Genomic DNA, 57,671 nt, shown 5'->3' with positions numbered 1-57,671 from the left:
GTGCCGCTGAAGCTGACCGAAAAGAATGCCCGCAAGATCTGCGAACTGGCCGGCCGCCCCGACGTCAAGGTCTATTCCGGCGCCATCCGCCCGCTGATCCGCGAACTCGTCACCGCCGAGGAAGTTCATGGCAAGACCGGCCTCAACGGCCCCGACCTGCCCGAACCCACCATGAAGCTGGAGGAGCAGCACGCCGTCGACTATCTGGTCGAGACGCTGATGCGCGAGGAAGCCGGCACCATCACGCTGTGCCCGCTCGGCCCGCTGACCAACATCGCCCTCGCCATGATCCGCGAGCCCAGGATTGCGCCGCGCATCAAGGAAATCGTGCTGATGGGCGGTGGTTTCTTCGAAGGCGGCAACGTCACGCCTTCGGCCGAGTTCAACATTTATGTCGACCCGCACGCCGCCGACGTGGTGTTCCGCTCGGGCGTTCCGATCGTCGTGATGCCGCTCGACGTCACCCACAAGGCGCTGACCACGACCAAGCGCATCGACTCTTTCCGCAAGCTCGGAACCAAGGTCGGCCTTGCCACCGCACAGATGCTTGAATTCTTCGAGCGCTACGACGAAGGCAAATATGGCACCGACGGCGGTCCGCTGCACGATCCGTGCGTCATCGCTTACCTTATCAAGCCTGAGCTGTTCCAGGGCCGCCACTGCAACGTCACCGTCGAGACCGCCTCGGAACTGACCATGGGCATGACCGTCGTCGACTGGTGGGGCGTCACCAAGCGGCCGAAGAACGCCATCGTCATGCGCGACATCGACCATGACGGCTTCTTCGCGCTGCTGGTCGAGCGTCTGGGCAGGCTCTAGCCGTTTTCCCGCTCCGACACGGGCAGGCAAAGCGAAAAGGGGCGGCGCGAGCCGCCCCTTTCACGTCTGACGGTGCCTTTGCCTTACTTGGCTCGCGAGAACGCCAGCCACACGCCGCCGCCGACAAGGAACGTGCCGCTGATGCGGGTCATCAGCTTCAGGCGCCGGGCCGACAGGAACCTGCCGGCGCGCCCGGCGGCCACTGCATAGGTGGAATCCGACAGCGCGGCGAAGACCATGGCGGTGACGCCCATGATGACGATCTGCTGGGCATAATTGGCGGTCGGGTCGATGAACTGCGGGATGAAGGCGCCGAAGAAGATCAGCGTCTTGGGGTTGGAGATGGCAACGAGGAAACCCTGCAGGAAGAAGCCGCCGCGCGGCCGCCTGGGCATACCGTCCGCTTCCAGCTTGCCGCTGGAGCGGAACATCTGGATGCCGAGCCAGATCAGGTAGGCGGCTCCCAGTAGCCTGACCCATTCGAACCAGTGGCCCATCGTCTCGATCATCGAGTTGAGGCCGATTCCGACGATGGCAATCATCATCGCCACGCCGATCTGGGTACCGGCGACGTTGGCGAGCCCGGCGCGCGTGCCGTGCCTGATGCTCGAGGCGATGATCAGCGTGACGGTCGGTCCCGGGATCAGCACGATGACGATACAGGCAACGACATAGGCGACGTAGAGTTCGAGCGACATTTTTCCGTTCCTTCGGCTGTCGCCCGCAAGTAAGCACGCGGAAATCCTGCGTGTCCAGCGAAGGGAAACTCAACCCTTCAGTGCTGCGTCCACCTCTGCGGCAAGCGGGATCGCCGGCTGGGCGCCTGGCTTGAGGCAGGCGAGGGAGCCGGCCGCGGCGGCGCGGCGAAGCGCCTCTTCCAGCTCAAGCCCGGCCGACAGTCCGGCGGCAAGATAGCCGCAGAAAGTGTCGCCGGCGCCCACGGTGTCGACCGGCGTGATCTTGAGCGCGTCGACCTGGACAAGTTCGTCGCCCTTGGCTGCCAGCACGCCGTCGCCGCCGAGCGTGACGATGACGGTCGCGCCGGTGCGGCGGGCGAACTCGCCCATGCGCTGCGGCCGTTCGCCGGCGGGCAGGGTCAGCGCTTCGGCATAGAGGTCGAATTCGGTTTCGTTGGCGACGACATAGTCGGCCTTGCCCACAAAACTCGTGGCCTCCGCGCGGAAGGGTGCGGTGTTGAGCATGGTTATGGCGCCGGCCTTGCGCGCCGCATCGATCGCCGCATCCACGGTGGGCAGCGGGATCTCGTGCTGCAGCAGCACGACATCGCCCTTCTTGAACTGCGCCTTGTTGAGATCGCCCTGCACCACCGAACCGTTGGCGCCGGGCACCACGGCGATCATGTTCTCGCCGTCGCCGCCGACCAGGATCAGGGCGATGCCGGTGGCGGCCTGGATTTCGGCGACGCCGCCGAGATCGACGCCGCCCGCCTTGAGATAGGCCGTGGCTTCGCCGGCAAAGGCGTCCTTGCCGACCGCGCCGACCATCCGCACCTGAGCACCCGCACGCGCCGCCGCGAGCGCCTGGTTGGCGCCCTTGCCGCCGGGCGCCGACTTGAAATCGGCGCCGGGAACTGTCTCGCCGGGACCGGGAAGACGGCTTACGGTTGCGATGAGGTCGAGGTTGATGGATCCGACAACGGTGATCACGACAGTCTCCTGAAAACTCGGCCGGAAACTAACCCGTGTCGGGCCCGCTTGCCAGATGCCGTCTCGTCATTTGCCGGACGGCGAGACGGCGCGTCGTCTTAGCGCGTCACCTGGCCGGCCTCCCAGCCGAGAATGGCGCGCTTGCGCGTCAGGCCCCAGTGATAGCCGGTGAGCGCGCCTGATTTGCCGAGCGCACGGTGGCAGGGCACCACGAAGGAAAGTGGGTTGGCGCCGACGGCGGCACCCACGGCCCGGCTGGCCTTCGGCGCGCCGATCTCGGAGGCGATCGACGAGTAGGTGCAGGCCCGGCCCATCGGGATCTTGAGCAGGGCCTCCCAGACGCGAACCTGGAAATCGGTGCCGATCATCACCACGCGCAACGGCTGGTCCTGCCGCCAGCGCGCCGGGTCGAAGACGCGTGCCGCGTAAGGTGCCGTGGCGCTCATGTCCTCGACATAGGTGGCGTTGGGCCAGCGGCCGGCCATGTCGGCAAAGGCTTCGCGTTCTTCGCCGGCGTCGTTGAAGGACAGGCCGGCAAGGCCGCGGTCGGTGACCATGACGAGCGCCACGCCGAAGGGCGAGATGTGGTAGCCGTAGCGGATGGTGAGCCCGGCGCCGCGCGTCTTGTAGTCGCCCGGCGACATCGCTTCGTGGGTGACGAAGAGGTCGTGCAGGCGTCCCGGACCGGACATGCCGAGTTCGAACGATGTTTCGAGCAGCGGCAGGCCGTCGTCGAGCAGCTTGCGCGCATGGTCGAGCGTCACCGCCTGCAGGAAGGCCTTCGGCGACAGGCCGGCCCAGCGGCTGAACAGCTTCTGCAGGCCGGTCGGCGTTTCGCCGACTTCGTCAGCCAATGCTTCGAGCGAAGGCTGGTCGCGATAGTCGAGGCTGATCTTTTCGATCACCCGTCGTACGGTTTCGTATTCGGCGCCGACGGGCGTGATGTCCTGTTGCAGCGTGGCGATGGGGCTCATTCTCGTCTGGGCGTTCATGGCAATGTCTCCTTGAACGCCAATATCGGCTGCCGGATTGGGAATTCCCACCCGATTCCTGCTCACCGCGACCGTGCCGTGGCCAAAGCGCGCGAAAACGCGGTGGCAAAGCTCTCGCGGTCGTCGGGATTGAGGAAACTGCCGATCGAAACGCTCTTCTCCCGCGACTCGACAGCCATGCCGGTGATGCCGATCTCGTCATGGCGGGATATGGCAAACCGCGCCCAGAACGGGTTGAAATGGAAGCGCTCCGACCTGCCGGACGGCGCGGTCTTGAGGATGTCGAGGCTGGTGCGCGACACGCTCACTTCCTCGCGGGCGCGGGCGGCGCGGTAGTTGAGGCGGAAGGCGACGTAGAGGGCTACGACATCAAGGCCGAAGAAACCGAATATCGGCCATGCGCCATTGCTGAGGAACACCACGCCGGTGACGATCCAGCCGAACAGCAATGCGCCCATCAGGATGATGAAGCCGGTGCGCCCGAGCGACCGGTGCGGCAGAAGCAGCGCCTTGAAGAAGGGCTCGTCGGCGGCGAAAGTGGCGTTTGTCTCGCTCATGCCGGTTAATTATAGAGAGGCCATGAAAAACCCCAAGACAAAAGATGTTGCGCTGACGGCACCTGCAGGCCTTGGCCAGGCTTCGAAGGCCAAGCCCAAGCCGCGCACGGTGCGCCGCCGGTCGCTCTACTCGTCGGATGAAATCCGGGAGATCTTCCGCCGTTTCGCGGTCCAGCGACCGGAACCGAAAGGCGAACTCGAGCACGTCAATGCCTTCACCCTGCTTGTGGCGGTGGTGCTGTCGGCCCAGGCGACCGATGCGGGCGTCAACAAGGCGACGCGGGCGCTCTTCGCCATTGCCGACACGCCGCACAAGATGCTTGCGCTGGGCGAGGAGACGGTCGGCCAGCACATCCGCACCATCGGCCTGTGGCGCAACAAGGCCAAGAACGTGATTGCGCTCTCGGAAGCCTTGATCCGCGACCATGGCGGCGAAGTGCCCGACGATCGCGACCTGCTCGTCGAGTTGCCGGGCGTCGGCCGCAAGACCGCCAACGTGGTGCTCAACATGGCATTCGGCCACCACACAATGGCGGTCGACACCCATATCCTGCGTATCGGCAACCGCATCGGGTTGGCGCCCGGCAAGACGCCGGACCAGGTCGAGGCGCTGCTGGTGAAGATCATCCCAGACGAATTCATGCGCCTCGCCCACCATTGGCTGATCCTGCACGGGCGCTACGTCTGCAAGGCGCGCAAGCCCGATTGCTGGCGCTGCGTCATCGCCGACATTTGCAAGTCACCGGAAAAGAGCACGAGCGAGCCGGCCCCGCTGGTGCCACTCGACGACATCGACCCGATCGAAGGCGCTGAAGCGGAGGTTGCGGCTCAGTAGCCGCCTTTTGTCTTGTCAGCAGAGCGATGCCCTCCCGGTTGACGGTCGGGCGCACAGCCCGCAGATTTCGCCGATGGCCCTGAGGCGCGACATCAACCCGATGCCGGACTGGATCCGCAGCGAGCTCGTTTCGCGCGGCGTGCTTGCGGCCTACGAGGCGCGGCCGGACTACCAGCGCAACGATTATCTCGGCTGGATCGAGCGCGCCAAGCGCGCGGAGACGCGACGCAAGCGGCTCGACCAGATGCTTGAAGAGCTTGAGCGCGGCGGCGTCTACATGCGGATGGCCTGGAAAGGCTAGCTGGCAGGCACTATCGGCGCGTTCTGGCCTGCTGCCTTATCCGTCATCCGTGATAGACCGCGTCCTGTTTCACGGAGCCTGATCGATGACCGCCTTTGCCCTTGCCGACATTCCTGTCATCGAGACAGAACGCACGATCCTGCGGCCGCACAAGCTTGATGATTTCGAGGCCTATGCCGCGATGTGGGCCGATCCTGTGGTCACGCGCTTCATCGCCAAGCCACGCACGCGCGAGGAAAGCTGGCAGCGCTTCCTGCGTCATGCAGGTTCTTGGTCGCTGATCGGCTATGGTTTCTGGGCGGTAGAGGAAAAGGCCACCGGCCGCTTCATCGGCGAGGGCGGCTTCCACGATCTGAAGCGCGACATCGTGCCGTCGATCGAAGGCATCCCGGAAGCAGGCTGGGGGTTCGTCGCCGAGATGCACGGCAAGGGCATGGCCAGCGAAGCGGTCGGCGCCTTCGTGGCATGGGCGGACCGCCGGTTTGGCGGCCGGACGGTCTGCATCATCGATCCAGCCAATGGCGCTTCGCTGCGCGTTGCCGAGAAGAACGGCTATCGCGAGATCGGTCGGACCACCTATCACGGCGAGCCGACGATCCTGCTCGAACGTCAGGGCTGACGTTCGGAGAGCTAGCCGCCGAACGCCGTCGACAGGATCGGCTTGGCCGTGCCGATGCGCTCCCAGCGGCTGCCGTTGCCTTGTGCCTGGCGGGCGAAATAGCTGTAGGGCGTGCTCGACCAGTCGCGGATTGAACTCGTCAGATTGTCGAGGATCAGATCGCCTTCGCTGGTGCGCACGGTCAGGACCGTGTGGCCCTCGCCGCGATAGCGCGCAACGGTGAGCAGCAGCGCCGAGGCCGGCCAGCCGCGCTTGAGCAATTCGCGCTTCTTCAGGATCGCAAAGTCCTCGCAGTCGCCATAGGCGACCGGCACGCGCCAGTCGTCGCCGCTGTCATTGCGTTCCTTGATGCGCGAGTTGACGGCGCGGTTGACCTGCTTGAGCTCCGACTTCAGGTCGGCTTGCAGCGCAACGACCTTCTTACCGCCCGATGTGCTGCACAGGCCGGGTTCACGGCCGCAGAAGGAGGCGAATGCGGGCGGCGCGAAGGCCTTGCCCTTGGTTTCCATGGTGGTCCCGGCCTGGGCTGCCTGGATTCCGGCAAGCAAAGACGAGAATGCGATCAGCGCAATGAAGCGTTTCACAGCAGATATCCCCGATGTGTGGATTTCAGAATGACGTAGGGTGATTAATGAGGGGTTGCTAAAATAAAACTCTGTCAAAAGCGATAGCGGCGCGGCTGACAAATTGTTGCCGAGGTCATTACAATTTGAACTAACCGGACATCAGGTGGGCGCTTTTGTCGCCCGCCTAGCCGTTGACCACGAAGCAAAGCAGCAGTTCTGGCGTCTTTATCGGCGCACGGACGATGTTGAGCTGGCCGCGGTAACGCCGCTCGGCGGCGCTGATGACAAATCCGCTGGCGATCGGCACGCCGTCATTGGCGTCGAGCTTGGCGAAGATGTCGGCGACGTTGAGATCGAGCGAGAGCCTGAGATCGCGATGCGCGTCTTCGCCGAACCCGACGGGCAGCTGGCGCCTGACCAGGTGCTGGAAAGCGGGATTGAACGTCAGGATCTTCTTGGTCGATGAAAGCGCGAAGGCCGGCGCTGGGCAGGCGCCGAGAATGGCATTGATCGTGCGCAGCGAGGCCAGCTTGCCGAGCGCTGCACCTTGGTCGGACATCCAGCGCAGGCAGGCCACGCGGATCGCCGAGGCGAGGTTTGCGGTATCGCCATTGGCCTGCGCGATCACCTCCACCATCTCGCCGATGGTCAGGTGGTTGTGCTCGGCGAGTTGCCGCAGCGTGTTCCAGAACAGTCGCTCGAGCCTGATGCCGCGCCGGGTGCCTAGGCGGACGACGACGCGAAAATCGGTGGTCAGATCGTCGGTCGAAAAGACGTGGATTCCGTGGCTCTCGGGCGAGGTGGCGCTATCGTTCACGAAGCGCCTCGTCGCGTGCCTTGTTGATGGGCTTGAGCAGGTAGCTCAGGATGGTCTTCCGCCCAGTGATGATCTCCACCGTGCTGATCATGCCAGGAATGATCGAATAGGACTTGCCGTCCCTTTCCAGCGCCGAGCGGTCGGTCGAGACGCGAACCTGGTAATAGGGTTCGCCGGTATTCTGGTCGACCAAGCTGTCGGCGGTGATGGTCTGCACCTTGCCGTCGAGGCCGCCGAAGACCGAGAAATCATAGGCCGAGACCTTGATCAGCGCCTTCTGGTCGGGACGGATGAAGGCGACGTCGCGCGGCGAGACGCGGGCCTCCACCAGCAGGGTCTCGGAGGTCGGCACGATGCCTGCGACCACGGCACCGGGCTGCACGAAGGCGCCGAGCGTATTGACGTCGAGCGTGTTGACGATGCCATCGACCGGCGAGCGGATGTCGGTGCGGGCAACGCGGTCGGTGGCGCCGCGGATGGTTTCGTCGACGACCGAAAGCTCGGCCAGCGCCTGGGTCAGTTCGTCCAGGGCCTCCTGCTGGAGTTGCAGGCCGAATTCGTCGACCTGGAGCTTGGCTTCGACGATCGCTGCCGCGGTTCTCTTGATCGTCTCGTCGGCGAGATTGAGCTGGCCGCGCATTTCGGTCTGCTCGCGGTCGACGCGGATCTGCTCGGTCTTGGCCATCAGGTTGCGCTTGACCATGGAGCTGACCAGCGCCGCCTCCCGGTCGCTGACCGCCAGGCTTTCCGTCAGCCTGGTTACGTTGACCTTGGCTTCGTTGAGTTCCTTTTCGCGCTGGTCGAGCCGCGATTTCAGCACGTTGAGCTTGGTGTCGAAATTCTGCCGGCGCGCCACCAGGAGCTTCTGTTCGTTCTCGCAGATCTGGGGCGCCGTCTGCATCAGGTTTTCCGGGCAGGCCAGCGGTTCGGCGATCCGGCCTTCCTGCTCCTGCTTGAGGCGGGCGATGCGTGCGCCGAGCGTGCGCGCCTTGGCCTGCTGTTCACCCAGGCTGGAAGTGCTGACGGTGTTGTCGAGGCGGACGATGAGGTCGTTCTTCTTGACCACCTGGCCGACCTGGACGGCGATTTCCTGGACCACGCCGGCCTCGCTCGCCTGCACGATCTGGGTTTTGGATGCCGGAATGACCTTGCCTTCGCCGCGCGCGATCTCGTCGACTTCGGCAAACGAGGCCCAGGCGACGAACGCCACGAACAATGCCGCGATGATCAGCACCGCGGCCGACGCGAAAAATGGCGGTCTGTCTTCTCTGGCTATCATCAATGCCCCGTTATATTGAACACGTTCAATATAATCACACTGTCAAACGGACTGCCTTCAGCTATTTGGCTTCTGCAGTGCCTGAATGACTTTTTCCTTGGGACCATCCGCAACTATACGGCCCTGTTCGACGACAATGAGGCGGTCGACGATCTCGAGCATACTGTAGCGGTGGGTCGAAATGATCAGCGTGGTCTTGTCGTTGAACGCGGTCTTCAGCTGTTTTATCAGCTGGCGCTCGGACGCAAGGTCCATCGAGCCGGACGGTTCGTCGAGGAACACGATCTTGGGCTTCGTCATCAGCAGCCGGGCGATCGCCACGGCCTGTCTCTGTCCGCCCGACAGGTTGGTGCCGCGCTCCCCGACATTCATGTCGTAGCCGCGCGGATGGCGTGAGACGAAGTCGTCGACGCCGGCCAGCTTGGCGGCATCGATGATTTCCTCGTCGCTGGCTTCGGGCCGCGCCATCAGCAGGTTTTCCTTGATCGTGCCGGAAAACAGGTCGCCGGCCTGGGCGACGATGCCGACGGCGGAGCGGACCTCCGAAGGGTGGTATTGGCGGATGTCGATGCCGTCGAGCAGTAGCTCGCCGGTCGTCGGCAGGTAGAGCCGGCCGACCAGCCGCCCAAACGTCGTCTTGCCGGAGCCGATGCGGCCGATGATGCCGACGCGCTCGCCGGGATTGATCGACAGGTTCACGCCCGTCAGGACCTCGGTCTCGGTACCGGGATAGATAAAGCCGACATTGCGCAGCGTCAGAGCACCGACCCGGATCGGGCGGTTGACGAAGCCGACCGTGTCGGGCCGGTCTTCCGGCTGCTGCATGATGGTGTTCAGCACCTTGAGCGACAAAGTCGCCTGGCGGAAGCGCGAAAGGGTCATGGCCAACTGGCCGAGCGGTGCCACAGCGCGGCCCGACAGCATGACGGCCGCGATGATGGCGCCGGTCGAGATGGCGCCGCTGTCGAAGGCATAGGCACCCGCGACCACCAGGGCCACGGTCACCATCTGCTGGATGAACTGCGTCATGTTGGCGGCCGCCGCCGACAGCTCCTTGATCTTTTCGGAGGTGTTGGCGGCATTCTTGGAATGCTCGCGCCACTTGCGCAGCAGGTAGGCTTCGGCGCGCAGCGACTTGATCGTCTCGATCGTCGAGATCGACTCGACCAGCAGCGACTGGCGCTGCGACGCTTCGTTCAGCGAGGCGGCGACCCGCTTGCCGATGCGCTGTTGCGCCACCAGCCCGATGATAACGGCCAAAATGAAGGCGATGACAGGGATGACCACCAGCCAGCTCGCCACGGCATAGATCACCAGCAGGAAGATGAAGACGAAGGCGGTGTCGATGAAGGTGCTGACCGTGTTCGAGGTGAAGAACTCGCGCACGAACTCATATTGCGTCACCCGGTTGGCATATTCGCCGGTGGAGGCGGGGCGCGCGCTGAGCGAGGTGTTCAGCACCTTCTCGAACAGCATGTAGGAGATGCGCAGGTCGGCCTTGCGCCCGGCATGGTCGATGAGCGCGGCGCGCGCCGTCTTCAACAGCAGGTCGAACAGGATGGCGGTTGCCACGCCGATCGCCAGTACCCACAGCGACGAGATCGACTTGTTGGGCAGGATGCGGTCGTAGACGTTCATCGTGAAGATGGGCGAGGCGATGGCCAGGAGGTTGATGAAGATCGCCGCCAGCGCCACGCGCGAATAAGATCGCCAGAACGCGCCGAGCGTGCCGTACAGCCAGTGCGGGCGTTCTATCTTCGCCGCGGTGCCGACGGTCATGTCCTCGGCAGCATTGGCATAGGTGATGGAGAAGCCGACGCCGCCTGATATGGGCACGCCCATCAACTCGGCGCGCGAGATCGAGGTGCGACCATCTTCCTGCGGTCCCGTCAGGAACTCCGCACCATCCCTCTGCTCGGCCAGGATGGCGATGGGCAACCGGTTGGAACGGAAGACGATGGCCGGCAGGTCGAAGCGGCCGCGCACGAAATCGCGATGTTCGAACTCTTGCGTTTCAAGGCCGATGCGTTCGGCCAGGTGGCGGATTTCCTGGACTTCGACCCTCGTCTCCGAGATAGGCACGCCGGAAAACAGCACTGTCTCGGCACTGGGGCGCCCGAGATAGGCAGCCACAGCCGAAAAACAGGATTTGAACGCTTCGACCGGAGTCTGGATATGCGTCTGCTGGTTCATGACGGACGGGGCCTGCCGTCAGGCAGACACCCTACTTCTTTCTGACCGGGGCGAGCAGGTCGAATGGCATGTCGTTGACCTGTTCCGAAGGCGTCCGTGCGTAGGTCTCGGTGTCGGCGGTCGCCGGCACGTTGAACTCGGTGCGGGCGTAGGCGGCAGCCTGCTTCGCCGGTGCGATGTTCATGGTCTTCAGCAACTGGCCAGTCGCTGCGAGCAGCCGATATTCGGCGAACAACGACGCGAATGATGCGGTATTTGCAAGGGTCTCGGTGTTGAAGCGCGTGTTCTGCGCGTCGAGCACGTCGAGAAGCGAACGCTGGCCGACCTTGAACTGCTCGCGATACGAGGTCACCAGCCTGTCATTGGCGACGGCCTGCTGGCGCAGCGTCTTGGCGAGGTCGGCCTGGCGGAAGCGGCGATCCCAGGAAATGCGCACGGCTTCTTCGATCTCGCGCTGCACCTGATGCATGGCAAGGCGCTGCTCGCTGACGCGGCGGATCTGTTCCTGCTCGTTGGCCTTGTCGATGCCGCCGCGATAGAGGTTCCAGCGCAACACCAGGCGGGCCTGCAGGTCGTTGGTCTCGTCGGCGGAGCCGTCGATGTCGTTGCCGACGCGGGCGCGGCCTTCCGCTACCACCTCGGGGCCGTATTTGGCGCGTGCTGCGTCGACCAGCGAAGCTGCGGCGTCGATGTCGCTGCTGGCCATGTGGATGCGCGGATTGTTGCGGCGGGCGAGGCCGATGGCATCATCGAGCGAACGCGGCAGGGCCTTGGCCACCGAACCGGGCTTGGACGGGCTGACCAGCGGCTTGCCCACGGTCTTGAAGAAACGGATCTTGGCCGCTTCCAGTTCCTCGGACGCTTCCTGCACGCGCGCCTTGGCGGCGAACAGGCGTTCTTCGGCCTGCTGGCGGTCGGCGTCGGTCAGCGCACCGCCCTGGATACCCTCGCGGATGTCGCCGAGGATCGACTGGTGGAAGCCGAGATTGCGCTTGGCCTCGCCCACGATCTGGGCCTGCAGTACGTATTCGAGGTAATCCTGGACGACCGAAAGGCCAATGAATTCCGAACGCTCGAGAACGCGGAAGGATGCGCCGTCGACGCGCGATGCCTGGCGGGTCAGTTCGGCGCGGCGTGCGCCGTTGTCGAACAGCTTCTGGGTGACGACGACGCCGGCTTCCGACGGATAGAGCGCATCGTCTTCGATCGACAGGGCGCGCCGCGACGGGTTGTCGAGTCGGCGCACGCCGGTCGAGGCTTCCAGGTCGACGCTGGGGAGATAGAGGCCCTTCGCCTGGCGCAGTTCGAATTCGATCGCTTCGCGGTTCTCGACGGCCTGGCCGATCTCGGGGTTGGATTCGACCGCCACCGCCATCGCTTCCTTCAGCGACAGCGCGTTCGCGCCATTGCCCGATAGCATGGTCGCTGCCAACAAAACCGCCAGCCGCTGCGCAAAGCGCCCAAAATTCAACTGCATCTAAACTCTCCCCCACTCCATCCCGACATTCGTCACAGCCAGGATCCCTATACGTACCCGCCGTGAGCAATTATCCAGCAGCGCATGAAAATCGACAGCAATTTGATTGTCCATATGCTGAATCATGAGGATTTATGCTATTTGGTGAAAGCACTGGTGCAAAAATACTACATATCCAGTTGCTAAATCGGAATTTCGTAATAAACGCCGGGGTTGTGTACAGGGCTGCCGCGGGTGGGGCGGCTGGCGGTTTGGGGGTCAACCGGCAATTGCTGGAATCGGCCAAGCGATTCTAGCGCCTGCGCCTATTGCGGCTGGGGCCCCTCTCCGGGAGCAATTGCTGCGAAATTGCCGCCTGCAGAAGCGATCTGCGCCGATCCAGGCCGCGCGCCGTGGATCCAGGCGCGGTCGGTGCTGAACGAATAGAGCGGAACATAGCTCCTGTAGGCGCCGTCGCTGGCCACCGTGTTGCTCAGATTGTCGAGGATGAAGTTTCCACTTTGGGTGGCAACCGACAGGACTGCGTGAAACACCCCCCGGCCGGTGTCCTGAAGTACAACCAGCGACATGCTGCGCGCCGGAACGCCGGCTTCGATCAGCGCCGCCATCTTGAGAATGACGTAGTCTTCGCAGTCGCCGACGCCACGCGACAGTATTTCCGCCGGCTTCGCCCAATAATCGAGGTTGCCGTAGACCGCGTCGTCCTTGCGGTAGGTGATCATCGTGTTGACGGCGCGGTTGACGCTGGCAAGCTTGTCCATGAACTTCTTGTCGCGGGCGCCAGTTGCGACGGCCGCGAATGCGGCACCGCGCTTGCCGCAGTTGGTCGCGTCGGCACAGTCGCCTATCTTGCTGTAGACCTTGGCCCAGCGGCCGGCGACGGGAAAGTTGCGCATCGGAATGGCGACCGAGCCGAACACGCCGGGCACGATGGCAGCCGTCTTGATCGGGTCGATGCCCTCGGGAGTGACGTCTGCCTGCGAAGCGGTGCGCACGGCCAGGCCGTAGCCGTCGAAGTCCTGGCCGAACTGGAAAGGCTTGTTTGCAACCGCGGCCGCAGTTGGTTCCGGCAGCATCAGGCCGCCGAGAAGCCGTGTGGCGTGTGGTTGATTGGCGGCGGAAGCACCGGCATCGGAATCCTGGCTGGCATGGGCGCCGTGCAGTGCCGCGGCAAGAAATGCTGTTGCCGCAAGGATATTCAATCCGAACTTCGAAGCGTTAGCTAGTGTTGCTTTCATGTCGCCCACCTATTTTGGTGAAAGCTAGCAACATCGTCTCAAATTATCGGAAAGGAACGCAGGTAATCAGAAGATAATCTTATAGTTGCACTTTGCATCGAATTTTACGCGAATTTTCTACTTCGATTTGTCGGGGGCTGGCGCAGCCGCACGATCCATGGCCTTGTTGACCTCGAGCGGAGGAGTGCGAGCGGCCTAACGATGGCACTTAGCAGATTTGAATCCTTGCCGGTCCGGTGCGGGCGAGGGCCGGTCTTATGACAATGGCGCGAAGGATGCTGGTTCACGCCGGAGCGGCGATGGCCATCAGCGCTGTCGCACTGACGATCATGGCGGCGAAAAGCGTACATCTGCCGCCGCCGCCGGTACTTGAAAGCGTGCCGGCCGAAACGCTGTCGTTGCCGTCGCCTCGACATCAGGGCGCTGGAATAGCCGTCGCCGAGGTGCCGCCGAGCCCGGCCCGATCGATCGCACCCGACATTGTCGCGCCTCCCGAAGTCGCCAGGCTTCAATTGGAGCGTATCGAGGCCAGGCCACCTCTCGGGGATCTCGGGCTTGCCCCGCCGCCGAAGCGGGTCGGGCCTGACGACTGGGAGGGCACGCTGCTGTATCGTCCCGTGGTGACATCCTCGGCCTCATTCGAGGCGATGGGCTACGTCATATTTGTTGCCGGCGCCGAGGCGATCGACCCTGGCCAGACCTGCCGGTTCGAGGGGGTTGCCTGGCGTTGCGGCGAGCGCGCCATGCTCGCCTTCAGATACTGGCTTCGCGGCCGCGCACCTCTGTGCCAGGTGTTTCCGCCGGCCGAACGGCAACCGGTGGCGGCCGCCTGCAGGATCGGCAAGCAGGATGTCGGCGCATGGCTCGTTTCCAATGGCTGGGCGCATGCGCTGCCCGGTGGTGGCTATGAAAAGGCCGAAGAGGTAGCGCGGAAGGCCGGCATGGGGGTGTTCGGCCCGCCGGATTGATCGGCACAAATCGACGCCGCAAAATGGCTTGGGCCTGTTCAAAAGCGCCAGCTTCGGCTACTTTCCGGCAAATCCGTCAAATTGTTCGTATTCACGGAGGGAATGTTTCATTCTCAACGGGTAGATCGATTCGACATGAGAGCGGAGGGATCTGGCGTGGACAATTCTGGTGCAGGGAATGCGGGTCGAAGCTGGGCGCCGGTCGCCCGCTATGCGCTGCTCGGCACGGCCGCTTGCGTGGCTGTTGCGGCAGGGGCCGCGGCAATCCTGTTTCAGGGCCAGGGCGACCAGGTATTCTGGCGCGGCGTGATTGGCGCCGGTGTCGTTGCCGGTCTGGTCGCTGCACCGCTGCTCACCATCGTTGCCAATGAACGGCGCAAGTTCGGCGCGCTGAAATCCGAGGTCAGCCGGCTGTCGTCGACCGACGCGCTCACCTCTTGCCTCAACAGCGGCGTCTTCGCCAATCTGATCGATGCTTTCCGCGGCAGCTCGGCATCAGGCGGTCGCCGTCAGGGTGCTCTGCTGGTCGTCGAGATCGATGATTTCCGCGCCATCAACGCCAAGTTCGGCCATGCCTGGGGCGACGAGGTGCTGAAGAGCGTCGCCGGAACGATCAAGGCCTCGGTGCGCGCGGGCGATCTGGTCGGTCGCATCGGCGGCGAGGAATTCGGCATCTTCCTGCCCGGTACCAGCCGCGAGAACGCCGAGCGCGTCGCCGAGCGTATCCGCGGCACTGTCTCCGACACGGTGCTCGAGCCGGGTGCTCGGCAACTGCCTCTGTCGGTCAGCGTCGGTGCCGTGCTGTTCGAAGACCAGGTCGAGTTCGACGATATGTTCCGCCATGCCGACGACCGCCTCAGCGAGGCCAAGGCGCGCGGCCGCAACCGCATCGAATTCGCCGACATGTCGGAAGACGGCGGCAAGCCCAGCCTCAATGCCTGAGGCTGGCGGAGCCGCGGTGGCTTCGCGACATGTATCGAGATCGTTGGCATTTTAACGATCTCGGCAATAATTCCTGAAATGTCAGCATGTCCTAATGTCCCGCAGCCGTGGGGCAGGCCATGTGGTTTTTCTACACATCGGAGCAGAAGAATTTGGCGCGTGCCACGGCGTGTGGCCATGGCGGTCGCCAATGCATGCCGCCACACCATGTGGCGGCGTGCGGAGCGCCGGGCAATCGCGCCACAAAGCGTTTCACGCTGCAACACATAGTGGCTGGCGGGCATATGGCCGGAACCTAATGTGGCGTGGGCTTGATTCGATCTTTGCACCGAGAGAGGGAGAAAATCCGGTGAAATACAGCAGGAAGCTTCTTGTCAGCGCGGCCTCTGCGCTCGCGATCAGCGCTTTGCCGGTCAAGCTCGACCTTGGGGCCGGCGTTGGCATCGCCAAGACCTCAGCCTATGCCAAGAGCGAGAATGGTGGCGGTAACGGAGGTGGCAACGATCGGGGCAACAGCGGTGGCAAGGGCGGTGGCTCGTCCAATGGCAAGTCGGCGTCCGCAGCCGGCAAGACCAGATCGGGCGGCAGTGTCCAGACTGCTTCCGCAGGTGGGCTGATGAAATCGTTGTTCGGCGGTGGGCAGACCAAGAAGGCGGCCGCCACCGGCGCAAAGCGCACGACGCCGAAGAATGCCAAGGCAAATCAGAAGCCGAAGTCTGTGGCCAAAGTCCTGCCGGCTTCCGTGGAGGTTCCGGCGGTGAAGCCGGTCAAGGAAAAGAACCTGAATGCCCGCCTGGCCGGCCTCAATTCCCTCAAGCGGAATTACCACGCCTATCTGAATTCGCAGTCGCCGCGCATGGCTCTCGTCAGGGAGTATGTGCTCAATTCCGCCAAGGCGGATCTGGCAGCGGAGGCGCTTGCCGCTGCGGCCGAAAAGGCAGCACTGGCGCAGACTGCCTTCGACGCGGCCATCGCTGCCATCGAGCCATTTGACGGCAGTGCTCCGATCGCCGATCCGACGACGGATGCGCTGCAGGCGCGCCTTGATGAGTTGAACGGTCTGGAGCTCCCGGCCGATCCGTCGGAGCTCGACGCGTTCAATGCCGAGAAGCAGGCCTTGGCCGATGCAATCGCCGCTGCCGATGACCTGGCAGCCGCCGATCAGGCCGCAGACGATGCCCAGGCTACCGCTGATGCGGCGGCCGAAGGGACGACGGAAGCGGATCTGAGGGAAGCCCTGCTGGCGGCAGCCAATCCCAACCGCGTTGCCGAATATGGCGACGACTATCTGAACGACGACGTGATGGATTGGGCCAAGGATGTTCTCGGCGTCGGCGAGGCTTACGGCAAGATCGATGAGATCAAGGCTACGCTGCCGACAGAGACTGCGGCTGCGGCGCCAGAGCCCGAGCTTGAGCCGGTGATAGTGGTCGAGCCGGCTCCGGAGCCTGTCCTGGTGCCGGCTAACTGAAGCGGTTCCCCAGGTACTGCCGGTCATAAGCGTCCAGCCGCCGCCGGTTCGCCCGGCGGCTGTCGCTTTCTAGGCTGCGAACGCGGCATCAGCGCACAGTTCAGGTGCCGCGCGACCCTTCGCTCATCGTGTGAAAAAGCAGATTTGCAGATCGCCCGGGCGTTGACATCGGGTTGGTCGTTTTGCAAAGTGAAACCGGTTTCACTCTTGGGAACGAGCCCCGCTTGAAGTTCGACCTGTCGATCCTCGCCAAGCACATCCCCTTCCTGCTGGAAGGGGCGTGGCTGACGCTGCAGGCCTGTACGCTTGCCGTGATCGGTTCCCTTGTGCTCGGCCTTGCCGTCGGTGCGATGCGGACATCGGCCTCGCCGCTGCTCAACAGGGTCGCTGCGATCTATGTCGATATCTTCCGCAATATCCCCTTCATCGTGCAGCTGTTCTTCTTCTATTTCGGCCTGCCGGAGATCGGCATCTACATCGACGCCTTCACCACCGGCGTCGTTGCGCTTTCTATCGCCGGCGGCGCCTTCACTTCCGATGTCATCCGCTCGGGCATCCTGGCAATCGACCCGGGCGTCATCGAGGCAGCGCAGGTCAGTGGGCTGAGGAAGAGTACAATCTTCCGCAAGATCATCCTGCCGATTGCCCTGCGCGCCTCGATCCGGCCGCTCGGATCGGTGTTCATCAACCTGATCCTGACCTCGTCGATCCTGTCGACGATCACGCTCAACGAGTTGACCGGCTCGGCCAAGATCGTGGCATCGAACACGTTCAGGCCGTTCGAGGTCTATTTCGTCTTGCTCGTCGCCTACGCCGCGCTGACCTATGCCGTATCGATCCTCATCGGCATGCTGCACCGCCATCTCAACCGCCACCAGCAAGAGGGAGCGGTCTGATGCGTTACGGGGACTTCACGCCGTTCGACATAGTCCTTCTGTTGCAAGGCCTTGGTGTCTCGCTGGCATTGTTCGTCTCGACCGCGCTGATCGGCCTCGTCATCGGCACGGCCTGGGCAGTGATCCGCTTCTACCGCGTGCCGGTGCTGATGCAGATCGTTACCTTCGTCGCCGAGCTGCTCAAGAACTCGCCGGTGCTGGTGCAGCTGTTTTTGGTGTTCTTCGGCCTGCCGGCCTTCTTCAAGATCAATGTCACACCGACCGAAGCCGCTGTCATCACGCTGTCCGGCAATAGTGCTGCCTTCATCTATGTCATCGCGGTTTCAGCCATCGAGTCCGTCGGCCGCGACCAGATCGAGGCGGCGCGTGTCTTCGGCCTCACCCGCTGGCAGACCCTGCGCTGGGTCATCGCACCGCAGGCCGCGGCCTTTGCCATCGGCCCGCTCACCGGCCTCCTGGTCAACCAGCTGCAGGTCACCTCGCTGATCTCGGTGATCGGCGTCATGGACCTGACCAAGGTCGGCAACATCCTCAACCTGCGCACGCTCAAGCCGTTCCTCGTCTGGACCGCCGTCGGCGCGCTCTACTACCTGACCGCAAAGCTGGTCGCCTACGCCGGAGGCCGTTTTGAAAAGCGGCTCAGGGCGCACACGGCATGGAGAGGTCTCTGATGATCAGCGTATCGGGCCTACGCAAATCCTTTGGCGCCGCCACTGTGCTCGACGGCGTCGACCTCGAAATCCGCCAGGGCGAGGTCGTTTCGGTGCTCGGCTCGTCCGGCTCGGGCAAGTCGACGCTGATCCGCTGCATCAACGGGCTGGAAAAGATCGACGCCGGCAAGATCACGGTCGACGGATTCGACGTTTCGAAGCCGCGCGAGCTGAGCGAGGCTCGCAAGCGCTCGGGCACGGTGTTCCAGCTGTTCAATCTCTATCCGCACATGACCGCGGTGCAGAACATCGCACTCGCGCCGGTCGAGGTGCTGAAGGTGCCGCGCAAGCAGGCCGAGACCGAAGCACGCGAGCTGTTGCAGTCGGTCGGGCTGACCGATCGTGCCGACGCCTATCCCTCGCAGCTGTCCGGCGGCCAACGCCAGCGCGTCGGCATCTGCCGGGCGCTCGCGATGAAGCCGAGCTACCTCCTGCTCGACGAGGTCACCAGCGCGCTCGATCCCGAGATGACGTCAGAAGTACTGTCGATCCTGGCCAAGCTCGCCAAGGGCGGCACGACGATGGTGTTCGTCACCCACGAGATTGAATTCGCGCGCTCCATCTCCTCGCGCATCGCCTTCCTCGACAAGGGCACGCTCATCGCCGACCTGCCGACCGAAGAGTTCTTCTCCGACAAGGGCATGGCGCTGCCGCGCGTGGCTCAATTCCTCTCCAAGATGCGTAAAGACTGAAATGATCCTGCTTGCCAATTCCGAGGCCTGGCCCGGCTTCTCCAAGAGTGTCGAACTGCTGAAGGGCGGTAGCCATGGCATCGACGCCATGGTCGCCGGCATCGGCGAGGTCGAGCGCGAGGTCAAGGTCCGCTCGGTCGGCTTCGGCGGCTGGCCGAACATGCTTGGCCGGATGGAATTCGACGCCGGCGTCATGGACGGCACGACGCGTGAAGTGGGCTCGGTCGGCGCTGTGCCCGACACCATTCCGGTGGCAGCCCTTGCCCATGAAGTGATGAAGCGCCTGCCGCATGTCATGCTGACCGGCGACGGCGCCCGCCGCTTCGCCACCGAGATCGGCTTCGCCCACGACGAGACGCTCTACGAAGAGAGCAAGCGCGTCTGGTGGAAGCGGCTGGAAAAGGAGCTTTCGCCGGAAGAACTGGCGAAGTTCCCCGACATTCCGCTTGCCCCGCTCAGCCGCACCATCACCGACCCGGAGCGCGTGCGCGACACCACCGTGTTCCTGTCGCAGGACAGCCTTGGCGGGCTCAACGTCGTGACCTCGACGTCAGGCTGGGCGTGGAAATATCCGGGCCGCCTCGGCGACTCCCCGATTCCCGGCGCCGGCTTCTACGCCGACAGCCGCTTCGGTGCCGCCGCCTGCACCCACACCGGCGAGATGACCATGCGCTGTGGCACAGCGCGCACCATCGTGCTCGCCATGCGGCTGGGCTATTCGCTCGACGCGGCTATTGCGCTCGCCATCGAGGAGTTGCGCGAGCTGAAGAGCGGCTTCCTTGCCGGCGTCGTCATCCATGCGCTTGACGCCAAGGGCAACCACAAGGTCGTCAGCCTGAATTGCGAAGAGCAGATCAAATACTGGTTCTGGGACACCAATCTGCCCGAACCGGAACATCGCTTCGCCGAACCGTTCACATCCTAGAAACCCGAGGGAGAGGGAAAATGAAGAACCTGATGACGAAACTGGCCGGCATGGCGCTGGCAGTCGGTCTTGCCGCCACCGGCGCTGCCCAGGCCGGCAAGATCGACGAGATCCGCGAGCGCGGCACCGTCCGCATCGGCGTGTCGCTCGGCGGCGAGCCGATCGGCTTCCGCGATGACCAGAACAACCCGGTCGGCTATGACGTCGATGTCGCCACCATGCTCGCCGAAAAACTCGGCGTGCCGGTCGAGTTCGTCGACGTGTCGGGCGACGCCCGCATCTCGATGCTGGTTTCGGGCCAGATCGACATCGCCGTCGCCAACACCTCGGCGACGCTCGAGCGCGCCAAGTCGGTCGATTTCTCGATTCCTTACAACCGTGCCGGCCTGCGCATCATCGTCCAGAAGGACGCCGGCATCACCTCGCTCGAAGGCCTCGCCGGCAAGAAGATCGTCGTCGGCCGCGGCTCGACGGGCGAGACCTTCATCAAGAACGCGGCACCCCAGGCCGAGCTAGTCTACACCGACAACTTCTCGCCGGAAGGCGTGCTGCTGCTGCAGCAGAAGCGTGTCGATGCGGCCATCGAGGACTCCTCGCTGCTCGACTATCTCGCCACCAAGAACGAAAACCTGGTGACGCTGCCGGGCCTCCACTCCAACGACCCGATCGGCATCGCTGTCGCCAAGGGTGACGAAGGCTTCGTTCGCTGGATCGACATGTTCGTGTCGGATTACATCCAGAGCGGCGCTTACGAGACCAACTACAAGAAGTGGTGGGGCGAAACCGCCAACCCGCCGGCGCTGACCCCGCTCTGGTAGGATAAGGCCGAGGCAGCGGGCGGGCAGGGCGATCCGGCCTGCCCGTTTTGCATTCAGGACGTCGCGCGCGGCACGAAAAAGGTTGGCACCGTCACGTCGGCATTGCCGTCGGCGAATTCGCCCGGTCGGGTGAGGAAACGCAGAATCTCACCGACATAGGCTTTCTTGTCGTAGCCGATGGACGAGATCGGATAGGCCTCGAAGTCGGTCAGCGACAGATTGTCGAAGCCATAGAGTCTGAAGCGACTGGGTTGGTTTTGCGGGAACGCATCGCGATGAACGTCCATCACGCCCATCGCCATGGCGTCCGACGTGCAGAACACCGCGTCGATATCGGGCCAGTCGCCCGACTGCGCCATCTGCCGGCCGCTGGCGTAGGAATAGTCGCCGCGCAGTTCGGCAACGAGCCGGATGCCGTGGCGCTGCATCTCGGCCTTGTAGGCGGCGACGCGGATCTGTTCGACGGGCGAGGACACACGGCCGGTGACAAGCGCAGCCGTGCCGATCCCCTTGCCGGCGGCGTCGGCCACCGCTTCGGCGATGCCGATGGCCTCGTCGGGAACGACCGAGGGCGAAGAGCCGTCATGCATGCCGTTGAGCATCAAGACGTCGTCGCTGCGGAACATCTTGCGCACGCTTTCGGCGTCGGCGAAGTCGGAGAACACCAGTGCCGCATCGACATGGTAGGCGACGCCGTTGCGCAGGAATTCCTCGATGCGCTCGACCGAGCCGACGCGCAGGAAGATGACCTGCTTGCCGATCGACTGGATTTCGCCGATCAGAAGGTCGAACAGGTCGAGGTCGGAGAAATCGTGGATGTGGTTGACGATGACCGCGATGAGATTGACGGTCTTGGTGGTCAGGCTGCGCGCCAGCAGATTGGGCTTGAAGCCGAGCTTCTCTGCTGCTTCAAGCACACGCGCCCGCTTGTCGGCCGACACCGGGCGGCTTTCGCTCGACAGCGCCCGCGAGGCGATGGCGCGCGAGACGCCGGCAAGCTCGGCGACATCGGCGATGGTCGGCGAGGTGCGTCGTTTGCGCGAACTGTCCATTGCTGCCTTTGCGAAGTGTCGGTCTGGAAATCCAGGCGTCCCGGCCGGGGCGTCCCGCCGCAGAATTTCTTTCGGGAACTGATTTGATGATTACCTGCTTCGACATTGGCGGTTCAACGATAAAAAGCGCCCGCGCCCGCTCGGCCGGCGAAATCGAGATCATCGACAGGGTAGCGACGCCGCTCGACGACTTTCAGGCCTTCGCCTCCGTGCTCGCCGAGCGCGTTGCAGCGGATAGGGGCCGCACGAAGGGCGTCTCGATCTCCATCGCCGGCGTCGTCGACCCCGCCTCCGGCAGCCTGAAATGCGCCAACATCCCGTGCCTCGACGGCCGGCTGATCGCAGCCGATCTCGAGCGCGTCATCGGCCTGCCGGTCAGGATCGCCAATGATGCCGACTGCTTTGCGCTGGCCGAGGCGACCAGTGGCGCCGGCAAGGGCCACCGCAACGTCTTCGGCGTCATCCTGGGCACCGGCGTTGGCGGCGGGCTCGTCATCGATGGCCGCATAGTTGCTGGCGCCGGCGGCTATGCCGGCGAGTGGGGCCACGGCAAGGCGCTGCAGACGCGTGTCGGCCAGCCGCCGGTCGAGGTGCCGCATTTCGCCTGCGGCTGCGGCCAGTCCGGCTGCGTCGACACCATCGGCGGCGCGCGCGGCATGGAGAAGCTGCACCATTTGCTCTGCGGCGAGCTATTGTCGAGCACCGAGGTCATAGACCGCTGGCTCTCGGGCGAGGCCAGGGCGAGCCGTACCATCGACATCTATCTCGAACTGGTCGGCGTGCCTTTGGCCCTGACGCTCAACATCATCGGCTCGTCCGTCGTTCCGGTCGGTGGCGGGCTTTCCAACGTGCCCGAACTAATCGCTGCACTCGACAATGAGGTGCGCGGACGTACGCTCAGGCGGGCCCAGAGCCCGCTGCTGGTCAAGGCAACACTGACCACGGAGCCGGGCCTGATCGGTGCTGCCGCCCTCGGCCTCCAGGAGATCGCCAATGTCTGAGAACATCCTGCTCGAGGTCTGCGTCGACAGCCCCGAGGGCCTCGCCTCAGCGATCGCTGGCGGCGCTGACCGCATCGAGCTTTGCGCGGCGCTGGAGACCGGTGGCCTCACCCCGTCGCCCGGCCTGATGGCGCTTGCGGCCAAGGCGCCGATCCCGGTCTACGCGATGATCCGCACGCGGCCCGGCGACTTCGTCTACGCCGACAACGACATGGCAGCACTGCTGGCCGACGTCGACGCCGTGCGTGCTGCCGGTCTGGCGGGCGTCGTACTTGGCGCCAGCCATGTCGATGGCAGCCTCGACCGCGAGGTTCTGGCTAGGCTGGCTGCACATGCCCGGGGGCTGGGCATGACGCTGCATCGCGCTTTCGATCTCGCCGGTCCCGACTTTGCGCCGGCCATCGACCTCGCCGTCGAACTGGGCTTCGAGCGCATCCTCACCTCGGGTGGCGAAACGACGGCGCTGCAGGGGCTGGGCGCGCTGGCAGCCTGCTTTGCCCATGCCGGCGACCGCATCGCCGTCATGCCGGGCTCGGGCGTCAATCTCGAAACCCTCGGCGCCATCAAGGCGCGGCTGCCCTTCCGCGAAATTCATTCTTCCTGCTCGGTGGTGGCAGATGGGCCAAGCGGCAAGGCGCTGGAACTCGGCTTCGTCTCGCCGCGGCCGAAGCACACGGATGCTGACATCGTGCGCAAGATGAGGGCTGCGCTGGACAGGATTTAGGTCTTCTCGCCCAAATCCTTGGTCGAGATTTCGTAGAGCGTCTTGTCGGTCGTATCGTCGATGCCGACCATGCTGACTTCGTGGCCCCAGAGCCGCTGGATATAGCGCAGCGTCTCGTTGCGCGTGTCTTCCTGCAGCGTGGTGCCGTGGTGGACCGTGTGCTTGATGCGCAGCTTGCGGTCGCCCTTGAGATCGGCGTCGATCGCCTGGATGTCTGGTTGCGTCACCCCGACATCGTAGTTGTCGGCGAGCCGCGAGCGCACGCGTTCGTAGCCGCGTTCGTCGTGGATCGCCGTTACCTCGTAATAGGGGTCCGAGGCTTCTTCCTGCAATGAGAACAGCCGCATGTCGCGGATCAGCGCTGGGCTCAGGAACTGCCGGATGAAGGACTCGTCGCGGTGTGTTGCCCATGCGTCCAGCAGCGTGCCGCACCAGTCGCCATTGCCGGCAAAGTCCGGGAACCAGTCGCGATCTTCGGCAGTAGGCGTCGTGCAGATGCGCTGGATGTCGCGCATCATGTTGAAGCCAAGCGTGTAGGGGTTGAGGCCGCCGTAACGCGGATCGTCGAAGGAGGGCTGGAACACCACGTTGGAGTGGTTCTGCAGCACCTCCAGCATCGTGCCTTCGCTGATCTGGCCCTTGTCGAACAGGCGATTCATGATCGTGTAGTGCACGAAAGTGGCACAGCCTTCGTTCATCACCTTGGTCTGACGCTGCGGGTAGAAATATTGCGCGATGACGCGGACGATGCGCAGGATCTCCCTTTGCCAGGCCTTGAGCACCGGGCTGTATTTCTCCAGGAAATAGAGCAGGTTTTCCTCGGGATATTCGATCGCCGACTGCCGCTCCGACATGTCGGTCTCGACCTCGCGCGGCGCTTCGGCTTCCGTTGCTTGCGGCAGTGTCCGCCACAGGTCGCTGAAGGTCCTTTCCTCATGCTCCAGCCGCTCGCGGATGCGCGCCTGCTCCCTTTCGACCGACAGGCGTGGGCGCCGGCGATAGCGGAACACCGCCTGCGGCATCAGCGAATGGGCGGCGTCCAGAACGGCTTCCACCGCGGCCGGGCCATAGCGTTCTTCGCAACGCGCAATGTAGCTCTTGGCGAACTCCATATAGGCGAGGATGGCGCCCGCATCGGTCCACTGCTGGAACAGGTAGTTGTTCTTGAAGAAGTGGTTGTGGCCGAACGAGGCGTGCGCGATGACCAGCGTCTGCAACGCCATGGTGTTCTCTTCCATGAGGTAGGTGATGCAGGGATTGGAATTGATCACCAGCTCATAGGCGAGCCCCATGCGCCCTTTGCGGTAGAGGTTCGATTCGTGGACGAAATGTTTGCCGAAGGACCAGTGCTGGTACATCAGCGGCATGCCGATCGAGGAATAGGCGTCGAGCATCTGCTCGGATGAGATCACCTCGATCTGGTTGGGGTAGAAGTCGAGGCGAAGTTCGTCGACCGCGATCTCCTTGATCGCGTCATAGGCGCGCGACAGGTCGTCGAAGTTCCAGTCGGAACTGGTGAAGAGCAGTTGGGAGCTTTTTGCGCGATTCTCCACGTGGTGTCCTCATCCGCGTTTTGCCGGCGCCGGTGCCTTGGCGAACAACTCATGAAAGACGGGATAGATGTCGGATGGCTTGGCGATGCGCGTCATCGCGAAATTCGGCCACTCGGCGCTGACCTCGCGATAGGCGTTCCATAGCGACGTGCCGTTGTCGGCATGGCGGAACATCTCGCTTTCGCGCTCGTCGATGATCTCGACATAGGCGTAGTACTGGCAGAGCCGCATCAGCGTCTTGTCGAGTATCGACACGCAGCGCTCGGAGTCGTTGGGGATGTTGTCGCCGTCCGAAGCCTGCGCCGCGTAGATGTTCCAGTCCTTGCTCGGGTAGCGCTCGCGGATGACGCGCAGCATCTCCTCCAGCGCGGTGGAAACGACAGTGCCGCCGCTTTGGGTGCTGTAGAAGAAGGTGTCCTCGTCGACCTCCGAGGCCTCGTGCGTGTGGCGAATGAAGACGATGTCGGTCTTTTCGTAGCGGCGCTTGAGAAACAGGTGCAGCAGCACGAAGAAGCGCTTGGCGAGATCCTTCTCGCGTTCGCCCATCGAGCCCGAGACGTCCATCAGGCAGAACATCACCGCATTGGCGTTGGGTACCGGCTGTGGCTCGAACCGATTGAAGCGGATGTCGATGGGATCGATATAAGGGATCAGCTTGCGGCGCCGCGCCAGTGTCGCCAGATCGACGCGCAGTACGGCGATACGTTGCTGAGTGGCGGCGCTTGGCCGCCTCTCACCCTCCAGCTTCTTGAGTTCCGCCGCGAGTTCGTCGATTTCGGCCTGCTTTGGCCGCCTCAGCGCGATACGCCGGCCGAAGCTGTTGAACATCGTGCGCCCGACGCTGATGCTGGTCGGGTTGCCGCTCATCGTAAAGCCGGCCCGGCGCGGCCGGAAGGTCACGACTTCCTTGAGGTTGTGCTTGACCAGGTCGGGCAGTTCGAGGTCCTCGAAAAACAGGTCGAGCACCTCCCCACGCGACAGGACGAACTGGAAATCGTCCGCGCCGTCGCCCGAGGATGAGGGGTCCGAGCCCTTGCCGCCGCCGGCTGCCGGGCGCGGGATTCGGTCGCCCGTGCCGAAGGTCTTGTTGCCGGGAAGCACGTCCTCCCGGTGGCCGGAATGCGGCGCGCGCTGGAACGTCGGCTCGCTGATGCCCTTGCGGGGGATCGGGATGATCTGGTCCTGGTCCGCCGTCTCGATCTTGCCGGACCTGACCCGGTCGTTGATCGCACGTTTCAGTTCGTCACGAGCGCGCCTCAGGAAACGCTGCCTGTTGCCAAGGCTCTTGTCCTTGGGGTTGAGGCGCCGATCGATGAAGTTCGGCATGTGTGTCCCCGATCAGCCCGCCTTGTTAACCCGCATGTACCAGTCGACGAGTCGCCGGACCTGGCGCTGCGTGTAGCCGCGCTCGGTCATGCGCTCGACGAATTCGGCATGCTGTTTCTCGGTCGTGCTGTCGCGCTTGGCGCCGAAGCTGATGACAGGCAAGAGGTCCTCGACCTGGCCGAACATGCGCTTCTCGATCACCTCCCGCAGCTTCTCGTAGCTGGTCCATGACGGGTTGCGGCCATTGTTCTTGGCGCGCGCCCTCAGCGTGAACTTCACCACCTCGTTGCGGAAGTCTTTCGGGTTGGCGATGCCGGCAGGCTTCTCGATCTGCGACAGCTCGGAATCGAGGATGCCGCGATTGAGGATCTGGCCGGTGTCGGGGTCCTTGTAGTCCTGGTCCTCGATCCACGCGTCGGCATAGGCGATGTAGCGATCGAACAGGTTCTGGCCGTACTCGCTGTAGGATTCGAGATAGGCCTTCTGGATCTCGTGGCCGATGAACTCGGCATAGCGCGTGGCGATCTCCGACTTGATGAAATCGAGATAGGACTGCTCGATCTCATTGGGGAACTGCTCGCGCTTGATCGCCTGTTCGAGCACATACATCAGATGCACCGGGTCGGCGGCGATCTCCTTGGTGTCGTAGTTGAACGTCTCCGACAGCACCTTGAAGGCAAAGCGCGTGCTGACGCCGTTCATGCCTTCGTCGACGCCGGCGGCGTCGCGATATTCCTGCATCGACTTGGCCTTGGGGTCGACGTCCTTGAGGTTCTCGCCGTCATAGACGCGCATCTTGGTGTAGAGCGGCGAGTTTTCGTGTTCGGCCAGCCGGGTCGACACCGTGAAGCGGCTCAATATGTCGAGCACTTCGGGCGCGCAGGGATTGCTCACCAGTTCGCTTTCGCGCAGCAGCTTCTCGTAGATCTGCCGCTCTTCGGTGACGCGCAGGCAGTAGGGCACCTTGACCACCAGGATGCGGTCGAGGAACGCCTCGTTGTTCCTGTTGCTCTTGAACTGCAGCCATTCGGATTCGTTGGAGTGCGCCAGTACGATGCCCTGGTAGGGGAAGGCGCCGAAGCTCTCCGTGCCGTTATAGTTGCTTTCCTGGGTCGCCGTCAGCAGCGGATGCAGCACCTTGATCGGCGCCTTGAACATCTCGACGAATTCCAACAGTCCTTGCGTCGTGCGGTTCAGGCCGCCGCTGTAGGAATAGGCGTCGGGGTCGGCCTGGCTGAAATTCTCAAGCTTGCGGATATCGACCTTGCCGACCAGGGCTGACACGTCCTGGTTGTTCTCGTCGCCGGGCTCGGTCTTGGCTATGCCGATCTGGCGCAGCCGCGACGGCATCAGCTTGACCACGCTGAACTTGGAGACGTCTCCGCCGATTTCTTCGAGCCGCTTGGCCGCCCATGGCGAAATTAGGCCGGTCAGCCGGCGCCGGGCGATGCCATATTTGTCCTCGAGCAGGTCGGCCATGCGATCTGGATGGAACAGGCCAAGGGGTGATTCGAAGACCGGGCTGAGCTGGCCACCGATCTTGAGTGTGTAGATCGGCCGCTCTTCCATCAGCTTCTTCAGCCGTTCGGCGAGTGACGACTTGCCGCCGCCGACGGGGCCGAGCAGGTACAGGATCTGCTTGCGTTCTTCCAGACCTTGCGCGGCGTAGCGGAAGTAGCCGACGATCCGCTCGATCGTGTCTTCCATGCCGTAGAACTCGGCAAATGCCGGATAAAGCTTGATTGTTCGGTTTGCGAAGATGCGCCCCATGCGGGGGTCAGCACTTGTGTCGACCAGCGTGGGGGCGCCGATGGCGTCCACCATTCGCTCCGCTGCCGTGGCATACATGGCCGGCTGGTCGCGGCAGGCGAGCAAATATTGCTGGAGGCTCATCTCCTCGGTTGTCTGACTGCTGTAGATTTCCGAGAAGAGATTGAAGACGTCGGTTTCACGTGTTTGCATGGCACCCTCACAATGCCGAAGTCGGTGGGAGTGTAACACCACTTCGACCTTTTGCCTTCATCTCAACTTCGTTGGTCAGCCAAAGTTCCGCACAGAATGTCGTGATCGCAGATTTAGTTTGCATGCATGGAATTGTGGCGCGGCACTCCGCTTGACGAACCGCGGAGAGGGTCTGTCCATGACGGCGCTTTGCTTGCGCCGAAGTTCAACTTTGGGCTGTTGTCCGGCGATAGGGCGGGCCGCCCGGATATGGCCTGTCCAGTCGATGGATTTGTGAACGCGTCGCCAGTGCTTGGTGTTGAAATCTGCGCCGCGACACAAGGCGGCACTCGACGCTGCGACCTTCGCCCGGTTATGAACTGGGACCGCACGATGGCGGGCAGTTTTGCAGGGAAGGATGGCTGTCATGAAGGCACGCATCAAATGGGTTGAGGATCGCACCTTCGTTGGCCAATCCGGCAGCGGGCACAAGATCGTGCTCGGAACCTCCAAGGAACCGGGCGGCCAGACGCCGGGCCCGAGCCCGATGGAACTGATGCTGATCGGCGCCGGCGGCTGCTCTGCCTACGATGTCGTCCATATCCTGGAGAAGGGCCGCGAGGCGATCGAGGACTGCACCGTCGAGCTCGACGCCGACCGCGCCGACACCGACCCCAAGGTCTTCACCCGCATCCACATGCACTTCGTGGTCAAGGGCCGTGGCCTTGCGGCTGCCAAGGTAGAGCGTGCCGTCAGCCTCTCGATCGAGAAATACTGCTCGGCCTCGGCGATGCTCGCCAAGTCGGCGGTCATCACCCACGATTTCGAAGTCGTCGACACCTCGGCGCCGGCCAGCGCCGGCTGACGGCAACGCTGATCGCTGCCAGTTGCGGCAAAGAGTCGATCCGAGCAAATGCGCGATTGCCGGGCAATTGCGCATTTGCGAAAACCCTGCGAAACTGCCTCGGCAGATGATGAGGCACGACGCATGAGTTCCCGGAGCGAAAACCCAAGGCTCGATGACGCCGCCCGCGCCGGCTGGCTCTATTATGTTGCCGGCAACACCCAGGACCAGATCGCGACAAAGCTCGGCGTCTCGCGCCAGACAGCGCAGCGGCTGGTGTCGCTGGCCATGTCGGAAGGTCTGATCAAGGTTCGTGTCGACCATCCGATCGCCAACTGCCTGGATCTTGCCGCAAGGCTCCGGTCCCGTTTTGCGCTCGACCTTGTCGAGGTCACGCCCAGCGATCCGGATTCGTCGTCGACGACGATCGGCATTGCCCAGGCGGCGGCCGCCGAGATCGAGAAATGGCTGCGCTCGCCCGAGCCGATCGTCATGGCGATCGGCACCGGCCGCACGCTCAAGGCAGCGATCGAACAGCTGCCGCCGATGGAATGCCCGCAGCACAAGGTGGTTTCGCTGACCGGCAACATCTCGCCGGATGGTTCGGCGGCATTCTACAACGTCATCTTCACCATGGCCGACACCATCAAGGCGCGCAGCTTTCCCATGCCTTTGCCGGCCATTGCCTCGTCCTCGGACGAGCGCCGCATGCTGCATGGCCAGCCCTTGATCCAGCCGACGCTGGCGCTTGCGGCCCAGGCCGACGTCACCTTCGTCGGCGTTGGCGACATGGGCCCCCAGGCGCCGCTCTACGAGGACGGCTTCATCACCGAAACCGAACTCAAGGCGCTGCAGAAGGCCGGCGCTGTCGGTGAGATTGTCGGCTGGGCCTTCGACCGCGACGGCAAGCTCATCGACGGCATCACCAACGACCGCGTTGCCTCCGCGCCGCTGCCGTCGCGCGAACGCTCCCTGGTGGTTGCGCTCGCCATGGGCGAGCGCAAGCTGCCCGGCATCCTGGCCGCCGTCACCCGGCGCCTCGTCAACGGCCTGATCACCGACGAGCGTACGGCAGCAGCTTTGCTGGCTGCTTGAACCGAAGCTCCCCAGCCGCGCATTCTAGCGCATAGGCGCTGCGCACGGCTGTGCGCCGTTTCCCTTCATCGCTTCCTGTATCTGCCGCCAATCCGGTGGCTGCGTCGCCGTGTCCAGATTCCTGCTTGACATAAATCACATCGGATGAATAATTGCCCACAGCCAAAGCAAATGCTCACCTTGGCTTTTGGGAGGAATTCGATGAAACTGAACACGCTCTTCCTGGGCCTGTGCGGAGCGAGCGCGCTTGCGTTTGCCGCTCATGCCGAGACCATCACCATCGCCACGGTCAACAATGGCGATATGGTCCGCATGCAGAAGCTGACGGACGACTTCACCGCCAAGAACCCCGATATCCAGCTCGAATGGGTCACGCTCGAAGAGAACGTGCTGCGCGAGCGCGTCACCACCGACATCGCCACCAAGGGTGGCCAGTACGATGTCGTCACCATCGGCAACTACGAGGTTCCGATCTGGGCCAAGCAGCAATGGCTGCTGCCGCTCGACAAGCTCGGTGCCGACTATGACGTGGATGACATCCTGCCTTCCATCCGCGGTGGCATCTCGCTCGATGGCAAATTGTACGCCGCGCCGTTCTACGGCGAGTCGGCGATGATCATGTATCGCAAGGACCTGATGGAGAAGGCCGGGCTCACCATGCCCGAAAAGCCGACCTGGGAATTCATCGCCGACGCAGCGCGCAAGATGACCGACCGCGCCGCCGACATCAACGGCATCTGCCTGCGCGGCAAGGCCGGCTGGGGCGAGAACATGGCCTTGCTGACCGCCATGTCCAACTCCTTCGGTGCGAGCTGGTTCGACGAAAAGTGGCAGCCGCAATTCGACCAGCCTGAATGGAAGAACACGCTCCAGTTCTACGTCGATCTGATGAAGGACGCCGGCCCGCAAGGCGCTTCGTCGAACGGCTTCAACGAGAACCTGACCTTGTTCGGACAGGGCAAATGCGGCATGTGGATCGACGCCACGGTGGCGGCATCCAAGCTGTCGGATCCCAAGGAATCGAGTGTAAGCGACAAGATCGGGTTCGCGATCTTCCCCGATACTGGAAACGGTAATCACGGCAATTGGTTGTGGTCGTGGAATCTGGCCGTTCCCGCCAGTTCGCAAAAGGGCGAAGCAGCACAGAAGTTCGTCTCCTGGGCGACCAGCAAGGGATACACCGAACTCGTCGCGTCCAAGGAAGGTTGGGTCAGCGCACCGCCCGGAACGCGTACTTCGCTATACAACAGTGAGGACTACAAGAAAGCGGCCGCCTTTGCCGGCCCGACGCTGGCGGCAATGGATGCAGCCGACATCACCAAGCCGAGCGTGAAGCCGGTGCCCTACACTGGTGGCCAGTTCGTCGCCATTCCCGAGTTCCAGGGGTTGGGCACGACCGTCGGCCAGCTGTTCTCGGCGGCCCTCGCCGGACAGTCGAGCGTCGATGACGCGCTTGCCGGAGCACAGACCGCAGCGGTCCGCGAGATGACCCGCGCCGGCTACATCAAGTAGGCAGATCCTCCCTGCCTGGCCGTCCGGTCTCCCAGTCCGGACGGCCCCTTTCGGTGACCTGAAACCTCATCTGTTCGAACCGGGGTGATCGCCATGGCTACTCGACAGACCACCACGCTGGCGCGCTTCATGATGGCGCCTTCGGTGATCCTGCTCTTCATCTGGATGATCGTGCCGCTGGCGATGACCTTGTGGTTCTCGTTCCTGAACTACAACCTGCTCAATCCGGCCAATGTCAGCTTCGCCGGCCTGTTCAACTACAAGTTCTTCTACACCGACCCGGCCTTCTTCCAGTCGATCTGGAACACGCTGGTGCTGGTCCTCGGCGTGCTGTTGATCACCGTCATAGGCGGCATCGCGCTGGCGCTGCTACTCGACCAGCCGATGTTCGGCCAGGGCATCGTGCGCATCCTGGTGATCTCGCCGTTCTTCGTCATGCCGCCGGTGGCGGCACTGGTGTGGAAGAACATGATCATGCACCCCGGCTACGGCGTCTTCGCCGACATCGCCAAGTTCTTCGGCGCCCAGCCGGTCGACTGGTTCGCGCAATATCCGCTGTTTTCGATTATCATCATCGTGGCCTGGCAGTGGCTGCCATTCGCGACGTTGATCCTGCTCACCGCGCTGCAGTCGCTCGATGGCGAGCAGAAGGAAGCCGCCGAGATGGACGGCGCCGGCTTCGTCAGCCGCTTCATCTACCTGACGATCCCGCACATCTCGCGCGCCGTCACCGTGGTCATCCTGATCCAGACCATCTTCCTGCTCGGCGTCTATGCGGAAATCCTGGTCACCACCAATGGCGGCCCGGGCTACGCCTCGACCAACCTGCCGTTCCTGATCTACCGCACGGCACTGCTCGGTTACGACGTCGGCGGCGCTTCGGCCGGCGGCATCATTGCGGTCATCCTGGCCAACATCGTCGCCTTCTTCCTGATGCGCGCCGTCGGCAAGAACCTGGATAAGTGAGGAGCAACCCATGGCACGCGCAGTTTCGACCAATCGCAAGATCGGCTTCACCGTGGCCGCCTGGGTGGTTGCCCTGCTGATCTTCTTCCCGATCCTCTACACCATCATCACCAGCTTCAAGTCCGAGACCGAGGCGATCGCCGGCTTCAGCCTGATCCCGTCGGGCACGCTGGAGAGCTACGCCGAGGTCCAGGCGCAGAGCAACTATTTCAAGTTCTTCCTGAATTCGGTGATCATCGCCGTCGGCTCGACCATCCTCGCGCTGGTGGTCGCAGTCCCGGCTGCATGGTCGATGGCGTTTTCGCCGACCAAGCGCACCAAGGACATCCTGATGTGGATGCTCTCCACCAAGATGATGCCCGCGGTCGCCGTGCTGGTGCCGATCTACCTGATTTTCCGCGACACCAACCTGCTCGATACCCGCATCGGCCTCACCGTCATGCTGATGCTGATCAACCTGCCGATCGTCGTCTGGATGCTCTACACCTACTTCCGCGAAATCCCCGGCGAGATCCTCGAAGCCGCGCGCATGGACGGCGCCACCCTGTGGGGCGAGATCGTCTATGTGCTGACGCCGATGGCGGTGCCCGGCATCGCTTCCACCATGCTGCTCAACATCATCCTGGCGTGGAACGAGGCCTTCTGGACGATCCGCTTGACGACCACCAATGCCGCACCGCTGACCGCCTTCATCGCGTCCTTCTCCAGCCCGCAGGGGCTGTTCTGGGCGAAGCTCTCGGCGGCATCGACGCTGGCCATCGCACCGATCCTGATCATGGGCTGGTTCTCCCAGCGCCAGCTCGTCCGCGGCCTGACTTTCGGCGCCGTGAAATAGTCGAACCCGCGGGAGGAAACCATGGGCAATATTGTTCTCAACAAGGTGTCGAAGTCCTTCGGCGCAACCACGATCATCCCCGAGATCGATCTCGAGATCGAAGACGGCGAGTTCGTCGTCTTCGTCGGGCCGTCGGGCTGCGGCAAGTCGACCCTGCTCAGGCTGATCGCCGGGCTGGAGGACACCAGCTCCGGCAAGATCAACATCGATGGCCGCGACGTCACCGGCGAGGCGCCGGCCAAGCGGCGGCTGGCGATGGTGTTCCAGTCCTATGCGCTCTATCCCCACATGACGGTCTACAAGAACATCGCCTTCCCGCTGAAGATGGCGGGCGAGGATGCCGCGGTCATCGACAGGAAGGTCAAGGACGCCGCCCGTGTCCTCAACCTGACCAACTATCTCGAGCGCCGCCCGGGCCAGCTGTCGGGCGGCCAGCGCCAGCGCGTCGCCATCGGCCGCGCCATTGTGCGCCAGCCTTCGGCCTTCCTGTTCGACGAGCCGCTGTCCAACCTCGATGCCGCCTTGCGTGGCACCATGCGGCTGGAGATCAGCGAGCTTCACCACCAGCTCAAGACGACGATGATCTATGTCACCCACGACCAGGTCGAGGCGATGACCATGGCCGACAAGATCGTGGTGCTGAATGCCGGCAACATCGAGCAGGTCGGCTCGCCGATGGAACTCTATAAGACGCCGAAGAACCTGTTCGTCGCAGGTTTCATCGGCTCGCCCAAGATGAACCTGATCAACGGCACTGCTGCTGCCAAGCACGGCGCGACGACCATCGGTGTCAGGCCCGAGCATCTCGGCATCTCCACCACCGCAGGCGAATGGAAGGCGACGGTCGGCGTGGCCGAGCATCTCGGCTCCGACACCTTCCTGCATGTGCATGCGGATGACGTCGGCCCGCTGACCGTCCGTGCCGACGGCGAGATAGGCGTTCACCACGGCGAGACGATCTTCCTCACCCCCAGCCCGCCCAAGATCCACCGTTTCGGAACCGACGGGAGGGCAATGTGAGCGGCAGGCTCGAGGGCAAGTCGGCGCTGATCACGGGCGCTGCGCGCGGCATCGGCCGGGCTTTCGCCGAGGCCTATGTCGGCGAGGGTGCGACAGTCGCCATTGGCGACATCAACCTCGAAGCGGCCGAAAAGACTGCCGCCGAGATCGGCCCGTCGGCCTATGCCGTCAAGCTCGACGTCACCGACCTGAACTCGATAGATCAGGCGATCAAGGCCGTCGAAGCGAGGGCAGGCGGTCTCGACATCCTGGTCAACAACGCAGCACTTTTCGACCTCGCGCCGATCGTCGAGATCGGCAAGGCGAGCTACGACAAGCTGTTTGCGGTCAATGTCGCCGGCACGCTGTTCACCATGCAGGCGGCTGCCCGCTCAATGATCGCTGCCGGACGGGGCGGAAAGATCATCAACATGGCGAGCCAGGCCGGCCGTCGCGGCGAAGCGCTCGTCGCCGTCTACTGCGCCACCAAGGCCGCGGTCATCAGCCTGACCCAGTCGGCCGGGCTCGACCTGATCAAGCACGGCATCAACGTCAATGCCATCGCGCCCGGCGTCGTCGACGGTGAGCATTGGGAACATGTCGACGAGCTGTTCGCCAGATACGAGAACCGGCCGAGAGGCGAGAAGAAGCGCCTTGTCGGCGAGGCCGTTCCCTTCGGCCGCATGGGCACGGCGGAAGACCTCGTTGGCATGGCGATTTTTCTCGCCGGGCCGGAGAGCCAATACATCGTCGCCCAGACCTACAACGTCGATGGCGGCAACTGGATGAGTTGAATTCAGCGCTCCTCTCCCCGTTTACGGGGAGAGGAGCCGGCAGGCAGGTGAGGGGCAGCGCTGACCTTCAAGATTGATGCCGCCCCTCATCCGGCCCTTCGGGCCACCTTCTCCCCGTAAACGGGGCGAAGGGATCGGAGGCGCTTGCGCCGAACCGTGAAAAAGAAAGCGTCGAACCATGCCCGTGAAACTCTCCCAAGCGAATCTCGGCAGTCTCCCCGCCAATGTCGCGCGCCCGAATTACGAACGCGCTGCGCTCACGCCCGGCATCGTCCATTTCGGCGTCGGCAATTTCCACCGCTCGCATCAGGCTGTTTATCTCGACGAGTTGTTCAACTCCGGTGTCGGCCATGATTGGGCGATCGTCGGCGCCGGTGTCTTCGACGGCGAAAAGGTTGGTCGCGCCAGGCTTGCCGAGCAGGACTGGCTCACCACTGTAGTCGAGCAGGACAGCGGCCATATGAGCGCGCGGGTCACCGCGGTGATGATCGACTTCTTGATGCCCGGCGATGCTGCAGCCATCATCGAGCGCCTTTCCGATCCGGCGATCCGCATCGTTTCGCTGACCATCACCGAAGGCGGCTATTTCATCGATCCGGCCTCGGGGCTCTTCAATCCGACCCACCCCGATATCGTCGCCGATGCGCAGAACCTGGGCACGCCGAAGTCCGTGTTCGGCATCATCCTCGCCGGCTTGATCCGTCGCCGCCAGGACGGCATCGTGCCCTTCACCGTCATGTCCTGCGACAACATTCCCGGCAACGGCCATGTCGCGTCGGATGCGACGATCGGTCTTGCCCGGCTGGTCGACGAGACGCTCGCTGATTGGGTCCGCGACAACGTTGCATTCCCCAACAGCATGGTCGACCGCATCACGCCCGCAACCACCGACCGCGAGCGCGGCATCCTTGCAGCCGCATTCGGCGTCGACGACAACTGGCCGGTGTTCTGCGAGCCGTTCAAGCAATGGGTGATGGAGGACCGTTTCACCGATGGCCGGCCGGCGCTGGAAAAGGTCGGCGTCCAGTTCGTCCATGACGTAGCACCCTTCGAACTGATGAAGATCCGTATCCTCAATGGCGGCCACGCCACCATCGCCTATCCGGCCGGGCTGATGGACATCCATTTCGTCCACGAGGCGATGGAGAACCCGCTCGTGCGCGCCTTCCTGGCCAAGCTCGAGCGCGAGGAGATCATGCCCACCGTCCCGCCGGTGCCGGGTGTCGTGATCGAGGAGTACTGCCAGCTCATCGAACGCCGCTTTTCCAACCCGAAGATCGGCGACACCGTGCGGCGGCTCTGTCTCGACGGCTCCAACCGGCAGCCGAAATTCATCATCCCGACCATCGCCGACCGGCTCAAGGCAGGCGGCGGCATGACCGGCCTCGCGCTCGAATCCGCGCTCTGGTGCCGCTACTGCTTCGGCACCACCGACTCCGGTGCCGTCATCGAGCCCAACGATCCCAGCTGGACCCGCCTGCAGGCGACCGCCACGGCGGCGAAGGACATGCCCCAGGCTTGGCTCGCCATGGAAGACATCTATGGCGAGGTCGGCAAGTCGGCACCCTTCGCCGCGGCCTTCGCCCATGGCCTCGAGGCGCTGTGGACTCTGGGGACCAGAGAGACCCTGACGCGCTATCTCGGCGACAGCCTCTGAGCCAGGCCGAGCCGCCGCTGCCCGCTGGCATTGGCCATGGCGCGCATATAGACTGCGCATCATGGTTTTGATCTCGGCGTTTTCAGACCGGTTGATCTCGCGGCAAACGCCGCCAGTCGGCCGCACGCGTGCTGGCCGCAGCCGGACATTGTCGTCCTGATGGCGGCCCATCTTTGCGCCGTTGATGTTGGCACCGGCAGCGCCCGCGCCGGCATTTTCGATCAGCGCGGAAAGCTTCTCGCCCGTGCCGAATTCCCCATCGTCATGAACCGATCGGCGGCGGGCCATTGCGAGCACGATTCCGAAGACATCTGGCAGGCGGCTTGCGCCGCGGTGCGCGCGGCGCGCGTGTCCGCCGATGTCGAGCCGGCCGACGTCGCCGGCATCAGCTTCGACGCGACCTGCTCGACCGTATTCAGGGGCAGGCGTGGCGAGCAGGTCGGCGTTTCCCCCGGCGGCGGCGACCGCTGGGACACCATCGTCTGGCTCGACCATCGCGCCCTTGCCGAGGCCGACGAATGCACTGCAACCGGCCACGAGGTGCTCGGCTATGCCGGCGGCGTGATGTCGCCGGAAATGGCGACGCCCAAGCTGATGTGGGTCAAGCGTCATTTGCCGGAAAGCTGGGCCCGCACCGGCCAGCTCTTCGACCTCGCCGATTTCCTTTGCCACAAGGCATCGGGCTCGCTCGCCCGCTCGCAATGCACGCTGACCGCCAAATGGACCTATCTCGCCCATGAGCGCGAGGCCTGGCGGCACGACTTCTTTGCCGCGGTCGGCCTCGCCGACATCTTCGAACATGCCGCCCTGCCCGAGCGCGCCAGCCCGGTCGGCACCGATCTCGGCCCGCTCACGCCGGCCGCCGCCGAAGCGCTTGGCCTGACCACCGCTTGCCGCGTCGGCGCCGGCATGATCGACGCCTTTGCCGGTGCCGTCGGTGTCATCGGCGGACTGCCCGGCATCGAGCGTCATCTCGCGCTGATCGCCGGCACATCGAGCTGCGTCATGGCGATGTCACCCGAGCCGCGCGCCTTTGCCGGAGTCTGGGGGCCGTATTTCGGCGCGGCACTGCCTGGCCTCTGGCTGAGCGAGGGCGGACAGTCGGCCACCGGCGCGCTGCTCGATCACATCGTTCGCTGGCATGGCGCCGGCGGCGATCCCGATGCGGCGCTGCACCGGAAGATCACCGAACGCATCATGCAACTGCGCGCCGACGAAGGCCTCGACCTCGCCGGGCGCCTGCATGTGCTGCCCGACTTCCACGGCAACCGCTCGCCGCTGGCCGACCCGCATGCGCTCGGCGTGATCAGCGGACTGACGCTCGATTCGTCCTTCGACAGCCTGTGCCGGCTCTACTGGCGCGCTGCGGTTGCCATAGCGCTCGGCCTTCGCCATGTGCTCGACGCGCTCAACGCCAACGGGTATGGCATCGACACGCTGCACGTCACCGGCGGCCACACCCGCAACCCGCTGCTGATGGAGCTTTATGCCGATGCCACCGGCTGCACCGTCGTCGAGCCGGTCGGCGGCGACGCCGTGCTTCTGGGCACGGCCATGGCGGCGGCGGCCGCAGCCGGCCTTTACCCCAACCTCACCGAGGCCTGTGCAGCGATGCGCCAGGAGGGCCGCGCGCGCCGTCCAAATCCTGCAGCGTGGCCGCGCTTCGACCGCGACTACCGCGTGTTCCTAGAAATGCACCGCCAGCGCAAGGCGCTCGACGAGCTCGTCTGAGGCCGATGCCGCTATCTGTTGGGCGCTTGTCTCATGGCGCGTGCACCATCTTGGTCGGCGTCTCCAGCAGGCTGAAGTCGAACCCGTCGCAGGACACATCCGGGTTTGTCGGACTGAACATGCCGAGCGGGTTGTCCTTGAACAGCCAGGCGTGCAGGTCATAGTGGAGGAAGTCCTTCGGGATCAGCGGTTCATGCCCCTCCATTGGACCCTGGAAGGGCTGGCCTAGCATGCTTGGCCGTTCCTTGGCTGCCGCAAGCGGGACGAGCCATTCGACCGCGACCAGGCGCAGCTTCTTGCCGTCGGGCTCGTAGATCAGCACGTTCGGACGCTTCGGATCCGGCGGGCCGCTGATGGTGACGTTGACGAAGTGGATCCCCATGGCTCCCTTCGGATACTCCATGTGCCCTTCGATCTTTTCGCCGCTGTAGTGAACGCACCCGACCGTCGAGAGATAGAGGTCGCGGATCGCATTGTAGGGGTCCTGGTATTTCTCCAGCGCCTGGCGAATGGCGTCGATTTCAGCCTTGTTCGGCTCCTCTGCTGGGGCCTGTCCCACGCCCCAGAAACCAGCCAGAGCAATGACTACGCAACACGCGAGACTTGCAGTCCTCATGGCAGTTCCTCCAATTTGTGTTTCGCGTAAAAGCTGTACAAATGGACGACGCCATGAATGTCGCTCCGTTCATTCCAATTGTAAATTCCTTGAAGCCGGTCGATGCGAGGGGCCGTACGGACGGGCCGGGGCGATCCGGCAGAAACGTGTCGCAGAACGCCAGCCTTGGAGGCTTCTCAACGACGCCTGCTGACATCGGGAAGTGAGCAGGCGCTGGCGGAGAGGGCGGGATTCGACAAGCCGCAGAAACCCGCAGATGCGCTACGTGCTGAAGAACGTGGCTGCGATCTGCGAGGCCACCGGCACGTCGCTCGAAAATGTCGTGCGCCGCGCCTGCTTCCACGATCGCGGCGACAGCTTCGCCGAGGGGATGGACGAATGGGCGGTGCATTTCCCCGGCCTGAAGCCGGTGTCCACCACCATTATCGTGGGCCTCAGGACGTACCCGGCGCGCACGCCCTCCTGGACCTGATCGCCTACGTCCCATGGTATGCATGCGGAGTGAACGCACCAGAGCCTCTCATTGCTGCCGGCGCAGAGGACTGCGCAACGAGTTGACTGGTGCCGTCGCATAAGCCAAGATCAGGGTGAGGATTGCGTCCTCACAATCGAGCAATGGCGCTCTACTGCGGTTTCTTCGCAGGGGGCGCTTTTTTGTTTCGAGGTTCAGGGCGCCCCCAGATCGGACGGCTCCCTGACATGCCTGAGGGAACCGGGATTTTGAGGGCGCATATGACCAAAGAACCGATCAGTGTCGGTGTCCTGTTCTCCCAAACCGGAGTAACTGCGGTCATGGAGCGTAGCATGCTGAATGCCACGCTGTTTTCGATCGATGAAGTCAATCAGGCCGGTGGGATCAACGGACGCGAACTCGTTCCGATCCATTTCGATCCGGGTGGCGACCCATTTCTCTATAACAGGCTGGCCAACCGATTGCTGATCGAGAGCGGGATCAGGGTGATATTCGGCTGCTACATGTCGAGTTCGCGCAAGGCTGTGTTGCGGGCCGTCGAACGGCGCAACGGGCTGCTCTGCTACCCGGCCCAGTATGAGGGTTTCGAATATTCCCGCAACGCAATCTACTGCGGTGCGGCACCCAACCAGAACAGCACGCAACTGGCAGAGTATTTGCTGAACCATGTTGGCCAGCGGTTCTACATGGTCGGTTCCGACTACATCTGGCCGCGCGAGTCCGATCGTATCATGACGGAGATGGTCGTGACCCACGGTGGCCAGGTCGCCGATCGCGGATACCTCAAGCTGGATGCGCCGCGCTCCGCCTACAAAAAGCTGGTTGCCGATATCAAGCGCAGCCGACCCGACGTGATCTTCTGCAATTTCGTGGGCGAAGGCATCGTCCACTTCTATCAGGAGTTTGCCGAGGCAGGGCTCGATCCCAAGACCATGCCCATTGCAAGTCTGACCACCAGCGAATCCGACATCCGGGCCATGGGCACCGAGGCCGGGGCAGGGCACATTACCTCGGCCACCTACTTCCAGGCCCAGTCCAGCCCGCAAAACGAGGCCTGCATGAAGCGCTATGCGGCAAGGTTCGGCGACGACATGGTGACGAACATGTGCTGGGAGGCGGCCTATTTCCAGGTGAAGATCGTGGCCGAGGCCATGTGCAAGTCCGACACGGATGAGGTCGATATCTTACGGCCGGCAATTCTGGGGGCCGAGTTCGACGCTCCGCAGGGGCGAGTGAGGATAGATCCAGACAACGCTCATACCCATGTGTGGCCCAAGATCGGTCGCGCTCGGACTGACGGCCAGTTCGAAATCCTGTCGGCGTCAGAATCTGCCGTTCGGCCCGATCCCTATCTTGCCAATTATGATCCGAACGAATGGGGGGGGAGGCTGGCAATACGTTCGAACTAGTCCGGTAGCCAAGAAACGGGTCCCGCACTGCTTATCGATGACGATGCAGCTGGCGCGGAAAGCCCGACGTTGCCACCAAGAGGAACGATGGTATCACGTAGCCCCCATTCGCCGAACGAACGATCGGCACCCATCCTGATCAAGGATCTCAGGAACCTTCGGGTCCTCTTGCTGCAGCCAAAAAGCAGCGAAGGCGAGGAGTTGTGGCAGCACCTGAACAGAATTGGCTGCCAGGTTCAGACCAACTGGCCGCCCCCGGCTGAAATACCGGCGAACACCGATGTGGTTTTCGTCTTCGTTCGCCCCATCGTCGAGGGCGACATCGTCCTGAACTGGAATGCAGACGATCCTCCAGCGGTCCTGATTGCCATCGTCGACTACGAGAATCCGATCATCGTGGAGAAGGTGCTGCGCCTGCGTGCCCAGGCAGTCATCGGCTTGCCGCTACGCACTTTCGGCATATTGGCCAATTTGCTGCTCAGCGTGAATAACCATAGGCGGGAACAACGATTGCGGCTGCGCGTCGAGCGCATGGATGCGAAACTGAAAGCGCATCGCGACATCGACAAGGCAAAGGCTATTCTCATGGCCGCCAACAACGTGTCGGAACAGGTCGCCTACGAGACGTTGCGTGAGCAGGCCATGAACAAGCGCACGACCATCGAGGCGATCGCCATGGCGGTGATCACCGCGCGGGACCTGCTGTAGGCATTGCCGATAGGGCAAAGTAAATTTAGTTTCACCTGAATCAATCCCTTGACAGTGCCGATATGTCGCAGTACCAATAGATCATCGCAACGTTGCGAAAGAAATTGAGCAAAGAAGCTCTCGTGGGAAATATGCCTGCGAGAGCTTTTTTGTTTCTGCTTTTTTATGAAGCATCCGATTTCGTCGGTTGCTTGAGCGTGAAGTAATAAACGCTAGCAACGAAGCTATCAAAATTCAAACATCAGGATAATGCGGAGAAAATCTGCATTGAGGTGATGTTTTACCTGAAATCCAAAAAAATCCGATGCCCGGAATTGAAACTCCGTGTCTGAAAGGGCGCGAAGTCTGCACGACCGTAACTGTATCGTCTGTTGATGGAGGAAGTGTCTATGACTGCAGAACCAACCGATAGGTCAATGGTACGCGTTGCCTGCGACGTAGGAGGCACGTTTACGGACGTGTGCGTCCTGAACGAGGCTTCCGGCAAGATACACGTGGCCAAGACGCCGACGACGCCGGACCCCATCGACGGCGTGCTCAAGGGGATCGAAGCGGGCGGCGTCGCCCTGCGCGATATCATCCTGTTTTCGCATGGTACGACGCTGGCGACGAACGCGCTGATCACCCGGCGTTTCCCGCCAGCGATCATGGTCACGACCAAGGGCTTTCGCGATGTCATCGAGATTCGTCGCGGCACCCGCGACGACCTTTGGGACACCTATAAGGAGATGGCTGCTCCCTATCTGCCGCGCCGCGACCGCCTGGTGGTCACGGAGCGCATCGACTACTCCGGAAAAGTCATCTCGGAGGTCAATGAAGCCGAGGCGCGCGAACTTGCCCGCGTGATCAGGAAGCGCAAGGTCAACAACGTTGCCATCTGCTTCGTGAATTCGTTCGTAAATCCCGAGAACGAGCAACGGATGCGCGACATCCTGCTGGAGGAACTCCCTGGCGTTTCGATTTCGCTGTCGAGCGACATCATGCCGGAAATCTTCGAGCACGAGCGCTTCAATACGACCGTTGCCAACACCGTGCTTGGGCCGGTCGCGGGACAATACGGTGCCGAGCTCGAGAGCCGCATGCAGGACGGCGGCTATAGCGGCGAGGTGCTGCTGCTCCACTCGGGCGGCGGTGTGATGACCGCCAAGGGCGCGACGAAGTTTGCCGCGCGTCTTGCAGCGTCCGGCATTGCCGCCGGTGCGATTGCAAGCCGCTTCATTTCGGAACTGGCAGGATACAAGAACTCCATCAGCCTGGACATGGGAGGCACCAGCACGGACATCAGCCTGTGCTCGGATGGCCATCTCCACGTCACCAACGATTGGCATGTGGAATACGGCTATCCGATCCGCTTCCCGAGCATCGAAGTGCTGACCATTGGGGCCGGCGGCGGTTCGCTGGCCTGGCGCGATAAGGCCGGGGCACTGCGCAACGGTCCGCAATCAGCGGGCTCGACCCCGGGCCCCGTTTGCTACAACCATGGCGGCACCGAGCCGACCAACTGCGACGCCAATGTCTTCCTCGGACGTCTCGGAACCAAGCTTGCAGGTGGCAAGGTCGAACTCGACATCAAGCTTGCGGAAGGTGCCATCAACCGCGTCATTGCCGAACCTTTCGGCATGGACACCGAGGAGGCAGCGCTTTCGATCCTCAAGGTCGCGAACGCCAACATGGCGGACGCCGTGCGCCTCGTCTCGCTGAGGAAGGGTTATGACCCGCGCGACTTCGCATTGGTCGCGTTCGGAGGCGCGGGCGCACTGCATGGCGTGGCACTTGCCAGGGACCTGTACATCCCGGTCGTTCTCATCCCGCCGAACCCTGGTGTCACTTCCGCGCTCGGCTGCCTGCTCGTCGACATCACCCACGACATCACGCAGATGTACACCGACACGGTCAGCGACATCGACATGACCGAACTCAACAACGCGTTCCGCGTGCTGGAAGAAGACGGCCGCGACCGCCTGTTGAGCGAGGACATCTCTCCCGACCGCATGCTGTTCCAGCGCTACATCGACATGCGCTATCTCGGCCAGTGGCGGTCGATGTCAATTCCGGTGAGTGCCGACATCACGAACCTGGATGAGGCGGTCAAGCAATTCCACGAAGAACATGGCCGCGAACACAACTACTCCAGGCCGGATGCTCCGGTCGAGGTGTGCCGCATCCAAGTGAAGGCCACCGGCCTGAACCGAAAGGCGGAACTGGCGAAACACGAGTTGCGCAAGGCTCCGCTGCCGGCACCGATCGGTCAACGGATGGTGCGGTTCGACGAGGCACCCCAGCGCATCAAGACGCCGGTCTACGACCGCTCGACCTTGCATGCCGGCGCGGTGGTGGAAGGGCCGGCGATCATCGACCAGCTCGACTCCACCATTGTCGTTCCGCCCGGGATCAAGGCCGAAGTGGACGAGTATCTGATCATCAAGATGCACGTTCCCCAGCTTTCCTGAAGACAGCGCCCATCCCCACACAATTTGTATTGGAGAATAGAAATGGCACTGAAAAAAGATCGCCGTACGCTCGATCCGGTCACGTTCGAAGTTCTGAAGAACGCTTATGTCAACATCGTCGACCAGATGGCCGAGCAGATCCTGCGGACATGCTACTCGTTCGTCATCTACTCCCGAGACTTTTCCTCGGCCCTTTGCGATCCGAAGGGTGACACCATCATGCAAGGCAGCGGCGACATTGCCGCTCACGTGGGCACGCTTCACCTGACTGCCAAGGCCGTGATCAAGAAGTTCGGGGATGACGTCCATCCCGGCGACGTCTTCGTCATCAACGACGTCTACCAGGGCGGCACCCACTTCAACGACACGCGCCTGTTTGCCCCGATGTTCTACAAGGGCGAACTGCTTGGCTTTGCTCAAGCCAACGGTCACTGGGCCGATGTCGGCGGTGCCGTCCCCGGCTCGTTCAACGTCAATGCCCTGGACCACATGGCCGAGGGGCTGCGCATCACGCCGGTGCGCGTCTACAGCAAGGGCGTCTATCTCTCGGATGTCGCGGAACTGATCGCCCACAACACGCGTGCGCCGAAGGACATCATCGGCGACTTGCAGGCCCAGTCGGAAGCATGCCGGCTTGCCGAGCGAGAGGTCCAGCGCCTGTGCGACAAGTACGGCGTCGAGACGATCAAGAAGTCGTTCAACGAGGTCCAGGACTACGTCGAGGACATGACTCGCCAACGCATCTCGGAGCTGCCGGACGGCACCTGGGAGACCATCGACTACATCGACGTCGATCCCGACGAAGGCGAAGGCCTGGTCCCGATCAAGGTGAAGATGACCATCGATGGCGACCGCGTCCACTATGACCTGACCGGTTCTCACCCCAAGTCCGTCGGCTCGTTCCTGAACTGCTGCTACGGAGGCGCATTCGCCGCGGTGGTCGCCGGAACCAAGATGCAGTCGCCCGACATTCCGATGAACTCCGGCTTCTACCGCGTGGTGACGGTCGATGCCGGTCCATTGGGATCGGTCGTCAACGCCGAGTGGCCGACGCCGGTTGCCGGCTTTGCGTCCGGCCCGTTCGAGAAGATCATGAATGCGGTCTTCGAGCTCTGGGCAGAGGTCCTGCCCGAGCGTGCCATGGCCTGCACCTTCAATCTCGACTACCTGCTCATCGGTGGCCGGGATACGCGCCACGAAGGCAAGCCGTACTTCATGTGGTACGACTGGATGGTCGGTGGCTGGGGCGCGCGAAACGGCCGTGACGGCTGGGCGGCCACTGGTCCGGTGTTTGGCGTCCAGCTCGGGACGCAACCGTTTGAAGGGCAGGAGCGCCTTTCCCCTGTCCTGACGACCTGCCACGAACTGATGGTCGATTCCGGTGGCCCCGGCGAGTTTCGCGGCGGCCTGGGCGTCCAGAAGGGCGGCACGCTCTACGCATGCGAACGCACCGTGGTGTCTTACTGCTGCGACCGTGAACGCTCGATCACCTGGGGATTGTGGGGCGGATTGCCTTCGATCCCGCACGGGGTGTGGATCAACCAGGGCCAGGAGAGCGAGCGCTATCTCGGCTCCCTCTTCTCAGGTGTCCCGCTGCAGCAGGGCGATACGGTCCAGCGCCCCTCGGCAGGCGGCGGCGGCCTTGGCGATCCTCTCAAGCGCGATATCGAAAGTGTGCTGAACGATGTGATCGAAGGCTACGTCTCTATCGGGCGCGCCAAGAAGGACTACGGCGTTGTCGTCCACGAGGTCGATGCCGATCTCAACGAGTACAAACTGGACGAACAGGCGACGCTTGCCGAACGCGCCAGGATTGCATCGCACCGCAGGGATTGGCTGAGCGAGGATGCCGAGAAAGTCGCGGCGCGCTATCGCGCCCGAGAACTCGATATGTTCGACCTGATCCGGCAATACGGCGTCATCGTCGACTGGGGTTCGGGCGAGTTGCTTCCCAAGACCACAGCCGAGTTCCGCGAGATGCTCAAGCGCCGGACCGTTCCCTACTGGACGGCGGGCCAATCCGCCGGGGCGACCTTGAAGGTCGCCTGACGCCATCAGGCAGCAAGCCCGGTAGCGGGCTTGCTGCCGCCTCAGCCAGTCGAGCCTAAAACAAGAAATCCGGAGGGAGCTATGTCTGGAAGTATCGATGTCGCAGGCGAATTGGACTATTCGCAACGGCCCGTCCCGCCAAGCGGGCGCATGCCGAAGCTCAATCTTACCATGGCATTTTGGGCGATCTGCAGTGCCATGTTCTTCCTGATCATCTCGGCAACGCTTGCCGAGATCTATGGTACCGCCAACACGATCATTGGCCTGATCCTGACCGTGATCTCGTATTCGGCCATCAATGCGGTGATTACGCGCTACGCCATCCGGTCGGGACTGTCCGTGTCGCTGTTTTCCCGATTGCTGTTCGGACGCTACGGGTCCGCAATCGCGACCTTCATCTACGCCGTCAGCAGCATCTATTACGCCGTGTTCGAAGGCTCGGTGATCGCCACCGCGGCGACCTATTATTTTGAAGGCCTGACCTTCGCGGTCGCGGCGCTGATCGTCTGCATCTACAGCGTGCCGCTGATCCTTGGCAGCGTCCAGCACTGGCTCGACAAGTTCAACGGCTACCTGCTGCCGCTGTATCTGCTCGGCCTGATGGGCACGGTGATCTACGCGATTTCCCACTACGGCTACAGCAACGCATGGCTCACCATGACGCCGGATGGCGGCGCTCCGCCCTATGGCTGGATCAACGTCTTCATCGCCTTCATGGGCGTCTGGTGGATGATGATGTGCACCTTCGACTTCGCCCGCTTCGGCAAGAAGGAGGACGAGAACTACCACGCCGTCTTCAACTTCGGCCTGCCGTTCTACACCCTCACCTATTTCGTGAACGGCCTGGTCGGCATCTTTCTCGTGCAGACGATCCCGCTCGAGGGCGCGACATCGGAAGTTTCCGTCGTCAAGGCCCTGATCGTGATGATGGGCGCTCTCGGCCTGTTGTTCGTCTGGATCAGCCAGACCCGTATCAACACCACCAACTTCTATCTGTCGACCGTCAACATGCAGGCGTTCTTCCGGCTGGTGTTCAAGCTTGAGATGCCAAAATATGTCTGGGCGATCATCGTCGGCGTCATCGTCTACTTCGTGATGCTCGCCAACATCTTCCAGTATCTGCTCGTCGCACTCGCCTATCAGGGGATCTTCGTGGTCGCCTGGGTCGGAGTTGCCCTGGCATACATCCTGTGTGGACAACATGACGGCACGGGTGAGGACGCCGCGCGGCCAGACGATGATTTCCCCGCCTACTATGCCCCCGGAATGATTGCCTGGTTTGGGGCGGTCGGCATCGGCATCGTGCTGCTCGTCATTCCGCAGTTGGAATTGCTCTCCGCGCCGGCGACGGTCATCAGCAGCTTCCTTCTGTTCTGGGCGCTGTCGACGCGAACAATGGTCACCGGGGCCGCCTATCAGCGCTGACAACCATCTGCCCTCGGATGCCGGCTTCTCCAGCACCCGAGGGTATTGCCGGTTTCCCACACCCACGTCCGGCATCGATGTCCTGATTGCCTGCAGCAACGCGCCACCCGCCGCGCTGTCTGCACCATGACCTGGAGACGCGCGATGAACCTGTATGCCAAACTCTGTGCCCTGGAGGCGCAAGGACGCAGCATACGCATCGGCCTGATAGGCGCCGGCAAGTTCGGTTCGATGTTTGTCTCGCAATGCCTGCGCACTCCCGGCCTTCAACTCGTCGCGATCGCCGATCTCTCGCTGGCGAATGCCGAAGCTGCAATCACCGTCACCGGCCATCCCAGGGAGATGATTTGCCGGCGTGGCATCGAGGACGCCGTTCGCGAGGAGCGCGTCGGGGTGACCGAAGATCCCCACGACCTGATCAGCAGCCCCTTCGTGGACATCGTCATCGAGGCGACCGGCGATCCGGTCGCCGGCGCGCTGCACGCGCTGGAATGCTTCCGCTTCCGCAAGCATGTGTTGATGGTGAATGTGGAGGCCGATGCCTTGGTCGGCCCGGCTTTGGCCAGGGAGGCCAAACGGGCAGGCGTCATCTATTCGCTGGCATATGGCGACCAGCCGGCCCTGATCTGCGAGATGGTGGATTGGGCGCGTGCTGCAGGGCTCCATGTGGTCGCGGCAGGCAAGGGCACCAAACATCGGCTCCATTATCATGCTTCGACGCCGGAGACGGTTTGGGACCATTACAGTTTGACGCAGGAACAAGCCCAGCTTGGCCGCCTCAATCCGAAGATGTTCAACTCGTTCCTGGACGGAACGAAGTCGGCTTTGGAAATGGCGGCCGTGGCGAACGCGACCGGGCTCGATGCCCCGGTTGATGGTCTGCGGTTTCCCGCCTGTGGCGTTGACGATATAGCCGAGCAGCTCAAGCCACGCGATGACGACGGCATGATCTCCCGGACAGGTCGGGTGGAAGTCGTCTCATCCGTGTTTGCCGACGGGCACGAGGTGCCGCGCCATCTCAGATGGGGCGTGTTTACCGTGTTCGAAGCGCCATCTCCCTATGTCGCGCGCTGCTTCAGCGAATACGGGCTCACCACCGATGCCAACGGACAGTTTGCCTGCATGTACAAGCCCTTCCACCTCATAGGCCTGGAACTCGGCATATCGGTGGCAAGCATGGCCATTCGGCACGAGCCCACTGGAGCGCCAACCAAGTTCCGGGCAGACGTTGTCGCCGTTGCAAAGCGCGACCTGGCAGCAGGGGAAGTCCTCGACGGAGAGGGAGGCTTCTGCGTCTGGGGCAAGCTGACGACAGCCGCCCGCAGCATCGAGATGGGATATCTGCCAATCGCGCTGGCCAGCAACGTGCGCCTCAAGTCGCCAGTGGCGGAGGGGAGCAACCTGCGCTGGTCGGATGTTGAAGACCCGATCCAATCGCCGGTTATCGAGCTCCGTCAAAAGATGGAGCGCGCGAGCCGCGCAAATGGCACGTGCAGCAAGCCTTCCGGTACCGACGTCAATGCAACGCTGATCGGAGATGTCAGGTGAAAAGGACAGCCCTCGACCTTTGCGTCCATCCGCGGAAACGCAGCCTCGAGCCGCCGAGCCTGTGGACTGATGCGCAAGCCGAGCAGTACCCGGCAGGGAATTTTCTTGAGGTTTCGATTGGACGAGAGGTCAGGGCCTGCCGCAGAAAACTTGGCATGACGCTGGTGGAACTCGCGCGAGCCGCCGGACTGTCGCTCGGCATGATGTCCAAGATCGAGAATGGGATCATATCCGCGTCGCTATCGACGTTGCAGGCCCTCTCTCGGGCGCTGGGCGTTCCACTCACCTCGCTGTTGAGGCCCTTCGCGGACTTTCAGCAGGAAGCCCTGCTTGCAGATCGGGCAATGGGCGTCCACATCGAATGAGAGGCTGTCGCTTTCCGTCGCACTTCTATCGGACGACGACATCAACTCAGTCTTCACGCTGAACCTGGCCGATCAGCCATGAAACGAAGTTTCGGGCAATCGGCGACGACATTTTCGATTCGGGAACGACCACATAGTATGAATTCTCAGTTTTCATAGGTAAATCGACGACCACCTGCAACGCCCCCGACTTCAACTCCTGTTCGATCAAATAGCGTGGCAGCAATGCATAACCCATGCCGGCCGTGGCGGCTTCAATAATCATTGAGAATTGATCGAAACGATGGCCGCGATAAGCCATTTCCGGTGACAAGTCAGTGTGTTCAAACCACTGACCCCAGAGTTTCGGGCGCGTTGCAAGATGAAGCAGTGGCTTATCGACCAGGTCGGCTGGCGTGATTGCTGCACCTTGTCCCGCCAGCTTTCGACTGGGACTGGCTACCGGTAGGATGGATTCGTTGCAGAGATAGGTGCAGGTCCCGCGTGCCCAGACAGGCTGTCCGTAGTGGATGGCCAGTTCGAAATTTTCGTCTTCGAAGTCGAACGGTGCCGACCGCGAGCCGACATTGAAAACCGTATCAGGATACAGGCTCAGGAACTCGGGCAGCCGCGGGCTGAGCCAGCGACTGCCGAATGTCGGCAAGGTGGCTATGCTGAGGCTTGAGCCGGCTTCTGCAGAAGACATTGTCCTCAGCATCGTCTCTTCGGTCTGCTGGAGGAGCTTCCGCGCCTCCGGCAGGAAGCGCTGACCCGATGCGGACAGCACCACGCGTTGACGGATGCGCTCGAAAAGCCGCGTGCCTAGATGATTTTCCAAGTCCTTGATCTGTCGGCTGATGGCGCTCTGCGTCAGGTTGAGTTCGCGGCCTGCCTGCGTGAAGCTCTGATGTCGGGCTGCACATTCGAAAGCCTGGATCGCGACCAGGTCCGGAATCAGTTTTCTACTCAATGTCATGCCTAATCCGCATCAACCTAGTCGAACTCATCACGATCTTAAGACCCGGAAATCAAGTATCACGGTTTCAGGAATGATCTACCTGTTCTTAAGTCGGGACTGCCTACCATGAAAGATGCCATTTTCGTAGCGCCGCACACGATCCGATCGGCCTTCTCGGCGGCAATGTCGGCCATGTATCGCGAGGAAGTGCCGGCCTATGGCACGCTGATGAAACTGGTGGGTGACGTCAATGCGAGGACCCTTGACGACCAGCCCGAGTTGTACGCCAGCCTTGAGGCCACCGAGACGCTAGACCGCATTTCGGAGGAGCGGCATGGTGCAATTCGGCTCGGTACAGAGGCCGAGCTTGCCATGATGCGCCGCGTCTTTGCCGTGATGGGCATGTTTCCGGTCGGCTATTACGATCTCAGCGAAGCTGGCGTGCCGGTTCATGCCACGGCCTTCCGTCCGGTGGATGAAGCGTCACTGAAAATCAATCCGTTCCGGGTGTTCACGTCACTTCTGAGACTCGATCTGATCGCTGATCCCGAATTGCGTGCCGCAGCGCAAGAAATGCTCGCCGCACGGCGGATCTTTTCCGACGCGGCCCTTGCGCTTGTGGAGAAGGCTGAGCGCAGCGGGGGGCTGTCCCAGGTTGATGGCGCGCGTTTCGTAGGCGAAGTGCTGAACACCTTCCGCTGGCACGAAATGGCGAGCGTCGATCAGGCGCTCTACGACCGTTTGCACGCGGCGCACCGGCTGATTGCCGACGTCGTTTCTTTCAAGGGACCCCACATCAACCACCTCACCCCACGTACGCTGGACATCGACGCCGTGCAGGACGAGATGCCAGGGCGCGGGATCGTCCCCAAGGCCGTGATCGAAGGACCGCCGAGTCGTGCCTGCCCGATCCTGCTGCGCCAGACATCTTTCAAGGCGATCGAGGAACGTGTTTCGTTCCTCGATGCCGAAGGCAATCTTTCCAGTGGCTCCCATACCGCCCGTTTCGGCGAGATCGAACAGCGCGGCATCGCGCTGACGCCGAAGGGCCGCGCCCTCTACGACCGCCTGCTCAACGAGGTGCGGGCTAACGTCCGCCCGGCCGCAGACGGCTCCAACGCGCACGCCTATAGCACTGCTCTGGAGGACAGCTTCGAAGCCTTTCCTGACGATTGGAACGCCATCCGCAGGGCGGGGCTTGGCTATTTCCTTTATACTGTCGTGCCGGCCGGCGACCCTTCCAAGTTTCCCGGAGGTGACATCGAGGCCCTGATCAAAGCAGGGGCTGTTCGCTTCGATCCAATCGTCTACGAGGATTTTCTGCCCGTATCGGCCGCTGGCATCTTCCAGTCCAATCTGGGCGACGGTAACGTGCAGGAATTCGTGGCAAGCCCGAACCAGAAGTTGTTCGAGGCGGCGCTGGGCTCCAGCGTGCTTAGCGAATTTGATCACTATGCCGGCATCGAGCGTGCTTCTATTGGACAGTGCTTGGTCGCCGTCAGGGCGATGGCGGCCGCAGCTTGATGATGCTCGCCGCGGATCACATCGACGGGCTCGGCGCCATTCTCGGCCCGCAGGGCCTGTTGAGCCAACCGGCCGACATGGCGTCTTACGAAAGCGGTGCGCGTTATGATGGTGGCCGCGCCGCCTTTGTCGCACGACCGGCCTCGACCGAGGCTGTGTCGCAGGTAGTGGCCTATTGCGTCAGCCATTCCATCGCGCTGGTGCCGCAGTCCGGCAATACCGGTCTCGTCGGCGGTTCAACGCCGGACGATAGCGGTATGCAGGGTGTACTCAGCCTCGATCGCCTGCGTTCCACCTTCGAACTCGACATCGACAATCGCAGTCTATGCGTGGATGCGGGCTTCCGGCTTTCCGAGATCAACGCCCGGCTCGAACCGTACGGCCTGTTCTTCCCCATCGATCTGGGGGCCGATCCCATGGCGGGCGGCATGGTAGCGACGAATACGGGTGGTACGCGTTTCCTGCGTTTCGGCGACGTCCGCCGAAACACGCTCGGCCTGAAATTGGTGCTGGGCGACAAGTCCGGCACGGTACTGGATTGCGGCGCGGGACTGCGCAAGGACAATTCCGGCCCCGACTGGAAGCAGCTCTTCATTGGCACCGGCGGTGCCTTTGGCATCGTCACCGAATGCACCTTCAATCTGGAACGCCTGCCGAAACAGACGGCCACCGCTTATCTGGTGCCGCGCGGGGGCGAAGACGCGCTTCTCCTGCTCTCGGAGATGGAGGAACGCGCCGGCACCTATCTCAATGCCTTTGAAGGCATGTCGGGACAAGCGATCCGCCACGCGCTTGCCCACGCGCCCGCGCTACGCAATCCGTTTCCGGGTGGCGATATCCCCGCCTATGTCATCCTCGTCGAACTCTCCCGTTCATGGGCGCCGCGAGCGGGCGAACAGTCGCTCGACGCCGTGCTGGAAGAGATACTGGCCGACATCTGGGAACTGCCCGGAGGTCCGCTGCTCGACGCCTTCATCGGTGCTCCTTCCGAGATGTGGGCGCTGCGGCACGCCTTGTCCGAAGGGGCGAAATCGGCTGGCAACGTTGTTGGGCTCGATCTCTCCTTCCGGCGCGGGGAGGTGATGCGGTTCCGCGAGCGCATGGCCGTCTTGCTGGCGGCAGAATTCCCGCAGGTCGAGATCAGTGACTTTGGCCATATTGGCGACGGGGGCGTGCACTTCAATCTAGTGGTGCCACGCAGCCCGGACGGCAGCGTTGACGTCGAATTGGCGGCACGGCTGCGCACCTATGTGACGAGAATCGCGGTCGAGGAGCATGATGGCAGCTACAGCGCCGAGCATGGCCTCGGTCGCCGCAACCAGCATTTCTACGATCATTATACTCCAGCAAAGCTGAAGCAGATGGCGGCACAGTTCAGGCAGGTGACGTCGCCCGGTGCAGTGGGCGCGGTGCACCTCTGAAGATCGGGTCATCCCCGCGAACGAAACGGAAAGGTGGATTTCATGACACTATTGGACGCGACTGACGAGCTCCTTGCGCGGCTTGGCGTGGCTGTTGACACGCTTGCTGGTGGCGACCTGATCGTGCGCAGCCCGGTGACCGGCGAGCAGATCGGCGCGCTGACGTCGATCTCGCCTGCCGAGGCGGGCAAGGCCATCGAACGTGCCGACAAGGCCTTCAAGGCCTGGCGCAACGTGCCGGCGCCGAAGCGCGGCGAACTCGTCCGCCTGCTCGGCGAGGAACTGCGCGCCGCCAAGGCCGACCTCGGCCGGCTGGTGTCGATCGAAGTCGGCAAGATCCCGTCGGAAGGCCTGGGCGAAGTCCAGGAAATGATCGACATCTGCGACTTCGCCGTCGGCCTGTCGCGCCAGCTCTACGGCCTGACCATCGCCACCGAGCGCCCCGGCCATCGCATGATGGAGACGTGGCACCCGCTCGGCGTGGTCGGCGTGATCTCCGCCTTCAATTTCCCCGTCGCGGTGTGGTCGTGGAATGCCGCCCTCGCCTTCGTCTGCGGCAACGCGGTGGTGTGGAAGCCGTCGGAAAAGACGCCGCTGACCGCCCTTGCCTGCCAGGCGATCTTCAAGCGCGCCGCGGCCCGTTTCGGTGCCGATGCGCCCGAAAACCTGTCGCAGGTGCTGATCGGCGACCGCGCCGTCGGCGAGGTGCTTGTCGACCACCCCAAGGTGCCGCTGGTGTCGGCCACCGGCTCGACCCGCATGGGCCGCGATGTCGGCCCCCGGCTGGCCAAGCGTTTTGCCCGCGCCATCCTCGAGCTCGGCGGCAACAATGCCGGCATCGTCTGCCCGACGGCCAATCTCGACATGGCACTGCGCGCCATCGCCTTCGGCGCCATGGGCACCGCCGGCCAGCGCTGCACCACCATGCGCCGCCTGTTCGTGCATGACAGCGTCTACGACGCGCTCGTGCCGCGCCTGAAGAAGGCCTATGAGAGCGTTTCGGTCGGCAGCCCGCTGGAGACCTCGGCGCTGGTCGGCCCGCTGATCGACAAGGCCGCCTTCGACGGCATGCAGAAGGCGCTGAAGGAAGCAGCCGGACATGGCGGCAAGGTCACCGGCGGCACCCGCGTCGACAACGGCCATGACGGCGCCTTCTACGTCAAGCCGGCGCTGGTGGAGATGCCGGGCCAGGTCGGCCCGGTGCTCGAAGAGACCTTCGCACCGATCCTCTATGTGATGAAGTATTCCGACTTCGACCAGGTGCTGGAACTGCACAACGCGGTGGGTGCCGGCCTGTCGTCGTCGATCTTCACGCTCGACCTGCAGGAGGCCGAGCGCTTCCTGTCGGTCGAGGGTTCGGACTGCGGCATCGCCAACGTCAACATCGGCACTTCGGGCGCCGAGATCGGCGGCGCGTTCGGCGGCGAAAAGGAGACCGGCGGCGGTCGTGAGAGCGGTTCGGACGCCTGGCGCGCCTACATGCGCCGCGCCACCAACACCGTGAACTACTCCAAGGCGCTGCCGCTGGCGCAGGGCGTGTCGTTCGACATCGAGTGAGGATCAACATGCTTGCAAGGTCAGACAATGTGGCAGCGCCGCTCAGGTCGGCAGCCCGCATCGCCGCCATCGGGGTATCCGAAATCCTAGATATCGGCGCGCGAGCGGCCGCCATGCGCAAGGACGGTCACCACGTCATTGTACTCGCGGCCGGCGAACCGGATTTCGACACGCCCGATACGGTGAAGGAAGCCGCATGGAAGGCAATGCAGCGTGGCGAGACCAAATACACTGCGCTCGACGGCTCACCTGCCATGAAGGAGGCCATTCGAGAAAAATTCCGCCGCGACAACGGGCTCGATTTCGCGGGCAGCGAAATCAGCGTCGCCTCCGGCGCCAAACAGGTCATCTATAATGCCTTCATGGCCACGCTCGACCCCGGCGACGAGGTGATCGTGCCGACGCCCTATTGGACCTCCTATGCCGACATCATCCGCATCGCCGGTGGCGTGCCGGTGCTAGTCGCCTGTGATGCCACCAATGGATTCCGGTTGACGGCCCAACAACTGCATCAAGCCATCACGCCGGCCACGCGCTGGCTGATGCTGAACTCGCCCTCCAATCCGACCGGCGCGACCTATTCCGAAGCAGACTACCGGCCGCTGCTCGATGTGCTGTTGAAGCATCCGCACGTCTGGCTGCTGGCCGACGACATCTACGAACACATCGTCTACGATGATTTCCGCTTCGTCACCCCGGCAGCGCTGGAGCCTGCGCTGCGCGACCGCATCCTTACCGTAAACGGTGTCTCTAAGGCCTATGCCATGACCGGATGGCGCATCGGCTACGGAGCCGGGCCGATGGCACTGATCAAGGCAATGGCCGTGGTCCAGAGCCAGTCCACTTCAAACCCGTCCTCGGTCAGTCAGGCCGCGGCAATCGAGGCATTGACGGGACCGCAGGACTACCTGGCCGAGCGTCGTGACAGCTTCCGCATCCGGCGCGATCTGGTGGTGGACGGGCTTAATGCCATCGATGGCATCGACTGTTCCCGTCCGGAAGGCGCCTTCTACACCTTCGCCAGCTGTGCAGGGATCCTGGGGCGCATGACGCCACAGGGCCGCAAGATCGAGACTGACCGCGACTTCTGCGCCTATCTGCTGGAGGAAACCAAGGTAGCGGTGGTGCCGGGATCAGCCTTCGGTGCCTCGCCTTTCTTCCGGATATCCTATGCAACGACGCAGGATGAGCTGCGCGAGGCCATGGCGCGCATTGCTGCAGCCTGCGACGCCCTCGTCGCCTAAGCAACCGAATGGTGAACACGAGATGCTGAACGACCTGCACTCGCATGGCCTGTGGGAGGCATCGGCTCCGCCGGCGCCTTCAACCTTGCCACTCGATGGCGCGACCGAGGCCGATGTGGCCATAGTCGGCGGCGGCTATACCGGTCTGTCCTGCGCACTGCACCTGGCCGAGTCTGGCAAGTCCGTGGTGTTGCTGGAAGCACATGAATTCGGCTTTGGCGGCGCTGGCCGCAATGTCGGGCTTATCAATGCTGGCTTGTGGCTAATGCCCGACGATGTCTCGGCCGTCATTGGCCGCGCGCAAGGCGAGCGCCTCCTGGAGGTGCTTGGCGATGGCCCGGCTCTTGTGATGTCGATGATCGACAGCCACGGCATCGACTGCGAATTGAGGCGCAACGGGACCTTGCATTGTGCCGTGGATGCCCGAGGGCTGGAGGAATTGAAGCAGCGTGAGGCGCAATGGAAGAAGCGCGGCGCGCCGGTGCGCCTGCTCGACGCAAGGGAAACAGCAGACCGGGTCGGCACAAATGCCTATGTTGGCGCGTTATTGGACCAGCGGGCGGGTACGCTGCAACCCTTGGCCTATGCGCGGGGCCTTGCTCGCGCTGCACGGGCCAAGGGTGCCCGGCTACACACATCGAGCCCCGTCATCTCCGCCGAACGTCACGGCTCGCATTGGGATGTCCGCACTCAGGCTGGCCGCGTCGACGCGGAATGGCTGGTGGTGGCCACGGACGCCTATGGCACCGGCCCCTGGCGCTCCACACAGGAGGCTCAGACACGCCTGCCCTATTTCAACCTTGCCACAGCGCCGCTAGACCGCACGTCGCTTGGCACCATATTGCCCGGCAAGGAGGGCGTATGGGACACCAAGACCATCCTGTCTTCGTTCCGGCTCGACCGCGAAGGCCGACTGGTATTTGGCTCCGTAGGCGCGCTGCGCAATGGCGGCGCCGGCATTCACAAGGCATGGGCGCGGCGCGCCCTTGCCCGCTTGTTTCCTCAGCTCGCGAAGGTGGATTTCGAGCACGAGTGGTTTGGTCAAATCGGCATGACGGACGATGCGGTGCCGCGCTTGCACGCCTTCGGTCCCAACGCCCTGGGCGTATTCGGCTTTAATGGGCGCGGCATCTC

51 protein-coding genes and 1 pseudogene (2 of these 52 running past the window's edge) are annotated in these 57,671 nt (G+C 63.0%); 36 read left to right on the top strand and 16 right to left on the bottom strand.

The window, feature by feature from the left end:
- Positions 1-819: the 3' portion of a nucleoside hydrolase gene (locus tag GGQ99_RS13825; protein ID WP_183262985.1), read on the top strand. 123 nt of this gene lie to the left of the window's left edge; only the last 819 of its 942 coding nucleotides appear in the window; the start codon falls outside the window, past its left edge; the stop codon is at positions 817-819.
- An 83-nt stretch (positions 820-902) separates the two neighbouring features.
- Here the strand turns inward: GGQ99_RS13825 and GGQ99_RS13820 are convergent, their stop codons facing one another.
- The 4 genes from GGQ99_RS13820 to GGQ99_RS13805 all read right to left on the bottom strand — a co-directional run bounded on the left by GGQ99_RS13820 (position 903) and on the right by GGQ99_RS13805 (position 4,035).
- Entirely contained in the window at positions 903-1,517 is a 615-nt protein-coding gene (locus GGQ99_RS13820; RefSeq protein ID WP_108605556.1) for a LysE family translocator, read from the bottom strand.
- Between the two features lie 69 nt (positions 1,518-1,586).
- A complete protein-coding gene (locus tag GGQ99_RS13815) occupies positions 1,587-2,486 on the bottom strand; it encodes a PfkB family carbohydrate kinase (protein WP_183262984.1) in 900 nt (299 codons plus the stop codon).
- 98 nt (positions 2,487-2,584) lie between these two features.
- Positions 2,585-3,478, bottom strand: a complete 894-nt coding sequence (locus tag GGQ99_RS13810) for a methylated-DNA--[protein]-cysteine S-methyltransferase (protein WP_183262983.1) — start codon at positions 3,476-3,478, stop codon at positions 2,585-2,587.
- A gap of 62 nt (positions 3,479-3,540) precedes the next feature.
- Entirely contained in the window at positions 3,541-4,035 is a 495-nt protein-coding gene (locus tag GGQ99_RS13805; protein ID WP_183262982.1) for a DUF2244 domain-containing protein, read from the bottom strand.
- Positions 4,036-4,057: 22 nt separating this feature from the next.
- Here GGQ99_RS13805 and nth point away from each other — a divergent pair, with 22 nt between their 5' ends.
- The 3 genes from nth (at position 4,058) to GGQ99_RS13790 (ending at position 5,790) form a co-directional block, all read left to right on the top strand.
- The gene (gene nth, locus GGQ99_RS13800) at positions 4,058-4,870 is read left to right on the top strand and encodes an endonuclease III (RefSeq protein ID WP_183262981.1); all 813 of its coding nucleotides are present in this window, start codon (positions 4,058-4,060) and stop codon (positions 4,868-4,870) included.
- A 73-nt stretch (positions 4,871-4,943) separates the two neighbouring features.
- Positions 4,944-5,171, top strand: a complete 228-nt coding sequence (locus GGQ99_RS13795) for a YdeI/OmpD-associated family protein (protein ID WP_183262980.1) — start codon at positions 4,944-4,946, stop codon at positions 5,169-5,171.
- 85 nt (positions 5,172-5,256) lie between these two features.
- Positions 5,257-5,790: a GNAT family N-acetyltransferase gene (locus GGQ99_RS13790; protein WP_183262979.1), complete on the top strand. Its 534-nt coding sequence runs from the start codon at positions 5,257-5,259 to the stop codon at positions 5,788-5,790.
- Between the two features lie 11 nt (positions 5,791-5,801).
- Here GGQ99_RS13790 and GGQ99_RS13785 read toward each other — a convergent pair whose 3' ends face one another.
- The 6 genes from GGQ99_RS13785 to GGQ99_RS13760 form a co-directional block, all read right to left on the bottom strand.
- Entirely contained in the window at positions 5,802-6,398 is a 597-nt protein-coding gene (locus tag GGQ99_RS13785; RefSeq protein ID WP_406873944.1) for a transglutaminase-like cysteine peptidase, read from the bottom strand.
- Between the two features lie 142 nt (positions 6,399-6,540).
- Positions 6,541-7,173 carry a ribbon-helix-helix domain-containing protein gene (locus GGQ99_RS13780; RefSeq protein WP_108605548.1) on the bottom strand — a complete coding sequence of 211 codons (633 nt, stop codon included), beginning with the start codon at positions 7,171-7,173 and terminating at the stop codon, positions 6,541-6,543.
- Entirely contained in the window at positions 7,163-8,452 is a 1,290-nt protein-coding gene (locus tag GGQ99_RS13775) for an HlyD family type I secretion periplasmic adaptor subunit (protein WP_108605547.1), read from the bottom strand. The genes GGQ99_RS13780 and GGQ99_RS13775 overlap by 11 nt, the downstream gene beginning before the upstream one ends.
- A gap of 57 nt (positions 8,453-8,509) precedes the next feature.
- Positions 8,510-10,645 carry a type I secretion system permease/ATPase gene (locus GGQ99_RS13770; protein WP_183262978.1) on the bottom strand — a complete coding sequence of 712 codons (2,136 nt, stop codon included), beginning with the start codon at positions 10,643-10,645 and terminating at the stop codon, positions 8,510-8,512.
- 31 nt (positions 10,646-10,676) lie between these two features.
- Entirely contained in the window at positions 10,677-12,122 is a 1,446-nt protein-coding gene (locus tag GGQ99_RS13765; protein ID WP_246389592.1) for a TolC family protein, read from the bottom strand.
- 305 nt (positions 12,123-12,427) lie between these two features.
- Complete coding sequence (locus tag GGQ99_RS13760) at positions 12,428-13,360, bottom strand: transglutaminase-like cysteine peptidase (protein ID WP_183262977.1); 933 nt, start codon at positions 13,358-13,360, stop codon at positions 12,428-12,430.
- 299 nt (positions 13,361-13,659) lie between these two features.
- Between GGQ99_RS13760 and GGQ99_RS13755 the strand changes: the two genes are divergently transcribed.
- The 8 genes from GGQ99_RS13755 to GGQ99_RS13720 all read left to right on the top strand — a co-directional run bounded on the left by GGQ99_RS13755 (position 13,660) and on the right by GGQ99_RS13720 (position 20,782).
- Complete coding sequence (locus tag GGQ99_RS13755) at positions 13,660-14,328, top strand: thermonuclease family protein (RefSeq protein WP_246389591.1); 669 nt, start codon at positions 13,660-13,662, stop codon at positions 14,326-14,328.
- 156 nt (positions 14,329-14,484) lie between these two features.
- The gene (locus tag GGQ99_RS13750; protein ID WP_159091512.1) at positions 14,485-15,270 is read left to right on the top strand and encodes a GGDEF domain-containing protein; all 786 of its coding nucleotides are present in this window, start codon (positions 14,485-14,487) and stop codon (positions 15,268-15,270) included.
- A gap of 349 nt (positions 15,271-15,619) precedes the next feature.
- Positions 15,620-16,741: a hypothetical protein gene (locus GGQ99_RS13745; protein ID WP_183262975.1), complete on the top strand. Its 1,122-nt coding sequence runs from the start codon at positions 15,620-15,622 to the stop codon at positions 16,739-16,741.
- Positions 16,742-16,965: 224 nt separating this feature from the next.
- A complete protein-coding gene (locus tag GGQ99_RS13740; protein ID WP_183262974.1) occupies positions 16,966-17,637 on the top strand; it encodes an amino acid ABC transporter permease in 672 nt (223 codons plus the stop codon).
- Positions 17,637-18,308, top strand: a complete 672-nt coding sequence (locus GGQ99_RS13735; protein WP_183262973.1) for an amino acid ABC transporter permease — start codon at positions 17,637-17,639, stop codon at positions 18,306-18,308. Before GGQ99_RS13740 ends, GGQ99_RS13735 begins: the two co-directional genes overlap by 1 nt.
- Positions 18,308-19,039 (top strand): amino acid ABC transporter ATP-binding protein, encoded by a 732-nt coding sequence (locus GGQ99_RS13730; RefSeq protein WP_108605538.1) that lies wholly within the window; start codon positions 18,308-18,310, stop codon positions 19,037-19,039. The genes GGQ99_RS13735 and GGQ99_RS13730 overlap by 1 nt, the downstream gene beginning before the upstream one ends.
- A gap of 1 nt (position 19,040) precedes the next feature.
- A complete protein-coding gene (locus GGQ99_RS13725; protein ID WP_183262972.1) occupies positions 19,041-19,964 on the top strand; it encodes an isoaspartyl peptidase/L-asparaginase in 924 nt (307 codons plus the stop codon).
- 20 nt (positions 19,965-19,984) lie between these two features.
- Positions 19,985-20,782, top strand: coding sequence for a transporter substrate-binding domain-containing protein (locus GGQ99_RS13720; protein WP_183262971.1), 798 nt, complete (start codon positions 19,985-19,987; stop codon positions 20,780-20,782).
- A 53-nt stretch (positions 20,783-20,835) separates the two neighbouring features.
- Here the strand turns inward: GGQ99_RS13720 and GGQ99_RS13715 are convergent, their stop codons facing one another.
- A complete protein-coding gene (locus tag GGQ99_RS13715; protein WP_183262970.1) occupies positions 20,836-21,834 on the bottom strand; it encodes a LacI family DNA-binding transcriptional regulator in 999 nt (332 codons plus the stop codon).
- An 86-nt stretch (positions 21,835-21,920) separates the two neighbouring features.
- Between GGQ99_RS13715 and GGQ99_RS13710 the strand changes: the two genes are divergently transcribed.
- Both GGQ99_RS13710 and GGQ99_RS13705 read left to right on the top strand, forming a co-directional pair.
- Positions 21,921-22,835 carry an ROK family protein gene (locus tag GGQ99_RS13710; RefSeq protein WP_183262969.1) on the top strand — a complete coding sequence of 305 codons (915 nt, stop codon included), beginning with the start codon at positions 21,921-21,923 and terminating at the stop codon, positions 22,833-22,835.
- On the top strand, positions 22,828-23,559 hold the full coding sequence (locus GGQ99_RS13705) for a copper homeostasis protein CutC (protein ID WP_183262968.1): 732 nt from the start codon (positions 22,828-22,830) through the stop codon (positions 23,557-23,559). The genes GGQ99_RS13710 and GGQ99_RS13705 overlap by 8 nt, the downstream gene beginning before the upstream one ends.
- Here the strand turns inward: GGQ99_RS13705 and GGQ99_RS13700 are convergent.
- The 3 genes from GGQ99_RS13700 to GGQ99_RS13690 are packed head-to-tail and all read right to left on the bottom strand — an operon-like array spanning position 23,556 to position 28,400.
- Complete coding sequence (locus GGQ99_RS13700; protein ID WP_183262967.1) at positions 23,556-25,112, bottom strand: SpoVR family protein; 1,557 nt, start codon at positions 25,110-25,112, stop codon at positions 23,556-23,558. The two genes, GGQ99_RS13705 and GGQ99_RS13700, sit on opposite strands and share 4 nt — an antisense overlap.
- Positions 25,113-25,121: 9 nt before the next feature.
- Complete coding sequence (locus GGQ99_RS13695) at positions 25,122-26,438, bottom strand: YeaH/YhbH family protein (RefSeq protein WP_183262966.1); 1,317 nt, start codon at positions 26,436-26,438, stop codon at positions 25,122-25,124.
- A gap of 12 nt (positions 26,439-26,450) precedes the next feature.
- Positions 26,451-28,400, bottom strand: a complete 1,950-nt coding sequence (locus GGQ99_RS13690; RefSeq protein ID WP_108605530.1) for a PrkA family serine protein kinase — start codon at positions 28,398-28,400, stop codon at positions 26,451-26,453.
- Positions 28,401-28,806: 406 nt separating this feature from the next.
- Between GGQ99_RS13690 and GGQ99_RS13685 the strand changes: the two genes are divergently transcribed.
- From GGQ99_RS13685 to GGQ99_RS13645, 9 genes are all read left to right on the top strand, one after another.
- Positions 28,807-29,244: an OsmC family protein gene (locus GGQ99_RS13685; protein ID WP_183262965.1), complete on the top strand. Its 438-nt coding sequence runs from the start codon at positions 28,807-28,809 to the stop codon at positions 29,242-29,244.
- 123 nt (positions 29,245-29,367) lie between these two features.
- Positions 29,368-30,318 (top strand): sugar-binding transcriptional regulator, encoded by a 951-nt coding sequence (locus tag GGQ99_RS13680; protein WP_108605529.1) that lies wholly within the window; start codon positions 29,368-29,370, stop codon positions 30,316-30,318.
- Between the two features lie 201 nt (positions 30,319-30,519).
- The gene (locus GGQ99_RS13675) at positions 30,520-31,830 is read left to right on the top strand and encodes an ABC transporter substrate-binding protein (RefSeq protein ID WP_183262964.1); all 1,311 of its coding nucleotides are present in this window, start codon (positions 30,520-30,522) and stop codon (positions 31,828-31,830) included.
- 93 nt (positions 31,831-31,923) lie between these two features.
- Positions 31,924-32,796 (top strand): carbohydrate ABC transporter permease, encoded by an 873-nt coding sequence (locus GGQ99_RS13670; protein WP_108609556.1) that lies wholly within the window; start codon positions 31,924-31,926, stop codon positions 32,794-32,796.
- Between the two features lie 10 nt (positions 32,797-32,806).
- The gene (locus GGQ99_RS13665; protein ID WP_183262963.1) at positions 32,807-33,631 is read left to right on the top strand and encodes a carbohydrate ABC transporter permease; all 825 of its coding nucleotides are present in this window, start codon (positions 32,807-32,809) and stop codon (positions 33,629-33,631) included.
- A 21-nt stretch (positions 33,632-33,652) separates the two neighbouring features.
- On the top strand, positions 33,653-34,651 hold the full coding sequence (locus GGQ99_RS13660) for an ABC transporter ATP-binding protein (protein WP_183262962.1): 999 nt from the start codon (positions 33,653-33,655) through the stop codon (positions 34,649-34,651).
- Positions 34,648-35,424, top strand: coding sequence for an L-iditol 2-dehydrogenase (locus tag GGQ99_RS13655; RefSeq protein WP_183262961.1), 777 nt, complete (start codon positions 34,648-34,650; stop codon positions 35,422-35,424). Before GGQ99_RS13660 ends, GGQ99_RS13655 begins: the two co-directional genes overlap by 4 nt.
- Before the next feature lie 178 nt (positions 35,425-35,602).
- Positions 35,603-37,081 carry a mannitol dehydrogenase family protein gene (locus GGQ99_RS13650; protein WP_183262960.1) on the top strand — a complete coding sequence of 493 codons (1,479 nt, stop codon included), beginning with the start codon at positions 35,603-35,605 and terminating at the stop codon, positions 37,079-37,081.
- Between the two features lie 159 nt (positions 37,082-37,240).
- Positions 37,241-38,812, top strand: coding sequence for an FGGY-family carbohydrate kinase (locus GGQ99_RS13645; protein ID WP_183262959.1), 1,572 nt, complete (start codon positions 37,241-37,243; stop codon positions 38,810-38,812).
- 31 nt (positions 38,813-38,843) lie between these two features.
- Here the strand turns inward: GGQ99_RS13645 and GGQ99_RS13640 are convergent, their stop codons facing one another.
- The gene (locus GGQ99_RS13640) at positions 38,844-39,428 is read right to left on the bottom strand and encodes a hypothetical protein (protein WP_183262958.1); all 585 of its coding nucleotides are present in this window, start codon (positions 39,426-39,428) and stop codon (positions 38,844-38,846) included.
- Between the two features lie 256 nt (positions 39,429-39,684).
- On the opposite strand from GGQ99_RS13640, the gene GGQ99_RS13635 reads away from it, so the two are divergent.
- The 8 genes and pseudogenes from GGQ99_RS13635 to GGQ99_RS26140 form a co-directional block, all read left to right on the top strand.
- Positions 39,685-39,900, top strand: coding sequence for a RidA family protein (locus GGQ99_RS13635; RefSeq protein WP_210307880.1), 216 nt, complete (start codon positions 39,685-39,687; stop codon positions 39,898-39,900).
- A gap of 227 nt (positions 39,901-40,127) precedes the next feature.
- Positions 40,128-41,309: a transporter substrate-binding domain-containing protein gene (locus GGQ99_RS13630; protein WP_210307879.1), complete on the top strand. Its 1,182-nt coding sequence runs from the start codon at positions 40,128-40,130 to the stop codon at positions 41,307-41,309.
- Positions 41,310-41,477: 168 nt separating this feature from the next.
- Entirely contained in the window at positions 41,478-42,017 is a 540-nt protein-coding gene (locus tag GGQ99_RS13625; RefSeq protein WP_159091511.1) for an ANTAR domain-containing response regulator, read from the top strand.
- A 374-nt stretch (positions 42,018-42,391) separates the two neighbouring features.
- Positions 42,392-44,467, top strand: coding sequence for a hydantoinase/oxoprolinase family protein (locus GGQ99_RS13620; RefSeq protein ID WP_343061729.1), 2,076 nt, complete (start codon positions 42,392-42,394; stop codon positions 44,465-44,467).
- Between the two features lie 42 nt (positions 44,468-44,509).
- Positions 44,510-46,516, top strand: coding sequence for a hydantoinase B/oxoprolinase family protein (locus GGQ99_RS13615; RefSeq protein ID WP_183262956.1), 2,007 nt, complete (start codon positions 44,510-44,512; stop codon positions 46,514-46,516).
- Positions 46,517-46,597: 81 nt separating this feature from the next.
- Positions 46,598-47,941 carry a purine-cytosine permease family protein gene (locus GGQ99_RS13610; protein ID WP_183262955.1) on the top strand — a complete coding sequence of 448 codons (1,344 nt, stop codon included), beginning with the start codon at positions 46,598-46,600 and terminating at the stop codon, positions 47,939-47,941.
- A 144-nt stretch (positions 47,942-48,085) separates the two neighbouring features.
- On the top strand, positions 48,086-49,489 hold the full coding sequence (locus GGQ99_RS13605) for an NAD(P)H-dependent oxidoreductase (RefSeq protein WP_183262954.1): 1,404 nt from the start codon (positions 48,086-48,088) through the stop codon (positions 49,487-49,489).
- Positions 49,490-49,584: 95 nt separating this feature from the next.
- Positions 49,585-49,789: pseudogene (locus GGQ99_RS26140) on the top strand (helix-turn-helix domain-containing protein); the annotation flags it as partial.
- A gap of 111 nt (positions 49,790-49,900) precedes the next feature.
- On the opposite strand, the gene GGQ99_RS13595 reads toward GGQ99_RS26140, so the two are convergent.
- Positions 49,901-50,809, bottom strand: coding sequence for a LysR substrate-binding domain-containing protein (locus GGQ99_RS13595; RefSeq protein ID WP_183262952.1), 909 nt, complete (start codon positions 50,807-50,809; stop codon positions 49,901-49,903).
- Between the two features lie 108 nt (positions 50,810-50,917).
- On the opposite strand from GGQ99_RS13595, the gene hglS reads away from it, so the two are divergent.
- The 5 genes in view from hglS to GGQ99_RS13570 are tightly spaced (at most 42 nt apart) and all read left to right on the top strand, a layout consistent with a single transcriptional unit that may run on beyond the window.
- On the top strand, positions 50,918-52,315 hold the full coding sequence (hglS, locus tag GGQ99_RS13590; RefSeq protein ID WP_183262951.1) for a 2-oxoadipate dioxygenase/decarboxylase HglS: 1,398 nt from the start codon (positions 50,918-50,920) through the stop codon (positions 52,313-52,315).
- 2 nt (positions 52,316-52,317) lie between these two features.
- Positions 52,318-53,736, top strand: coding sequence for an FAD-binding oxidoreductase (locus GGQ99_RS13585; RefSeq protein WP_183263177.1), 1,419 nt, complete (start codon positions 52,318-52,320; stop codon positions 53,734-53,736).
- Positions 53,737-53,778: 42 nt separating this feature from the next.
- Positions 53,779-55,293, top strand: coding sequence for an L-piperidine-6-carboxylate dehydrogenase (gene amaB / locus GGQ99_RS13580; protein ID WP_183262950.1), 1,515 nt, complete (start codon positions 53,779-53,781; stop codon positions 55,291-55,293).
- A gap of 8 nt (positions 55,294-55,301) precedes the next feature.
- Positions 55,302-56,537, top strand: a complete 1,236-nt coding sequence (locus GGQ99_RS13575; protein ID WP_183262949.1) for a pyridoxal phosphate-dependent aminotransferase — start codon at positions 55,302-55,304, stop codon at positions 56,535-56,537.
- Positions 56,538-56,559: 22 nt separating this feature from the next.
- Positions 56,560-57,671, top strand: the 5' portion of a protein-coding gene (locus GGQ99_RS13570; protein WP_183262948.1) for an NAD(P)/FAD-dependent oxidoreductase. Its footprint extends 172 nt past the window's final position; 1,112 of the gene's 1,284 nt are visible here — the first part of the coding sequence; the start codon lies at positions 56,560-56,562; the stop codon falls past the right edge of the window.

It is taken from the genome of Aminobacter niigataensis (assembly GCF_014200015.1).
GTDB classification, from domain to species: domain Bacteria; phylum Pseudomonadota; class Alphaproteobacteria; order Rhizobiales; family Rhizobiaceae; genus Aminobacter; species Aminobacter niigataensis.
The sequence above is the reverse complement of the archived record's forward strand: the minus strand, read 5'-3'. Positions and strand labels throughout refer to the sequence as shown.

Excerpts from the sequence above, each read along its gene's own strand:
- GGQ99_RS13820 (WP_108605556.1), bottom strand. The coding sequence starts at position 1,517 with ATGTCGCTCGAACTCTACGTCGCCTATGTCGTTGCCTGTATCGTCATC.
- GGQ99_RS13810 (WP_183262983.1), bottom strand. The coding sequence starts at position 3,478 with ATGAACGCCCAGACGAGAATGAGCCCCATCGCCACGCTGCAACAGGAC.
- GGQ99_RS13805 (WP_183262982.1), bottom strand. The coding sequence starts at position 4,035 with ATGAGCGAGACAAACGCCACTTTCGCCGCCGACGAGCCCTTCTTCAAG.
- nth (WP_183262981.1), top strand. The coding sequence starts at position 4,058 with ATGAAAAACCCCAAGACAAAAGATGTTGCGCTGACGGCACCTGCAGGC.
- GGQ99_RS13795 (WP_183262980.1), top strand. The coding sequence starts at position 4,944 with ATGGCCCTGAGGCGCGACATCAACCCGATGCCGGACTGGATCCGCAGC.
- GGQ99_RS13790 (WP_183262979.1), top strand. The coding sequence starts at position 5,257 with ATGACCGCCTTTGCCCTTGCCGACATTCCTGTCATCGAGACAGAACGC.
- GGQ99_RS13775 (WP_108605547.1), bottom strand. The coding sequence starts at position 8,452 with ATGATAGCCAGAGAAGACAGACCGCCATTTTTCGCGTCGGCCGCGGTG.
- GGQ99_RS13770 (WP_183262978.1), bottom strand. The coding sequence starts at position 10,645 with ATGAACCAGCAGACGCATATCCAGACTCCGGTCGAAGCGTTCAAATCC.
- GGQ99_RS13765 (WP_246389592.1), bottom strand. The coding sequence starts at position 12,122 with ATGCAGTTGAATTTTGGGCGCTTTGCGCAGCGGCTGGCGGTTTTGTTG.
- GGQ99_RS13760 (WP_183262977.1), bottom strand. The coding sequence starts at position 13,360 with ATGAAAGCAACACTAGCTAACGCTTCGAAGTTCGGATTGAATATCCTT.
- GGQ99_RS13755 (WP_246389591.1), top strand. The coding sequence starts at position 13,660 with ATGGCCATCAGCGCTGTCGCACTGACGATCATGGCGGCGAAAAGCGTA.
- GGQ99_RS13735 (WP_183262973.1), top strand. The coding sequence starts at position 17,637 with ATGCGTTACGGGGACTTCACGCCGTTCGACATAGTCCTTCTGTTGCAA.
- GGQ99_RS13730 (WP_108605538.1), top strand. The coding sequence starts at position 18,308 with ATGATCAGCGTATCGGGCCTACGCAAATCCTTTGGCGCCGCCACTGTG.
- GGQ99_RS13725 (WP_183262972.1), top strand. The coding sequence starts at position 19,041 with ATGATCCTGCTTGCCAATTCCGAGGCCTGGCCCGGCTTCTCCAAGAGT.
- GGQ99_RS13720 (WP_183262971.1), top strand. The coding sequence starts at position 19,985 with ATGAAGAACCTGATGACGAAACTGGCCGGCATGGCGCTGGCAGTCGGT.
- GGQ99_RS13715 (WP_183262970.1), bottom strand. The coding sequence starts at position 21,834 with ATGGACAGTTCGCGCAAACGACGCACCTCGCCGACCATCGCCGATGTC.
- GGQ99_RS13710 (WP_183262969.1), top strand. The coding sequence starts at position 21,921 with ATGATTACCTGCTTCGACATTGGCGGTTCAACGATAAAAAGCGCCCGC.
- GGQ99_RS13705 (WP_183262968.1), top strand. The coding sequence starts at position 22,828 with ATGTCTGAGAACATCCTGCTCGAGGTCTGCGTCGACAGCCCCGAGGGC.
- GGQ99_RS13695 (WP_183262966.1), bottom strand. The coding sequence starts at position 26,438 with ATGCCGAACTTCATCGATCGGCGCCTCAACCCCAAGGACAAGAGCCTT.
- GGQ99_RS13690 (WP_108605530.1), bottom strand. The coding sequence starts at position 28,400 with ATGCAAACACGTGAAACCGACGTCTTCAATCTCTTCTCGGAAATCTAC.
- GGQ99_RS13685 (WP_183262965.1), top strand. The coding sequence starts at position 28,807 with ATGAAGGCACGCATCAAATGGGTTGAGGATCGCACCTTCGTTGGCCAA.
- GGQ99_RS13680 (WP_108605529.1), top strand. The coding sequence starts at position 29,368 with ATGAGTTCCCGGAGCGAAAACCCAAGGCTCGATGACGCCGCCCGCGCC.
- GGQ99_RS13675 (WP_183262964.1), top strand. The coding sequence starts at position 30,520 with ATGAAACTGAACACGCTCTTCCTGGGCCTGTGCGGAGCGAGCGCGCTT.
- GGQ99_RS13670 (WP_108609556.1), top strand. The coding sequence starts at position 31,924 with ATGGCTACTCGACAGACCACCACGCTGGCGCGCTTCATGATGGCGCCT.
- GGQ99_RS13665 (WP_183262963.1), top strand. The coding sequence starts at position 32,807 with ATGGCACGCGCAGTTTCGACCAATCGCAAGATCGGCTTCACCGTGGCC.
- GGQ99_RS13660 (WP_183262962.1), top strand. The coding sequence starts at position 33,653 with ATGGGCAATATTGTTCTCAACAAGGTGTCGAAGTCCTTCGGCGCAACC.
- GGQ99_RS13650 (WP_183262960.1), top strand. The coding sequence starts at position 35,603 with ATGCCCGTGAAACTCTCCCAAGCGAATCTCGGCAGTCTCCCCGCCAAT.
- GGQ99_RS13645 (WP_183262959.1), top strand. The coding sequence starts at position 37,241 with ATGGCGGCCCATCTTTGCGCCGTTGATGTTGGCACCGGCAGCGCCCGC.
- GGQ99_RS13640 (WP_183262958.1), bottom strand. The coding sequence starts at position 39,428 with ATGAGGACTGCAAGTCTCGCGTGTTGCGTAGTCATTGCTCTGGCTGGT.
- GGQ99_RS13635 (WP_210307880.1), top strand. The coding sequence starts at position 39,685 with ATGCGCTACGTGCTGAAGAACGTGGCTGCGATCTGCGAGGCCACCGGC.
- GGQ99_RS13630 (WP_210307879.1), top strand. The coding sequence starts at position 40,128 with ATGCCTGAGGGAACCGGGATTTTGAGGGCGCATATGACCAAAGAACCG.
- GGQ99_RS13620 (WP_343061729.1), top strand. The coding sequence starts at position 42,392 with ATGGAGGAAGTGTCTATGACTGCAGAACCAACCGATAGGTCAATGGTA.
- GGQ99_RS13615 (WP_183262956.1), top strand. The coding sequence starts at position 44,510 with ATGGCACTGAAAAAAGATCGCCGTACGCTCGATCCGGTCACGTTCGAA.
- GGQ99_RS13610 (WP_183262955.1), top strand. The coding sequence starts at position 46,598 with ATGTCTGGAAGTATCGATGTCGCAGGCGAATTGGACTATTCGCAACGG.
- GGQ99_RS13605 (WP_183262954.1), top strand. The coding sequence starts at position 48,086 with ATGAACCTGTATGCCAAACTCTGTGCCCTGGAGGCGCAAGGACGCAGC.
- GGQ99_RS13595 (WP_183262952.1), bottom strand. The coding sequence starts at position 50,809 with ATGACATTGAGTAGAAAACTGATTCCGGACCTGGTCGCGATCCAGGCT.
- hglS (WP_183262951.1), top strand. The coding sequence starts at position 50,918 with ATGAAAGATGCCATTTTCGTAGCGCCGCACACGATCCGATCGGCCTTC.
- GGQ99_RS13585 (WP_183263177.1), top strand. The coding sequence starts at position 52,318 with ATGCTCGCCGCGGATCACATCGACGGGCTCGGCGCCATTCTCGGCCCG.
- amaB (WP_183262950.1), top strand. The coding sequence starts at position 53,779 with ATGACACTATTGGACGCGACTGACGAGCTCCTTGCGCGGCTTGGCGTG.
- GGQ99_RS13575 (WP_183262949.1), top strand. The coding sequence starts at position 55,302 with ATGCTTGCAAGGTCAGACAATGTGGCAGCGCCGCTCAGGTCGGCAGCC.